Annotated in this window: 61 protein-coding genes, 1 riboswitch and 1 other annotated feature (2 of these 63 running past the window's edge); of the genes, 7 read left to right on the forward strand and 54 right to left on the reverse strand. The window is 59.9% G+C overall.

The window, feature by feature from the left end:
* The 17 genes from IDH41_RS21395 to IDH41_RS21475 all read right to left on the reverse strand — a co-directional run.
* On the reverse strand, positions 1-665 hold the 5' portion of the coding sequence (locus tag IDH41_RS21395) for an HAD family hydrolase (protein ID WP_190864663.1). Its footprint begins 13 nt before the window's first position; the window shows 665 of its 678 coding nt (coding positions 1-665); the start codon lies at positions 663-665; its stop codon lies beyond the left edge, outside the window.
* A gap of 134 nt (positions 666-799) precedes the next feature.
* Positions 800-1,072, reverse strand: a complete 273-nt coding sequence (locus tag IDH41_RS21400; protein ID WP_190864665.1) for a hypothetical protein — start codon at positions 1,070-1,072, stop codon at positions 800-802.
* Positions 1,073-1,153: 81 nt separating this feature from the next.
* Positions 1,154-1,756, reverse strand: coding sequence for a YdcF family protein (locus IDH41_RS21405; RefSeq protein WP_190864804.1), 603 nt, complete (start codon positions 1,754-1,756; stop codon positions 1,154-1,156).
* Between the two features lie 15 nt (positions 1,757-1,771).
* A complete protein-coding gene (locus IDH41_RS21410) occupies positions 1,772-2,176 on the reverse strand; it encodes a GNAT family N-acetyltransferase (protein WP_223829931.1) in 405 nt (134 codons plus the stop codon).
* 364 nt (positions 2,177-2,540) lie between these two features.
* Complete coding sequence (locus IDH41_RS21415) at positions 2,541-2,966, reverse strand: GNAT family N-acetyltransferase (RefSeq protein WP_223829932.1); 426 nt, start codon at positions 2,964-2,966, stop codon at positions 2,541-2,543.
* Between the two features lie 61 nt (positions 2,967-3,027).
* The gene (locus tag IDH41_RS21420; RefSeq protein WP_190864671.1) at positions 3,028-3,297 is read right to left on the reverse strand and encodes a GNAT family N-acetyltransferase; all 270 of its coding nucleotides are present in this window, start codon (positions 3,295-3,297) and stop codon (positions 3,028-3,030) included.
* Positions 3,287-4,228 (reverse strand): ADP-ribosylglycohydrolase family protein, encoded by a 942-nt coding sequence (locus tag IDH41_RS21425; RefSeq protein ID WP_190864673.1) that lies wholly within the window; start codon positions 4,226-4,228, stop codon positions 3,287-3,289. Before IDH41_RS21425 ends, IDH41_RS21420 begins: the two co-directional genes overlap by 11 nt.
* A 204-nt stretch (positions 4,229-4,432) precedes the next feature.
* Positions 4,433-5,506 (reverse strand): adenosine deaminase, encoded by a 1,074-nt coding sequence (add, locus tag IDH41_RS21430; protein WP_190864675.1) that lies wholly within the window; start codon positions 5,504-5,506, stop codon positions 4,433-4,435.
* A gap of 22 nt (positions 5,507-5,528) precedes the next feature.
* Positions 5,529-5,909 (reverse strand): hydroxyisourate hydrolase, encoded by a 381-nt coding sequence (gene uraH, locus IDH41_RS21435; RefSeq protein WP_190864677.1) that lies wholly within the window; start codon positions 5,907-5,909, stop codon positions 5,529-5,531.
* Positions 5,906-6,865 (reverse strand): factor-independent urate hydroxylase, encoded by a 960-nt coding sequence (pucL, locus tag IDH41_RS21440; RefSeq protein ID WP_190864679.1) that lies wholly within the window; start codon positions 6,863-6,865, stop codon positions 5,906-5,908. Before pucL ends, uraH begins: the two co-directional genes overlap by 4 nt.
* A 17-nt stretch (positions 6,866-6,882) precedes the next feature.
* Positions 6,883-7,383 carry a 2-oxo-4-hydroxy-4-carboxy-5-ureidoimidazoline decarboxylase gene (gene uraD, locus IDH41_RS21445; protein ID WP_190864681.1) on the reverse strand — a complete coding sequence of 167 codons (501 nt, stop codon included), beginning with the start codon at positions 7,381-7,383 and terminating at the stop codon, positions 6,883-6,885.
* A gap of 100 nt (positions 7,384-7,483) precedes the next feature.
* Positions 7,484-7,987, reverse strand: coding sequence for a (2Fe-2S)-binding protein (locus IDH41_RS21450; RefSeq protein WP_190864683.1), 504 nt, complete (start codon positions 7,985-7,987; stop codon positions 7,484-7,486).
* Positions 7,984-10,272, reverse strand: a complete 2,289-nt coding sequence (pucD, locus tag IDH41_RS21455; protein WP_190864685.1) for a xanthine dehydrogenase subunit D — start codon at positions 10,270-10,272, stop codon at positions 7,984-7,986. Before pucD ends, IDH41_RS21450 begins: the two co-directional genes overlap by 4 nt.
* Positions 10,273-10,293: 21 nt before the next feature.
* On the reverse strand, positions 10,294-11,202 hold the full coding sequence (locus IDH41_RS21460) for an FAD binding domain-containing protein (protein WP_190864687.1): 909 nt from the start codon (positions 11,200-11,202) through the stop codon (positions 10,294-10,296).
* 98 nt (positions 11,203-11,300) lie between these two features.
* Complete coding sequence (locus IDH41_RS21465) at positions 11,301-11,924, reverse strand: nucleotidyltransferase family protein (protein ID WP_190864689.1); 624 nt, start codon at positions 11,922-11,924, stop codon at positions 11,301-11,303.
* Complete coding sequence (locus IDH41_RS21470; RefSeq protein WP_223829933.1) at positions 11,842-12,945, reverse strand: XdhC family protein; 1,104 nt, start codon at positions 12,943-12,945, stop codon at positions 11,842-11,844. Before IDH41_RS21470 ends, IDH41_RS21465 begins: the two co-directional genes overlap by 83 nt.
* 78 nt (positions 12,946-13,023) lie before the next feature.
* On the reverse strand, positions 13,024-14,349 hold the full coding sequence (locus IDH41_RS21475) for a 5'-deoxyadenosine deaminase (protein WP_190864691.1): 1,326 nt from the start codon (positions 14,347-14,349) through the stop codon (positions 13,024-13,026).
* 431 nt (positions 14,350-14,780) lie between these two features.
* Here IDH41_RS21475 and IDH41_RS21480 point away from each other — a divergent pair, with 431 nt between their 5' ends.
* Positions 14,781-15,029, forward strand: coding sequence for a hypothetical protein (locus tag IDH41_RS21480; RefSeq protein ID WP_190864693.1), 249 nt, complete (start codon positions 14,781-14,783; stop codon positions 15,027-15,029).
* Positions 15,030-15,036: 7 nt separating this feature from the next.
* Here IDH41_RS21480 and IDH41_RS21485 read toward each other — a convergent pair whose 3' ends face one another.
* Entirely contained in the window at positions 15,037-15,975 is a 939-nt protein-coding gene (locus tag IDH41_RS21485; protein WP_223829934.1) for a serine hydrolase domain-containing protein, read from the reverse strand.
* A 64-nt stretch (positions 15,976-16,039) separates the two neighbouring features.
* Positions 16,040-16,309 (reverse strand): hypothetical protein, encoded by a 270-nt coding sequence (locus IDH41_RS21490; protein WP_190864697.1) that lies wholly within the window; start codon positions 16,307-16,309, stop codon positions 16,040-16,042.
* A gap of 207 nt (positions 16,310-16,516) precedes the next feature.
* On the opposite strand from IDH41_RS21490, the gene IDH41_RS21495 reads away from it, so the two are divergent.
* On the forward strand, positions 16,517-17,134 hold the full coding sequence (locus IDH41_RS21495) for a DedA family protein (protein WP_190864699.1): 618 nt from the start codon (positions 16,517-16,519) through the stop codon (positions 17,132-17,134).
* A 193-nt stretch (positions 17,135-17,327) separates the two neighbouring features.
* Here IDH41_RS21495 and IDH41_RS21500 read toward each other — a convergent pair whose 3' ends face one another.
* Positions 17,328-17,603, reverse strand: a complete 276-nt coding sequence (locus IDH41_RS21500) for a hypothetical protein (RefSeq protein WP_317890791.1) — start codon at positions 17,601-17,603, stop codon at positions 17,328-17,330.
* Positions 17,604-17,633: 30 nt separating this feature from the next.
* The gene (locus IDH41_RS21505) at positions 17,634-18,050 is read right to left on the reverse strand and encodes a DUF6376 family protein (protein ID WP_190864701.1); all 417 of its coding nucleotides are present in this window, start codon (positions 18,048-18,050) and stop codon (positions 17,634-17,636) included.
* A 165-nt stretch (positions 18,051-18,215) separates the two neighbouring features.
* Between IDH41_RS21505 and IDH41_RS21510 the strand changes: the two genes are divergently transcribed.
* Positions 18,216-19,631: a hypothetical protein gene (locus IDH41_RS21510; protein ID WP_190864703.1), complete on the forward strand. Its 1,416-nt coding sequence runs from the start codon at positions 18,216-18,218 to the stop codon at positions 19,629-19,631.
* Here IDH41_RS21510 and IDH41_RS21515 read toward each other — a convergent pair.
* Both IDH41_RS21515 and IDH41_RS21520 read right to left on the reverse strand, forming a co-directional pair.
* Positions 19,624-20,199, reverse strand: a complete 576-nt coding sequence (locus IDH41_RS21515; protein WP_190864705.1) for a hypothetical protein — start codon at positions 20,197-20,199, stop codon at positions 19,624-19,626. The two genes, IDH41_RS21510 and IDH41_RS21515, sit on opposite strands and share 8 nt — an antisense overlap.
* Before the next feature lie 139 nt (positions 20,200-20,338).
* The gene (locus IDH41_RS21520; protein ID WP_190864707.1) at positions 20,339-22,570 is read right to left on the reverse strand and encodes an MMPL family transporter; all 2,232 of its coding nucleotides are present in this window, start codon (positions 22,568-22,570) and stop codon (positions 20,339-20,341) included.
* A gap of 134 nt (positions 22,571-22,704) precedes the next feature.
* Between IDH41_RS21520 and IDH41_RS21525 the strand changes: the two genes are divergently transcribed.
* Together IDH41_RS21525 and IDH41_RS21530 are read left to right on the forward strand one after the other, a co-directional pair.
* A complete protein-coding gene (locus tag IDH41_RS21525) occupies positions 22,705-23,322 on the forward strand; it encodes a TetR/AcrR family transcriptional regulator (RefSeq protein ID WP_190864709.1) in 618 nt (205 codons plus the stop codon).
* A 17-nt stretch (positions 23,323-23,339) separates the two neighbouring features.
* Positions 23,340-23,633: a DUF3817 domain-containing protein gene (locus tag IDH41_RS21530; protein WP_190864711.1), complete on the forward strand. Its 294-nt coding sequence runs from the start codon at positions 23,340-23,342 to the stop codon at positions 23,631-23,633.
* Between the two features lie 81 nt (positions 23,634-23,714).
* Here the strand turns inward: IDH41_RS21530 and bacA are convergent, their stop codons facing one another.
* The 11 genes from bacA to IDH41_RS21585 all read right to left on the reverse strand — a co-directional run bounded on the left by bacA (position 23,715) and on the right by IDH41_RS21585 (position 35,471).
* The gene (bacA, locus tag IDH41_RS21535; RefSeq protein WP_190864713.1) at positions 23,715-24,503 is read right to left on the reverse strand and encodes an undecaprenyl-diphosphate phosphatase; all 789 of its coding nucleotides are present in this window, start codon (positions 24,501-24,503) and stop codon (positions 23,715-23,717) included.
* Positions 24,504-24,555: 52 nt separating this feature from the next.
* Positions 24,556-25,869, reverse strand: a complete 1,314-nt coding sequence (locus IDH41_RS21540) for a hemolysin family protein (RefSeq protein WP_190864715.1) — start codon at positions 25,867-25,869, stop codon at positions 24,556-24,558.
* A gap of 31 nt (positions 25,870-25,900) precedes the next feature.
* Complete coding sequence (locus IDH41_RS21545) at positions 25,901-26,260, reverse strand: Lin0512 family protein (RefSeq protein ID WP_190864717.1); 360 nt, start codon at positions 26,258-26,260, stop codon at positions 25,901-25,903.
* A 47-nt stretch (positions 26,261-26,307) separates the two neighbouring features.
* Positions 26,308-27,447, reverse strand: a complete 1,140-nt coding sequence (locus tag IDH41_RS21550) for a DUF3900 domain-containing protein (protein ID WP_190864719.1) — start codon at positions 27,445-27,447, stop codon at positions 26,308-26,310.
* Between the two features lie 2 nt (positions 27,448-27,449).
* A complete protein-coding gene (locus IDH41_RS21555) occupies positions 27,450-28,277 on the reverse strand; it encodes an EcsC family protein (protein WP_190864720.1) in 828 nt (275 codons plus the stop codon).
* Positions 28,278-28,348: 71 nt separating this feature from the next.
* A complete protein-coding gene (locus IDH41_RS21560; protein WP_190864722.1) occupies positions 28,349-30,424 on the reverse strand; it encodes a HelD family protein in 2,076 nt (691 codons plus the stop codon).
* A gap of 75 nt (positions 30,425-30,499) precedes the next feature.
* Positions 30,500-30,790, reverse strand: coding sequence for a DUF1294 domain-containing protein (locus tag IDH41_RS21565; protein ID WP_223829935.1), 291 nt, complete (start codon positions 30,788-30,790; stop codon positions 30,500-30,502).
* 58 nt (positions 30,791-30,848) lie between these two features.
* Positions 30,849-33,365, reverse strand: a complete 2,517-nt coding sequence (hrpB, locus tag IDH41_RS21570) for an ATP-dependent helicase HrpB (RefSeq protein ID WP_190864724.1) — start codon at positions 33,363-33,365, stop codon at positions 30,849-30,851.
* A gap of 30 nt (positions 33,366-33,395) precedes the next feature.
* Positions 33,396-34,247, reverse strand: coding sequence for a hypothetical protein (locus IDH41_RS21575; RefSeq protein ID WP_190864726.1), 852 nt, complete (start codon positions 34,245-34,247; stop codon positions 33,396-33,398).
* Positions 34,244-35,194: a magnesium/cobalt transporter CorA gene (gene corA, locus IDH41_RS21580; protein WP_190864728.1), complete on the reverse strand. Its 951-nt coding sequence runs from the start codon at positions 35,192-35,194 to the stop codon at positions 34,244-34,246. Before corA ends, IDH41_RS21575 begins: the two co-directional genes overlap by 4 nt.
* A 73-nt stretch (positions 35,195-35,267) precedes the next feature.
* Positions 35,268-35,471 (reverse strand): hypothetical protein, encoded by a 204-nt coding sequence (locus IDH41_RS21585; protein WP_190864730.1) that lies wholly within the window; start codon positions 35,469-35,471, stop codon positions 35,268-35,270.
* Between the two features lie 266 nt (positions 35,472-35,737).
* Here IDH41_RS21585 and IDH41_RS21590 point away from each other — a divergent pair, with 266 nt between their 5' ends.
* Positions 35,738-36,211 carry a DinB family protein gene (locus tag IDH41_RS21590; protein WP_190864732.1) on the forward strand — a complete coding sequence of 158 codons (474 nt, stop codon included), beginning with the start codon at positions 35,738-35,740 and terminating at the stop codon, positions 36,209-36,211.
* Between the two features lie 183 nt (positions 36,212-36,394).
* Here the strand turns inward: IDH41_RS21590 and IDH41_RS21595 are convergent, their stop codons facing one another.
* The 10 genes from IDH41_RS21595 to IDH41_RS21640 are packed head-to-tail and all read right to left on the reverse strand — an operon-like array spanning position 36,395 to position 46,090.
* The gene (locus IDH41_RS21595; protein ID WP_190864734.1) at positions 36,395-37,108 is read right to left on the reverse strand and encodes an adenosylcobinamide amidohydrolase; all 714 of its coding nucleotides are present in this window, start codon (positions 37,106-37,108) and stop codon (positions 36,395-36,397) included.
* Complete coding sequence (locus IDH41_RS21600) at positions 37,105-38,688, reverse strand: cobyric acid synthase (protein WP_190864736.1); 1,584 nt, start codon at positions 38,686-38,688, stop codon at positions 37,105-37,107. The genes IDH41_RS21595 and IDH41_RS21600 overlap by 4 nt, the downstream gene beginning before the upstream one ends.
* Positions 38,685-39,788, reverse strand: coding sequence for a threonine-phosphate decarboxylase CobD (gene cobD / locus IDH41_RS21605; protein ID WP_190864738.1), 1,104 nt, complete (start codon positions 39,786-39,788; stop codon positions 38,685-38,687). The genes IDH41_RS21600 and cobD overlap by 4 nt, the downstream gene beginning before the upstream one ends.
* A gap of 22 nt (positions 39,789-39,810) precedes the next feature.
* Positions 39,811-40,623 (reverse strand): adenosylcobinamide-GDP ribazoletransferase, encoded by an 813-nt coding sequence (cobS, locus tag IDH41_RS21610; RefSeq protein ID WP_190864740.1) that lies wholly within the window; start codon positions 40,621-40,623, stop codon positions 39,811-39,813.
* A complete protein-coding gene (gene cbiB / locus IDH41_RS21615; protein ID WP_190864742.1) occupies positions 40,605-41,582 on the reverse strand; it encodes an adenosylcobinamide-phosphate synthase CbiB in 978 nt (325 codons plus the stop codon). The genes cobS and cbiB overlap by 19 nt, the downstream gene beginning before the upstream one ends.
* Entirely contained in the window at positions 41,579-42,172 is a 594-nt protein-coding gene (gene cobU / locus IDH41_RS21620; RefSeq protein ID WP_190864744.1) for a bifunctional adenosylcobinamide kinase/adenosylcobinamide-phosphate guanylyltransferase, read from the reverse strand. The genes cbiB and cobU overlap by 4 nt, the downstream gene beginning before the upstream one ends.
* A gap of 9 nt (positions 42,173-42,181) precedes the next feature.
* A complete protein-coding gene (gene cobT, locus IDH41_RS21625) occupies positions 42,182-43,246 on the reverse strand; it encodes a nicotinate-nucleotide--dimethylbenzimidazole phosphoribosyltransferase (protein WP_190864810.1) in 1,065 nt (354 codons plus the stop codon).
* 18 nt (positions 43,247-43,264) lie between these two features.
* Complete coding sequence (locus IDH41_RS21630; protein WP_190864746.1) at positions 43,265-44,059, reverse strand: ABC transporter ATP-binding protein; 795 nt, start codon at positions 44,057-44,059, stop codon at positions 43,265-43,267.
* A complete protein-coding gene (locus IDH41_RS21635) occupies positions 44,056-45,093 on the reverse strand; it encodes a FecCD family ABC transporter permease (protein ID WP_190864748.1) in 1,038 nt (345 codons plus the stop codon). Before IDH41_RS21635 ends, IDH41_RS21630 begins: the two co-directional genes overlap by 4 nt.
* A 4-nt stretch (positions 45,094-45,097) precedes the next feature.
* The gene (locus IDH41_RS21640; RefSeq protein ID WP_190864750.1) at positions 45,098-46,090 is read right to left on the reverse strand and encodes an ABC transporter substrate-binding protein; all 993 of its coding nucleotides are present in this window, start codon (positions 46,088-46,090) and stop codon (positions 45,098-45,100) included.
* A gap of 141 nt (positions 46,091-46,231) precedes the next feature.
* A riboswitch (cobalamin riboswitch) is annotated at positions 46,232-46,443 on the reverse strand.
* A 186-nt stretch (positions 46,444-46,629) separates the two neighbouring features.
* On the opposite strand from IDH41_RS21640, the gene IDH41_RS21645 reads away from it, so the two are divergent.
* On the forward strand, positions 46,630-47,073 hold the full coding sequence (locus IDH41_RS21645) for a FixH family protein (protein WP_190864752.1): 444 nt from the start codon (positions 46,630-46,632) through the stop codon (positions 47,071-47,073).
* Between the two features lie 5 nt (positions 47,074-47,078).
* On the opposite strand, the gene IDH41_RS21650 is transcribed toward IDH41_RS21645, so the two are convergent.
* From IDH41_RS21650 to IDH41_RS21695, 10 genes are all read right to left on the reverse strand, one after another.
* Entirely contained in the window at positions 47,079-47,765 is a 687-nt protein-coding gene (locus IDH41_RS21650) for a sulfite exporter TauE/SafE family protein (protein WP_190864754.1), read from the reverse strand.
* Positions 47,762-50,029 (reverse strand): heavy metal translocating P-type ATPase, encoded by a 2,268-nt coding sequence (locus IDH41_RS21655; protein ID WP_190864756.1) that lies wholly within the window; start codon positions 50,027-50,029, stop codon positions 47,762-47,764. Before IDH41_RS21655 ends, IDH41_RS21650 begins: the two co-directional genes overlap by 4 nt.
* A gap of 96 nt (positions 50,030-50,125) precedes the next feature.
* Positions 50,126-52,006 carry an arginine--tRNA ligase gene (locus IDH41_RS21660; protein WP_190864758.1) on the reverse strand — a complete coding sequence of 627 codons (1,881 nt, stop codon included), beginning with the start codon at positions 52,004-52,006 and terminating at the stop codon, positions 50,126-50,128.
* A gap of 46 nt (positions 52,007-52,052) precedes the next feature.
* Positions 52,053-52,285, reverse strand: a binding site (T-box leader).
* Between the two features lie 95 nt (positions 52,286-52,380).
* On the reverse strand, positions 52,381-53,256 hold the full coding sequence (locus IDH41_RS21665; protein WP_223829937.1) for a hypothetical protein: 876 nt from the start codon (positions 53,254-53,256) through the stop codon (positions 52,381-52,383).
* A 158-nt stretch (positions 53,257-53,414) separates the two neighbouring features.
* Complete coding sequence (locus IDH41_RS21670; protein WP_317890792.1) at positions 53,415-54,038, reverse strand: hypothetical protein; 624 nt, start codon at positions 54,036-54,038, stop codon at positions 53,415-53,417.
* 339 nt (positions 54,039-54,377) lie between these two features.
* Positions 54,378-54,689: a rhodanese-like domain-containing protein gene (locus IDH41_RS21675; RefSeq protein ID WP_190864764.1), complete on the reverse strand. Its 312-nt coding sequence runs from the start codon at positions 54,687-54,689 to the stop codon at positions 54,378-54,380.
* 24 nt (positions 54,690-54,713) lie between these two features.
* Positions 54,714-55,025, reverse strand: coding sequence for a YbjQ family protein (locus IDH41_RS21680; RefSeq protein ID WP_190864766.1), 312 nt, complete (start codon positions 55,023-55,025; stop codon positions 54,714-54,716).
* An 81-nt stretch (positions 55,026-55,106) separates the two neighbouring features.
* On the reverse strand, positions 55,107-55,442 hold the full coding sequence (locus IDH41_RS21685) for a DUF3889 domain-containing protein (RefSeq protein ID WP_190864768.1): 336 nt from the start codon (positions 55,440-55,442) through the stop codon (positions 55,107-55,109).
* A 58-nt stretch (positions 55,443-55,500) separates the two neighbouring features.
* Positions 55,501-56,325 (reverse strand): VanW family protein, encoded by an 825-nt coding sequence (locus IDH41_RS21690; RefSeq protein WP_190864770.1) that lies wholly within the window; start codon positions 56,323-56,325, stop codon positions 55,501-55,503.
* A 13-nt stretch (positions 56,326-56,338) separates the two neighbouring features.
* Positions 56,339-56,412 carry the 3' end of an NUDIX hydrolase gene (locus tag IDH41_RS21695; RefSeq protein WP_190864772.1) on the reverse strand. Its footprint extends 544 nt past the window's final position, so 74 of the gene's 618 nt are visible here — the last part of the coding sequence; the start codon falls outside the window, past its right edge — the gene reads right to left on this strand; its stop codon occupies positions 56,339-56,341.

A 56,412-nucleotide genomic window follows, 5' to 3' on the forward strand; every position in this document is an offset into this window, starting at 1 on the left:
CTTATTCGGTCCAGCAGCTCGGACGGGGCATGCAGCTTCTCGAAGCCGCTCGGAATATGCGCGTTGAACCAGCAGGCGTGCAGCGCCCGAATGCCCGCTTCGCGTGCGCCCTCCAATTCGCGGGAGCCTCCGTCGCCTACGAAGACCGCTTCCTCGGGCTCGATCGCCAGCCTGCGGCACCCAAGCCGATAAATCTCTCGATCCGGCTTGGCCAAGCCGACCTCATAGGAGAGCACGATATCGTCGAAATAAGGCGCCAGCTCGCTTTGATGCAGGAAGCGCACCTCTTCTTCGGTGCAATTGCTGATGAGGCCGATCCGGATACGCTGCTCGCGCAAGCTGCCCAGCAGCTCCGTAATCGCCGGATGAATGTCCCGGAAGGGCAGCGTCTTCTCTTGAATGCGAGCTTCATAGAGCCGTTCGACCGTATCCTTCGGATTAGGCAAGCCGCGGCTTGCCAGCATCTCCGCCAGCACCGCGCGGTAGTCCGCAAGCTCGCCGGTCATCCGCCGGGCCGCCCTGCTCCCCCATTCCCTCTTGAACTCTTCGTTCGATAATCCGATTAGCGCCATGTAATCCGTCTTTCTCTCCGTCATCCGCCGGCCGTCCCGAAATTCCGTGACGAGCGTTTCGAACAAATCGAACAATACCGCTTTCGGTTTCAATCGAGGCTCCCCCTTACGATCGATTGTCGCATTTAAAAATAGGCGTTTTTCGCATCCTTACCCAAATCGTACCATACTCGGGAGACAAAAAAACCGCCGATTTTAACGATCGACGGCTTTTTTGAAGCGATAGTTTATTGAAGCGGCTGATTTTGATAAGCTCTTGCATTCGCTTGCGCTTGCTGAAGGTTCTGCTGCGCCTGCTGAACATCCTGCTGTTCCTTGCGGACCTGCTGCTGCGCCTGCAGCACATGCTGCATATTCGCTTGGAGAGCCTGCTCGGCTTCCAACAGCTCTTCGTTTTCTTCCTGCAGGCGCTCATGCGCCCGCTGTACTTCCTGCTGCGCATGGAACAGCTGCTCGTTTTCTTTTGCGTCGGCGGCGATTTGCTGTAAATTCCGATTCATCATTGGCCACTCCTCCTTAAACCTATTTTCCAGTCCCTATAGACCAATAGTTAGATTGCGCATTTCCGCATTTTCTATGCCTTACCGGAACGCCCGGCTGCACTTGTAGCCGACGTAAAAAAACAGCTCCCGGAGCAGGAAAGGAATCCGGCTGTTCCACGACTGATAGGCCGATGTTCGGGTTGGCGACGAATAGGCTTCCAGCCCTGCATGTTCGGCCATCAGCATCGCCCGCTTCATATGCAGCGGGTCGCTTACGACCAGGAAAGAGCTTAACCGATGCTGCGATGCGAGTCTGCTCGCGTACTGAAGATTTTGTTCCGTTATTTTGGATTCCGTCTCGATTACAATATGCTCGGCGCCAACGCCACGCTTGATCGCGTACGCCCTGGCAACTTCCGACTCGGCATAGCGGTCGCCTTCGCCTTTGCCGCCCGTGAAGATGAGCTTATCCGCATACCCCTGTTCATGAAGCCGGATCGCATGATTAATCCTCTCCCTCAGCACCGGAGACGGCTCGTCCCCCCACGCCGCTGCGCCAAGTACGATGACCGCGTCGGCTTTCCGGAGCTGATCGATTTTGCCGAACGACCAGATTTCATAAGCCGAATAACAAACGTACGCCGCGAGCAGCGTGGTTATCCCGAGTAACATTCGGACCAAATTTTTTTTCAAAGCGATCATCCTGTTCATTGCACATTATAAGCTATCCCAACCAATCGCAAGTTCGACCAAGCGATCCCCGCCGATCGTAATCGTCTTCCGGCCGATCGACCGACCGCCTAACGATTTATAGAACGATACCGCCGGATTGTTTTCCAGAACCCACAGCATCATCGAAGTGCAGCCGTTTTCTTTTAGCGATTCGACAACCGAACGGAAAAGCATCCTTCCGATCCCTAATCGTTGATAGTTCTTCAACAAATAAATGGCATACAATTCCCCATCGTGCTTATATTCATGATATCGGCTGCGGCCGCCGTTGGAAAAACCGACAATATTTCCTTCTTCCGTTTCCGCTACGAATACTTTTTCAAAATCGTTCAAGTTATTAAATGTCCATAACCAGTTTTTAACCCTGCTCTCGATGGTCAAATTCGACAAATACGTCTCCGAAATGATGCCTTTATAGGTAGATTGCCAACTTGCTACGTGGATCCCCGCGATTTTCTCGACGTCATCTACGCGAGCTTCTCTTATACGCATGAAGTTCCCCTTTCAATAAGGACCGAAAAATATAGTCTCAATTCTGACCATCTCCACGAGTACGGCTTGCACGCCTCTCACTCATGCGCGCAGCGAAACATAAGTTACGCAGTCGCACGAAAGTCGAACTTCCTTTCCTTCGCGCGTGATCGGGAAGGCAAGCGGCTAAACGCCGTATTCCAGCAGCGTCCAATCAGCGTTCATCGAAACCGTTTCCCTCCGAACAAAAAACGGAGCTCTCCGGCTCCGTTTTTTACGTGTTTTACGAAAGCATGAGTTCCATCGGCTCCGAGCAGCGCGCATAGCCGGATTTTCCGTAAAAACCTACGCTCTCCTCGCTAGGCCATACGATAACGAATTCGAATTTCCGCTCCTTCGCCCATGCCTCGATATGTCCCAGCAGCGCACTGCCGACCCCTTGACCTCGATAAGCAGGCAATGTATAGACGTTCGTCATGTAGAGAAAAGGATTCGTCGTTCGCCCCGGCCGCGGAACTTTATGTACGGCTTCGAGAAAGATGTGCGACACAACGCGGCCTTCCAGCTCCGCCACCCAAATAAACCACTGCTCCGAACCGATGGCCCGCCGCAGAAATTGCATAGCCTCGTTCCGGTATTCCTCCGTCTCCTTCTCGGTCAGGATGAGTTCCTTGTTATGCTCCAGTGTAAAATCAAACCTCATTTGCATGAGGTGTTCGATATCCCTATGCTCTGCAAGCCGGCTTCGCATGTTCGCACCTCGCTCGATGTTACAATGTTTTTCCAAAGCAAATGCTAAAGTCGCAGCCTTCATATTCGCCGAAATTATCGATTAGGCGATAGCCGTTTTTCTTATAAAAGCCGACGGCCTCGCGCTGCGCTTCGCCGGTTTCCAGCTTCACGGTCCGGTAGTTCAAGTCCGCCGCCTTCGCTTCGAGCGCGTCCAAGATCCGCTTGGCGATGCCCGATTTCCATTTCCGATAAAGCTCGTTCCACTGGGCTGTACAAAATCTGCGTTGCTCCGGTTCGTCAACCGGCAACGGCTTCAAACCGCCTGCACAGATCCTCGATATCGCCCAGCCTCGCCAGATCGTTTATCCATTCGGCGGGAATGCTCTCCAAGCCGTAATAGATGCCGGCCAGCCCGCCGGTAACGGCGCCCGTCGTATCCGTATCGTCGCCCAGATTGACGGCGCGGAGCACGGCGTCCTTATAGCTTTCCGTCGTAAGCAAGCTCCAGATGCTCGCTTCGAGCGTATGAATCACGTACCCCGACGACTCGATGTCCTCCATCGGCAGCGCCGCCAGATCGTCCTTCAGCAGCCGGTCGAACCGGGCCATCACCTGACGCTCCTCGTAGCCGTAAGCCGATAGAATCGTCTCCCTCATGCGCGACACGCTCTCCGAAGGAGTCGCGCCTTCGAGCAGATGCAGCGTAAGCTCGACGTACATGACGCACGCGATGATCGAAACCCGATGCCGGTGCGTCAGCGAGGATACCTGCGCGATAATCGCCGCCCGATCCTCGAAACTTTCGTCCTTTAACAAATAAGCCAGCGGCAAAATCCGCATTAACGACCCGTTCCCGTTGCTATACTCATCGGCGCCGCCCGCGAAATCCGGTCGGATGCAATGCTGTTTAAACCGGCCGATCGCCTCGGCGGTAGCGATTCCGACATCGAACACGACCCCGTGGGGCGTCCAGTAGCCTTCTTTGTACCATTTCGTGAAGCGGTCGGCCAGATCCACCAAGTCGATCTGCGGATACAAGGCCGCGCTTTCCATTAAGCAGAACAACAGGGAGCTGTCATCGGACCATGTGCCCGCCGGCTGCGAGTGGGAGCCGTAACCGATCATATCCTCGACCGGATCCTTGGTCAGCGAACTCCGCGACAAAAACTCGACCGGCACGCCCAAAGCGTCCCCGACGCAGAATCCGAATACCCCGTCACGCACCTTGCTCTGTTTCACTCTTGCAGCCTCCTAACTTAAACGTACGAAGCGTACGAAGAGATGATTGCCGTCCTTTTAAGTATAGCAACCTGCGCCGCGTTTGGAAACAATAGACAAGGTCCTCCCAGTCTACCCCGCCTGATCATAAAAAAGAGACTCCGCGTCTTCAGCAGACGCCGAGTCTCCATATACCGCCCGTATATTTAGCCATACCGCACCGACTCACGCCTCCTCAGGCCCGATCCCGAGCGTCGCCAGCTCGTCCTCGAAACCGCGGATCAGCGAGCGCTTCTTCTCTTCCTCGAGAAACGCCGCCCTCGCCCCGTTCATGACGAGCCCGGCCGCCTCGAGCGCCGTCAGTCCGAAATGCTCGGCCAGAAGATCGAACTCCTTCTGAATCGTCGTACCGGACACCGTCATGTTATCGGTGTTCACCGTCACGATGATCCCCTGCTCCATGTAACGCCGGATCGGGTAAGCCTCCCATCCTTTGACGGCCTTCGTCTGGATATTGCTGAGCGGACACATTTCGAGCGGAATTTTCATCTCTTTGACGAGCTTGACGACGGAAGGATCCTCGAGCATGCGTACGCCGTGGCCGATTCGCTGCGCGCCGAGTCCCATAACAGCCTCCCGCACGTTGTCCGCGCCGGCCGCTTCGCCGGCATGAATCGTAATCGGCAGGCCAAGCCGCCGGGCATCCGCGAACAAGCGGCGGAACCGCTCCGGCGGGAACGACGCTTCGTCGCCGGCCAGATCGACGGCCACGACCCCTTTTCCAAGGAACAATGCCGCTTCCTCGACGACCGCCTTATTCAGCTCATCAGAATGGCTGCGCATACAGATTGCGATGGCCCGTGCAACCGTCCCGAACGTCCGCTCGCCATGCCTTAATCCTTCCGTCACGCGGCCGATCGCCTCCCGGATCGATAAGCCCTTCAGCCGATGAAGCTGCGGCGCGAACCGGACCTCGACGTATTTGACCCGCTGCTCCGCCGCCTGCCCGACAAGCTCGTACGCGACGCGCTCGAGCGCTGGGCCGGTCTGCAAATAAGGCAGGACGAAGCCGAATTTGCTCAAATATTGTGTCAAATCTTCGCAATGCTCGTCGACCTGCATGCTAGCGCGAAGCGCTTCGTCCGAAGCGGTCGGGAGAGGCTGTTGCTGCGCCGCGGCGAGCTCCCTGATCGTTTCGGGCTTGACGCTGCCGTCGAGGTGCACATGCAAATCGACCTTGGGCAGCTTCTCTATCAGAAGACGATCTTCCTCCGCCGCTTGTACGATAGGCTCAATCATAGCGGTCCTCCCCCTTTCTCGTCTAGCTTCCGCGATACGTGCTGTAGCCGCCTGGAGCGACCAGAAGCGGCACGTGGTAATGCGACCGGCAGTCCCGAAGGCGGAACCTGATCGGGATCCGGTCGAACAGCAGCTCGGGCAGCAGCCGGGACCCATTGCCGCTCCGAAAATAATCTCCGGCCGCGAACGCAAGTTCATAGACGCCCGGCTTCATCGCATCCCCTTCGAGAAGCGGCCGGTCGACGCGGCCGTCCCGGTTCGTGACGAAAGTGCCGAGCAGCAAGGGATCCCGAGCGGCGTCGATACCGCCCAGCTCTCCAAAAAACCATAGCTCGATCGCAACGCCCGCGGCCGGACCGCCTACCGACAGATCGAGCACATGCGTCGTGATCCGGCCGCTCATGTCCGGCCGTTCCCTTCGGAAAGGTCCTCCCGCGTTAAAGTGAAGCCCTGAAAGCCGTAAGGCGGCCGCGGTTCCGTATACACGCCGGCGGATGCCGGATCGGCCGGTTCGACGACCGTCTCCCATGTCCGGTTATTCGATTCGAACCTCACTTCCGACAGCTGCGGGAAGCTGACAAGAATGCGCTGCCCGATGGCATAGATCAACGATTGAATGGATGGCGAATGGACAGAATGGAATACGGTGTGCGCAAGATCGTGCACCTGCTCGGAAGGAACGTATTTGCCGCGCCCGCCGTCGATCGCGTCCGCCGCGTTCTCATACGTCCAGAATATGTCCAGAAAAATAAATAATGGACGGTCATGGCTCTCGGGCAACGTCGTGTACTCGTCGCGCACGAAGCCGTAGAACGAGCTGCCCCTTACTTTGATGAGCTGGACACGGGATAACGCGCTCTCCTGCTTCAGCAGCTTCGCCCCGCCATCCTCCCGCCGCCAGCGCAAGCTGGCGCCCGCGTGCTCGTTGTGGGAGCGGCGGAATACAAGATCGCTGGCGCTCCAGCCACCCCCGTCCGCAACGGTCACGGCGCTGAACGGAAGCCGGTCGGCTTCGATCGCAAGCTCGTCGATGTGCGGGTACCGCTCGAGGAATCGCTCGGCTAGAAAGGCGAGCAGCCCCTCCGTCGTGCATCCGCCGTAATTCGAGGTTTCCCTGAGAATAAAATTTTTCATCGAATCGGTTGCGACGACTTGCGAATTATCCCCTTCCGTGAACGAGGTCAGCAGCGATTCGCCGCTTACGGAAAACTTGATGTTGTGGGCAAAAATAATGTTCTCGTCACCCGCGTAAGGCGATTCCGGTATCGGCTTGACCGCGAGCGGGGCCGCGTAAGTCCGGTAGCTGAGCACGTCCCCCTTGCCGTAGTACAACGTTCTTCCGCCGCGCAGTTTCAGCATCGCGTCTCCCCCTATTCCTACTCCGTGATCAAATCCTTCAAGCGGAATCCGGTAATCTTCGCGATCTCGGACAGCGCCGTCTCCGCTTCCTCGGAAGCTGTGTGGCGCAGTCTCTCCTCCATCGACGCGAGTATGTCCTCCTTCGTCTTCCCTCTCACCGCCAAAATAAACGGAAAACCGAATCTCTCCACGTAAGTCCGGTTCAATTCGTCGAATCGGCCGTATTCCTCCGGCGTCAGCCGATGAAGCCCTGCGCCCTGCTGCTCCTTCGCCGAATATTCGGCGACCGCAAGCCGGGTGCCGAGATCCGGGTGGGAACGGAACAGGTCGACGATCGTCTCCGTACGCGACTCCCTTACGATATTCATCATCACCGCATGAAGCTCTTCCGCCGAAGCGAACGGCCGCAATGGCCAGGCTGCCTCCGCAATCCAAGGCGAATGCTCGAAAATCGTGCCGAGCAGCACCACGAATCGTTCTTTGTCGAGGCCGTTCATTTGTTCGATCGATATCGCCATTTCCTTTACTCCTCGTGTGCTGCGGCCGGCTCCGCATTCGGTTTCGGACCGGCCGCTCGAATTGGTTTGCTGCGCCGCGCGAGCAAGGGTTCGGCGACCATCATGTAGCAGCGGATCTCCGCGCTTCGATGGCGCGCTTAACGGCCCGCCATATTCCGCCGTATCCGGTGCACCGGCATAGGTTGCCGGATAGCGCCTCGGCGATTTCATCGTCGGTCGGGTCCGGATGCTCGCCCAGCAGCGCCGCGACCGACACGATCATGCCCGGCGTGCAGTAGCCGCATTGGAAGCCGCCTTCTTCCAGAAACGCCTGCTGGATCGGATCGATTCCGCCGGCGGCGACGCCCTCGATGGTCGTGATGCGTTTGCCGCCGCACTGGTACGCCATCGCCAGACATGCGTTCACCGACTTGCCGTCGATCAACACCATGCATGCGCCGCATCGCCCGATATCGCAGGAACGCTTCGTCCCCGTCAGTCCTAGTCTATCCCGCAAAATCATAAGCAGCCGCTCGGAAGGCGGGGCGGCTATCGAATAGTCCGTACCGTTGATCGTGCACCTCAGCTCGTCGTACTCATTCTTTACGGTTTCCCCTTCGCTCATCCCCCGTTCACCGCCTCGCTTAGAAAAACCGGCGTTTCCTGCAAGCTGGCCGGATCGACCGGCAGCCTCGTTACCCACTTCCCGCTGGCCTGCCGAATCGCCGCGGCGATGGCCGGCCCCAAGGTGACGGAGCCGACTTCGCCAATTCCGCGCGGACCGTGCTCGTCGCCTTCCGGCAAATGCTCGATCGGCAGAACGTCGACCGCCCCTCTCTGATCGGCGATCGTCGGCACCAGATACGTATCCAAATTCCGCGTCATGTAGCGCCCCTCTTCCATCACCGCGTCCTCCAGCAGCGCGAAGCCGAGCGCCATGCTGCTCCCGCCTTCGATCTGGCCGAGGTAGCCTTGCGGATTCATGACCGGTCCAGCCGCAACGGCGTGGAACTGCCGGAGTACTTTGACCCGCCCGGTCAATACGTTGAGCTCCACCTTCGCGGCAACGGCGGAATAGGTGTACATGAAATGCGCGCCGACCCGATCGGTAGGCGATGTCGGGAACGAGAACGACGTCTCGCAGCGGATCGGACTTTGTTCCGCATCTGCCAGCTCCCGGTACGTGAGCAGCAGCGCTTCGCCGGCCCGCTCCCGAATGCCGCCTTCGCCGAGCCGAAGCTCTCCGGTCTCGGCGTCAAGGACGGATGCGGCCCGCTCCAGCAGACGCGAAGCGAACGGTTCCTTAAGCCGCCGAAGCGACTTCCACATCATCGACGTCGCCCGGGACGCGGTCGTCGAGCCGCTGTCGGGCACGGCATCCGTATCGCCAATTATAATGCGAATATCGTCGGCCGCGAATCCGAATTGTTCGATCAGCATTAGCTCAAGCGTCGCGATCAGTCCCTGGCCGAATTCCTCGTAGCCGAACGCCGCTTCGATCTTTCCGTCCGGCGCTAGCGTCAGCCGCCCTCCCGCCGGGTCGGGAATGCCGACGCCGAGCCCCGCTCCGTGCATCGTGAAGGCGGCGCCGATGCCGGTTTTTATCCAGGGCTCGAGCATAGCCTGGCCTGATTCCGCCGGCGCCCCTCTCTCCAGCCACAGGGAGCATTCGGCGATCGCCTCCCACACCTTGACCGCGCCTTCCGTCGCGGCGATCGGCTGATCGAACGGCCCCGGATCCTCCGGCCTTCGAAGGTTCAGCTTGCGGAATGCCCACGGGTCCATCCCGAGCCGCTCGGCCAGCCGGTCCATCTGCCCTTCAAGCGCGAAGATCGCCTGATTGCCGCCGAAGCCGCGGAACTCGCCCGACATGCCGTTGTTCGTAAAGGCCGATACGCCCTCCACGTCCACATGATCGTAACGATAAGGGCCGATAACATGCTCCGTCGCGAAATTCAGCACCTCGGCGCCAAGCGTCGAATAAGGACCCGTGTCCGCCACGATGCTCGCCCGATGGGCGATCAACCGGCCGGCCGCGTCCGTTCCCGTCTTCATCGCGATGCGCATCGGATGCCGCTTCAGTCCCGCGCGCACCGATTCCCATCTGGTCTGGTGGATTTTGACGGGCCGACCCGTATGCATCGCCAGCAGGGCGCCGTACGGCTGCACGTTCAATTCGTCCTTGCCGCCGAACGACCCGCCGATCGGGCTGGATACGACCCGGATCGATTGCTGCGGAACCGCCAATATGCGCGACAGCTGCATGCGGTCCATAAATCCGTGCTGCGTCGGGGAATAGACGGTCAGCCTGCCGTCCGCCTCGGGAACGAACAATCCGCCCTCCGTCTCCATGTACGTGTGCATTTGGCGCGGCGTCTCGTAAGTCTCTTCGACGATATGCGCGCATTGCTTGAAACCTTCCTCGACGTCGCCTCTGCGAAATGATGTCCGATGGAGCGCGTTGCCCTGCGGGTGCAGCTGCGGCGCGTCGCCCCGCAGCGCCTCGATCGGGCCGGCGACGACCGGCAGCAATTCGTAATCGACTTCGATCAACGCTAGCGCCCGGGCCGCTAGTTCAGGCGTTTCCGCTGCGACGCACGCCACCGCGTCGCCGACATACCTGACGCGGTCCTCGCACAGCACCGGCTGGTCTGGCCGCGCGATGCCGAAGGCGTTAAGCCCCGGTACGTCCAAATACGTAAGCACGCCGTGCACGCCCTCCAGCCGCTTCGCCTGATCCGTCCGAATCGAGCGGATGCGGGCGTGCGGGTACTCGCTTCTCAGGACGAGCCCATGCAGCATGCCTTCTCTGGCCATGTCCGTCAAATATTCGAGGGAGCCGGTCACTTTGGCCGGCCCGTCGGGCCGGATCCGCCATCGTTCGCCGACGCTTGCGCGATTTAACAGCATGTTCCTTCCCCTCCCCTGTATTTATGTCGAAGTCCTTGACGCTCTCCACAACTCGGCGACGATGACGTTCGCGGCCGTCCGTTTCCGGTACGCGCTGTCCGCGAACACGTCTTCTCTCGGCTCGTAAAGCTCCATAATCCGCGCATGAACGTGCTTAAGCAGCTTCGCGTCCAGCGTCTGACCGGTCATCTCGCGCTCCGCTTCCTCCAGTCTTCGCGGCACCGTCTGGCCTCCTCCGACCGCGAGCCGGATGGATTCGACAGTCCCCGACGCATCGAGGAATCCGTGCACCGCCGCCGTCACGAGCGACGGCGTGAAGGCTTCGCGCCGGCCGACCTTATGATAGGCGCTGACGCGCTTCGCACTTGAATCCGCTCGGTCCTGTTCGTCCGGAAACGGCAGCTTGACGCTAAGCAGCAGCCGGTCGTTCAAGGATCCCGGCTGAAACGCAGTCAGCAGCCAATCCGTGAGTTCCTCCTGCCGCTCTCCGTCGCCGGTATGCCAAATAAGCGACGCGTCGTAGGCGAGCAGCGCGGTGACCGCGTCTCCCACGACCGACGCGACGTTGCCGCCGATCGTCGCCAAATGGCGGACCGACGGCGCGGCGATCGAGCGGACGGCATCCGTCGCCATCGGAAAGGTTCGCTGAAGGAGAGCATGCATGCGGCAAGCTTGCAGCGTCGTTTGCGAACCGAGGAGAAGCCCGTCTTCGCCGATAAGAATGTCGCTTAAGCCGCCGACGCCGCTCAGATCGATCAAGTTCGCCGGCATTCGGACGATCCCCGCTTCCCACTGGGTCCGCAGCAGCGTCCCGCCTGCGACGTATACGCCATCGGGCCCGAAGTTCCGTTTGTACGCCCACGCTTCCGCGGCCGTGCGCGGATGCCATACCTTGGGAGTCGATCCGGTCTCCCGCAAGTTCAAGCCCATCGCAATTCCCTCCCCGATTGTCCGTAGAAGCAGCTCCCGGCTGTACGGCAAGCCGCAAATTCGGGCGAACATGGTCGGTCTAGCGGCTGCCTATCCGTCTACGGCAGACCGGTTTCGTCCAATAACAGACGGCAGGCCAAGTCGTATTGCCGCAGCGTATCGACATCCAGCAGCGTCTTCCCGCTCGGCGCGGGCAGGCCGCGCCCGCGATAGCGGGAGGAGCGGAACAAGCCGCGCGCGCCCGCGTCGCCTTCCAATTGCCGCAGCGCTTCGAACATCGAACGGTTCAAGAGCGCGGGAGGCAGGAGCAGCGGTTCGCCGCGACCGTCGTCAGATCCGGCCGTTGCCACGTAATCCAACCGCGGATGCTCGCGCCATCGGCATATAAGCTCGTCAATCATGTCCGCCGTAATGAACGGTTGATCGGCGAGCGCGATAACGACGGCTTCGGTCTCCGGACGTTTTTCAAGCACGTCTTCCAGCCCTCGCCGGATGGAGAACGCCATGCCGCGTTCCGCCTCCGCGCAGACGACAATGCGCGGTGCCGCCCCGGCGCCATGCGCGACGGCTGCCGCTTCCATCCCAATCGATTCGAGCCAATTGAGCGGATCGTCCGGACGGACGACGACCGCAACGCCGTCAAGACGGCTGGACAACAGCGCTCGCAGCCCCAGGCTTCCGAGCGGAATGCCCGCCGACAGCTCCATTGCCTGCTTGCGCATCCCCATCCTTGCGCTCCGCCCCGCCGCCAAATAGAGTCCCGCTACGGACATCGTTCACCGCCTCCCTGTCCGATAAGGCTCTCCGCTCGGCGCGAACGGCAACGAGCTCCGCGGCGACGCTGACCGCGATCTCAATCGGTCCGTCGGCTCCGATAGCCAGACCGATCGGCGCTTTGACGTTCGATGGGATCAGGAACGTCTCGAACAGCATCCGGATCCGTTTTTTGGAGCCCATTACGCCGATATACGCCAATTGAAGCGGCAGCGCAAGGCGGATCATTTCTTTGTCCTGGCGAAGATTATGGCTGCATACGATCAAGTAATCCTCGGCGCACAGGCCGGTTTGCTTCACGATTTTCCCGGGATCGCCGACGACGATATCCGCCCCGGGGAACCGCTCCCGCGAACAAAGCGCCGGCCGCCAGTCGGCAAGAACGGGACGGAAACCGATTCGTCCCGCGAGCGACAAAATCGCCTCGGCATCCTGGCCGGCGCCGAATACGACCAAGCGCGGCTTCGGATCGAACGCGACGGACATCCGGTGCAACCGCCTGTCACCCGGCGAGTCGCCGCCTGCAGCGCCGCCGTCCGTCTCCGCGCCGTCAAGCGAATACTCGATTCGTTCGTCGTCCCAGCTTCTCGTGAGCCGGATGCTTTCTCCCTGTGCGTTGCGTTCGCGAATCTCGAGCAGCAAGCTGCGCAGCTTGCCGTCGACCGGCTCGAGCAGCAGCCGCATTTTGCCGCCGCAGCCGACCGCCTCTCCCCAAATCGCGTCTTCGTCCGGATTCATATTATAATCGACGAATGCATGCTTGCCCGACGTCCAAACGTCCGGCGCGCGCTCGATCAAATCCTGCTCCAGGCAGCCCGGGCTGATCGCGCCGACTTGCCCGCCGCCGAGCCTCAGCAGGATGGCCGCGCCCGACTTGCGGTAGGAGTGGCCTTCCGCGCAAACAATCGTTGCCAGCACGCTGGGCCTCGCTTCCGCGCTAACCGCCTCCAGCACCTCATGCATATCCATCCCGAAGCCCTCCCTCCTGCAACATACCTTGCCCGCGGACAGTCGGAAGCTTCCGGTACCTTGGCGGGGCGGTCTTCCCTACAACCGCCCGATCAACCTGCGCAAGGAGCGGTCCGCCTCTTTCAGCACGATCCGTTTGTCCACCGTCTTCACCGTTTTGCCTTCCATGACGATCCGCCCGTCGATCAGCACCGTATCGACGTCGCCTCTCGTCGCCGCGTACACGACCCTCGAATGCCAATCCGCTTCGAAGGAAGGGTAGACGTGGAAATCTTCCAGGTCAAGGAGCTGCAAGTCCGCCAGCTTGCCGATCTCGATGCTGCCGATGTCCGCTTCCATGCCGAGCACGCGCGCGCCGCCCATCGTCGCCATTCGCAGCACCGTCCTCGCGTTCATGACGGTCGGTCCGTGCCGCACCTTTTGCATATAGGCGGTCAGCCTCATCTCCTGGAACATATCCAGGTTGTTGTTGCACGGAGCCCCGTCGGCGCCCAGACCTACGGCAACTCCGCTCTCCAGCAGGAGGGGAACCTCCGCCACGCCCGATGCAAGCTTCAAGTTGGACCCCGGGCAATGCGTCACCTTCACGCCGCGTTCCCGAATGATCCGTTTCTCCTCCTCATCCAGCCATATGCTGTGAGCCAGTATAAGATTCGGCCTCGCGAGGCCGATATGGTCGAGATAAACGACGTTTCGCATGCCGCGTTCCGCTTCGACCAGCTCGATTTCCCCCAAATTCTCGGAAGCGTGCGTATGCACCATGACGCCGTATTCGGCGGACAAATCGCGCACGCCGATGAGCAGCTCCTCCGTGCAGGAGACGACGAAGCGGGGACAGAATGCGTAACGGATGCGGCCGCCTGCCGCGCCGTGCCATTTTTCGAGCAGATCGACGCTTTCCTGCAGCGACTGCCGCGTATTCTCCTGAAGCGCGATCGGAACTTCCTCGCCGTGGTCCATCATCACTTTGCCGGATATGGCCCGAATGCCGCTTTCCTCGATCGCTCGAAAAGCCGATTCCGTATGATGCACCGTCTCCATATCGAGAATCGTCGTCGTGCCGCTGCGGATCAATTCGCCGATGCCGAGCATGGCGGAATAATAGACCGAATCTTCGCTGTGCGCCGCCTCGAGCGGCCAAATTTTCTCCTTCAGCCACTCGATGAGCGACAAGTCGTCGGCCCTTCCGCGGAACAACGTTTGGCACAAATGAATATGCGTCTGCACGAAACCGGGCAGCAGCACTTTGCCGCCCGCATCGATTACCCTATCGGCCGCGACTTCATCCAGTCGCTCCCCAAGCCGCGCGATCCGGTTATTTTCAATAAGCACGTCGCCCGTAAAAATATCATCGCGCTCGTTCATCGTCATGACGACGGCGCCCCGAATAAGTATGCTCGCCATTGCTCCGCTCCTCCCCGCGACCGGCCGACTGCGTCACCCGCTACCTATGATATGCACCGATTTTCAAAATTGGATTTCCAATACGGCTATAACTTATTGAATATTCTGACATTAATGAAAAGAAAACCGCCATGCAAAAAATCGCGGATCGATTCGAGCTCTAATCTTCTTTGATGTTAGTTTAACTAACATAATAATGCAGAAGCTGACGTTAGGCAATACGTTTTATAGAAAATTTCAGACGCTGACACGGTTTGTATTGGGATAAACATGACATGCACATTACAAGGGACGATGGGATGATAGAAATACCTGCTCGCAGCCATCGGCATGCTTGTCTTGAAATGTGGAAAACCCGTTGCCGCATACAATGGGAAGGAGAAGCTTATTAACTTAAGGAGAATGCCATGCGCTGCCTACGGAGGTTGATGTTGATCTTCACGCTAACGATTCTGTTCCCGGCCATCCTCTTCTCCGTCCTCGTGCTCGGATTAACGGATTCGGTTCAGGCAGGCACCGTCATGCTCGTCTCGTCATCGGTGCTGATCGTCGCCGTCATCGGTTACGAACTTTATTACCGCCCACCCCGCCGATCGGGGAAGCGCGGCTCGATCCCCCCGACGCTTAGCGACTTGTACCGCGAGCTCTACGCCAATGACAGGGACAACGACCGCGGCTAAAGCATCGTTATCGATGCGCCCTCAAAGCCGGGACGATATGTTCGAAAATGAGGCGCCTGGACAAAATCGCGTCATTGCGCTTCGTCACCTGCTTGCGGATGACGATAACGAGCCCGTCCCCGGGCAAGACGAGCAAATATTGGCCGCCGTGGCCGAATGCGAAATAACAGTCGGCATGGCCGTTATGTTCTTGCGGCGAATGCCACCAGTGATAGCCGTAGCCGCCGTAGATCGGCGGCTCGTACTGCAGCAGGCCGCGATGATGAAGCTTCGTCGACTGGCGGGTCCATTCCGCGGACAACAGCCGGCGGCCATCGAAGATGCCTTCCTGCGCGTACAGCTGACCGAACTTCGCCAAGTCCCGGCCGTACAGGTGAAGCCCCGTTCCGCCTTCGTTGACGCCGCCGCGCTCCATCCACCTGGCGGCGCGGAAGCCAAGCGGCCCGAACAGCCGTTCCTCGGCGTAACGAAGCGCCGACATCCCCGTCGCTTCCGTCAGGATGGCCGACAGCAGATGCGACCCGCCCGAATTGTAGGCGAACGCCGTGCCCGGCTCCGAGATGATCGGCTGATCGAAGACGAATTTGACCGGGTCGCCCGACGCTCGGAACGCCTTGTACGGCTTGTCGAAGTCGGGCCAATCGAAGCCCGCCGTCATCGTCAGCAGATGGCCGATGTTCAATTTGGCCAAAGCCGCTCCGCTCCCTTCCGGGGGGGTCAAAAAATCGGTTACCGGCTGCTCGAGGCTCGTCAGGTCGCCGCGGTCGAGCGCGATTCCGATCAGGGCGGACAAGACGCTTTTGGTGCAAGAAAAGAGCGGCCCGATCGAGTCTTTCCCGCGATCGTGCCACTCCGAGACAACCAACCCGTCCCTCAGGACGAGCACCGATTTCATGTTCCATTCCTTCAGATGCGCGCTTCGGCTTTCCAAGTCCAACCGTTCCATGTTGCCAAACCGACCTCTCCCGCAAGTTAGTGGGCGCATGCCTCATTTTATGTAACGACGCGGCTCATTTTGCCCGTAGCTGCAAGCTTGGGACGTTATTCGCCAATCCGGTCTTCCCCCGCTCCGAAATGACCCGCATGCAAATTCGCATGACATACCGCGGCTTTGCCGCTTCCTCCGCCGCCCAGAACGCCGGATCGGCGAATATCCAAGACAGCGTCCGCTCCGCGGCCGCGCAGGCTTCCCGCTCTTCCTTCAGCAGCGTTACGCAAATCGTATAGCAAAGCGATTCGAATCGCCTTAGCTCTTCAACCTTTTCCTTAAATCCAACCATAGGGACAGCCGCCTCCAGACAATCGTCGCAAACTATCCCTTATTGTAGCCGACCGGATTTGAAAATTCGTTACGAAATGGTTAAAGCGCGCAACCTTTTCGGCGGCCCCTGCGTAAGTCCAGTATCCAACCTTTTTCGATTGTGTTATTCTTGCTATTGAGCTTTCGGACTAAAATCATACTTTTCGATACGATAGGATGTTGCGGCATGTACGACGTATTATTGAATATTATCGATCAAGTCGGTTACTTCGCGTTATTTCTCGTTCTTTGTCTGGGCCTCATCGGCCTTCCGATTCCGAACGAAGCGGTCGTCATGACCGGCGGCGCTTTGTCCGCTTCGGGCGTTCTGAAGCCCGTTCCCGCATTCGTCATGACCTGCCTCGGCATTTGCTCGGCGATGACCTTCGGATACAGCATCGGCAGGTTCGCGGGCAGCAAATTGTCGAATTGGTTCCGCAGCCAAAAAAATATCGCCAAATTCGTGTCCAAGTCCGAGCAGCTGAGCGAGCGATATGGCGGATACGCCATCAGCATGAGCTTGTGCCTGCCGTTTCTAAGGCACGCGACGCCATACGTCATGGGACTGAACCGGATGCCGTTCCGGCGCTTTATCCTTTTCGCTTACCCGTCCGCGTTCGTCTGGACGCTCATTTATTTTATCGTCGGATCGTTCGTCGGCGATCGGGTTCAGATGCTCGCGAACGACATCTACGAATACGGCCTTTGGATCGTGCTCGCGCTCGCGGCCGCGCTGCTTGGCTTTATTGCCTACAGGTATCTGAAGAAGCGGAACCGGAAGGAACAGATCGAACGCCCGATGTAGGACGGCAGATTCGGGATTCTGATACTAGGTTGCGTTAGCCGCCCGGAAGTCATTCCATCCACAGGCAAGGAGCTGTCTCAAGAGGTCAAGCGGCGACCCGAGAGGCAGCTCCTTTTTTGGCTTAAACGGCAACAAATGGCGGCGCCGGGATCGTCCCTTGGCGCCGCCATTCTTCGTCAGGAAAGCTGCTGCGTCACGACTGCTTCTCCAGCTTCGCCTCGGCCGTCTCGACCAGAAAGTCGAACAGCTCGTCGTCTTCCTCGATCAGGTCCTCCAGCTCGAGCAGCTGCTCCTCCTTGCCCGATTCGTGAAGGAAAAACAAGCCGTAGCCCCATTCGTTTCCTTTCTTGCTTTGAAGCGTAATCTCGTATTCGTTGGAATGGCCTTCCACCCCAAATTGCACCTTGCCAACGTAACCGTCTTCCTTCGAGTACGTCATCGAGGCGTCCAGTATGCTGATGTTAATCACAAAAAGCACGCTTCCTTCCTGTTCTGTTCGTTATGGCGCGAGCTGATTGATCTGCGCAAGCAGCTCGTTAATTTTGGCGATCGTATCCGGTATGCCCGTCGATTCGAAGGCCGCTCTTCCTTGCTCGATGTTGGTCAAAGCCTGGTCGATCCCCTGCTGAAGGGTCTCATTGTAGCCCGCGATCGATTGATGCAGCTCCTTCGCATAGTCGGGCACCTGCAGCCCGTTATATTGCGCGATCTGCTCCTGCAGCGCGGTCAGCCGCTCCTTAAGGTCGGTTCGAGCATTCAGGTCGTTTATCGCTTGCTCCGCCAGGCCGTTCATGTCTTGACCGAAGTCCGTCAGCGTCTGCAAGTAATTCGTCGTTTCGGTAGCAAAATTTACCGTTTGTCCCACTTGGTCCATAATACCACAGCCCGCGGTCAGAAGCATTATGAAAAGCATCATCAGGGTAACGCTCTTTCTGATCATCCCATCACTCCTCGAAAAATAATTCATCCCCTCGTCCGTTCCCGATCGCCACAGACGAACGCCTATCCGCCTCTCGGCATACATTACAATACGATACCGGCCCCGTGCCGGTTTCGCGGACGTCACAAGGAGATGATCGGAATGGAAGTTCAATTGTCGGCGCTTCACTGGATTTATCTCGTCTTCGTCGTCGCCATTATCGGTTTCATGCTGATGCGTCGCGATACGACGCTCGTCTGCATCGCGGGGATATTGGGTCTTGGCATTCTCGCCACCACCTCGGCCAGCGGATCGGTAAGCGGAATTTTCAACAGCTTTATTTATGCCATTAAGGAATTGATCGGCACGATATTAATCATATCCATCATCGTCGCCATGAGCCGGGTGCTGATCCGGACGGGAATCAACGAATATATGATCGCGCCGCTCACCCGTTTTTTCCGGACGCCCGCGCAGGCGTTCTGGGGGATCGGACTGATCATGCTCGTCACGTCCTGGTTTTTCTGGCCGTCGCCGGGCGTCGCGCTCATCGGCGCCGTGCTGCTGCCGGTTGCGCTGCGCGTCGGGCTGCCCGCACTCGGGGCGGCGGTCGCCATGAACCTGTTCGGCCACGGCATCGCGTTATCCGGCGACTACATCATCCAGGGAGCGCCGAAGCTGACGGCTGACGCGGCGGGCCTCCCGGTCAACGAGGTCATGCAAGCCAGCATTCCGCTCGTCATCGTTATGGGAGCGGTTACGACCGTTGCGGCCTACTGGATGATGCGCCGCGATCAGAAGCTTGGCACTTGGAAGGACGGTCTGATCGCGTCGACGGGCTCCCCCTTGACGCCGAACGATGATCCCGAAGCGGCATCGGACCGGCTGGCTTTGTCGCATGCGACAAAAAAATGGCTCGCCGTCCTAATCCCTTTCCTCTTTGCATTAGATGTCGTCGCCATGTTCGTTCTGAACCTGCAAGGCGGAGACGCGACCGCGCTCATCGGCGGCACGGCCATCCTCATCATGCTTCTCATTACGATGCTCACGCACAGGGGCAAGGGCTTCGAGAAAACGACCGGCTATCTCGTCCAAGGCTTCCTGTTCGGCTTCAAAGTGTTCGGGCCGGTCATTCCGATCGCCGCGTTCTTCTACCTCGGCGATTCCGGATTTCTGGCGATGTTCGGCGAGAAGCTCCCCGAAGCCTCGCACGGCATCGTCAACGATCTGGGGGTCGCCCTGGCGAACGTCGTCCCCGTTAACGGCGCAATCGGCTCGATCACGCTGACGATCGTCGGAGCGGTGACGGGCCTCGACGGCTCGGGCTTCTCCGGCATCTCGCTGGCGGGCTCGATCGCCCAATTGTTCGGCCATGCGATCGGCTCGGGCCTTGCGACGCTAACCGCGCTTGGTCAAGTAGCGGCCATCTGGGTCGGCGGCGGCACCATCATTCCTTGGGCGCTCATCCCGGCTGCGGCGATCTGCGGCGTCGATCCGTTCGAGCTTGCTCGCCGCAACCTGAAGCCGGTGCTCATCGGCCTCTTCGTGACGACGATCGTCGCGATGTTCCTTATCTAGCTTTCTTGTTCTTATAGTAAACCAAATAGGCGCAAACTAAAACAAATACGGCGGCGATAATCGGCCATAGGACGGCGCGGGACGGAAACGCCGAGTGAACGAGGTCGGCCGCCCGCGCCATCGGCGGAATCGAGCCGCTGCCAAGCGGCGCGGCATAAGCGGCGGAGCCGTCGTGCTTCACGTTCCCGCTGCACAGGCCGGTCTCGAGCGATTTGCCCTTCGCATTGGCAAAGACCAGATACCGCTCCCCTTCCTCGAAGCGGAAGCCGCAAGTTGCCCCGTCTTCCGCCGTTATCACTTCGATCGTCCGGGCGACCTGTCCCTTCCATACCTCGTTCACTTTGAAGGTCGCCTTCACCGTACGAACCTGCGGTTGGAACAAGGAAGCGGAGGACGATTTAACGGCTGCGACCTCTCCCTCGAACACGGCATGGCTCCGATCCTTGCGTTCCGTAAGCGTTCCGGGCTCCGCGCACGAGCATGCGGCAGCTTGGGCAGGCAGGATCGCCATGCCGACCGTCAGCGTTAGCAAGGCGAGCAGCATCAGCGTCCCTCTTCTTAGCATCATGGAATTTCCCCCTTCCGCCTTCTTAGACAAACTCGACTTAAGGTAAAGACGGCCAAATCGCCGTAAAAGTTGCATCATGCCAAAAATGGAAAAGGACGGGTATCCTCGGGCAACGCATTGCCTGAGCTCCCGTCCTTCTTTAATTCGCTTTTGCGGTTTGTTCGGGCTTATCGGCCAGCCCGGCTTTGCCGGGCCAGAAAGCCCGATTTCCGAGCAGCGCCGTGACGGCCGGCACGAGGAGCGGCCGGACAATGAACGTATCCATCAGCACGCCGATGGCGGTAATGACACCGAATTGGACGAGCACTTGAATCGGCAGCGTCGCGAGTACGGCGAACGTGGCGGCGAGAATGAGGCCCGCCGACGTAATAACGCCCCCGGTGTCGCTTACGCCTTCCTTGATCGCCTGGCGCAGCGGCATCGTTCTCCGTTTGTTCCAGATGCTCGATATCATGAAAATGTTGTAATCTTCGCCCAGCGCGATTAAGAAGACGAACGCATACAGCGGGATCGCGCCTTGAATCGCTTCCGCGCCCATCCACTCGTGCAGTATGATCCATCCGAGTCCAAGAGCCGCCCCGTACGACAGCAGCACGGTAGCGATGAGATAGGCCGTTGCCGTGACGGATCGCAAATAGGCTAGCAGCAGGATCATGATCAACAAGACGACGAGCGGCATGATGACGCCATTGTCGCGATTCGTCAATTCCCTCGCGTCGTACTGCGCCGCCGTCTGCCCGGCTATCCATACGTTCTTCGCCGGCTCGCCGGATCCTTCGATCGCGAGCGCCGATTCCGCCGCTTCGAAGAGACGCGGGATCGCTTCCATCGCCTCGCCCGAATACGGATTGTCGTTCAACACGACGGCGAACGCGGCGTATTGAGGATCGACGGGGCTTAATTGCGGCTCCCGGACATGATCGACGATCGGCAATGCCGCAAGCCGATCCGTCATTCCAGGCAAGCCCGCTTCGTCCATCCGGACGATGACCGTAACGGGCGCCAGATCGCCCTGAGCGAAAGCTTCGGAGATGACCGAGAAGCCTTCTCTCGACGGCATATCCTCCGGGAAGGAGGACAGCAGGTCATACGTGTACTTGATTTGCGGCGTGAATCCCGCAAGCAAGCCGAGAACAAGCACGCATGAAATAACGACGGTCCATGGTCTCGCAACGACGATTTGCCCGATTTTCGAGCCAAACGTTGCTTTGCCTTTCGCTCTGCTCCGATGAGGCTTCCCCGTCTTCGCGGCGCGCGCTTGCTCCATCGCTTCGGTTCGAGGGACGAACGGGAAGAAGGAGGCGCGGCCGAAGATGGCCAGCAAGGCGGGAATAAGCGTCAAGCTGGCGATGCCCATGATCAGGATCGACAGGCTGAACGGAACGGCAAAACGGTGATAAGCGCCATACTTGGCCGCTAGCAAGGCGAACAGCGACAGCACGACCGTGAACCCGCTCATGGCGATGGCGCCGGAAGAATCCTTGAACGCCTGCTTAAGCGCCTTCGTTTTATCGTGTTCCCGCAGCAGCTCCTGACGGAAATGCGAGATGAAGAACAAGCAATAATCGGTTCCGGCTCCGAACAACAGCACGGTCATGATCGATATCGCCTGCGCGTCGACCGTAATCCACCCTTCCCTCGCCATCCAGCCAAGCAGCGGGCTCGTCACGCCGTAGGCGAAGCCGACGCCGACGAGCGGCACGACCGCGAGGATCGGCGACCGGTAAATAAGGAGCAGCAGAATGAGGACGAGCAGCACCGTCGCGATCAGGAGCGATACGTCGGCTCCCATGAACAAGTCCGTGGCGTCCACCGATATGCCGACGGGTCCGGTAATGCGAACGCTCAGCTCGGATTCGTCGTCAACCGGCACCGCGAACGGGTCGCTTCCGGCCTGCTCGCGAATGATCGACTGGATCGATGCCAAATTTTGCTTCAGCAGCCCGGTCTCCGTCAGCTCTGCGAACGTAACCGGCTGCACGAGCGTCGATCCGTCTTCGGAGGCGTACCGAAGCAGCGAGGTTGCCGGCATTTCATGCAGCGGGAGCGATCCTTGCTGCGCTTCCAGCGGCTTGGCCGCGAGCGCCGACGACAACGACCGGATCCCCTCGAAATCGCCTTCCGTCAAGCCTCCTTCCCGGTGCCAGACGATGAGGGCGGGGATGCCGGAGTCGGTGGGAAAATATTGCTTCATGATCCGTTCGGCTTGAACGGACGGACTGTCCGCCTCCAAATTCAACGCATTGTTCTTCTCGTGATCGCCGACTTGCGGCAGCGCGATGCTAAGCCATACGGCCGCGACGATCCATGCAACCAGCGTGACGAAGCGGGTTGTTCTGCCGGCAACGAGCCCGGCAAGCTTCTCGAGCATGACTGGCCATCCTCCGTTTCCTTGTCCTTCGATTTCGATTACAATAGACAGATGCTTATAAATTAATTATATATACCGAAAGGTTAATTTTACAATCTCATTATTGCGACGTATGGAATGGAAGGATGACCGACATGGACGACAATCAAAAACGGAAGCCCGGACGCCCCAAAGGAGGGGCCGGTTCGACGCAGACGCATATATTGCGCGCGGCCGCTTACCTGTTTATGGAGCAGGGCTACGAGAAGGTATCGCTCGAAGGCGTGGCGCAATCTTGCGGTGTAACGAAAGCCAGCGTATACTACTACTTCGATAACAAAAGCGTGCTATTCACGGAATCGCTCCTGTTCGTGCTACGATCGGCGTACGATCACACGGAAAAAATCATAAACGGCGAGGGGACGCTGCAAGAGCGGCTGACGGTCGTGGCGAGCAGGCACATGAGCAATGCACACCTCGAATTCGAAACAATGATGCGGGAAGCGGCCGAAGGGTTGTCGGCGGAGCAAATCGCCCGCATCCGCGACAGCGAGCGGGCCATTCACGAGCTGCTTGCCGGCGTATTCCGCAAGGCGATGGAAGCCGGCGAGATTACGCGCGGCGACGAGCTGCTCTGCGCACACCTGTTCACGGCGATGCTGAGCGTAAAAAACCGCAAAGAGATCGTAAATGTTCACAAATCGGCGGAACAAGCGGCCGAAGAAATCGTAAAATTATTGATGACGGGGCTTGTCCCCCGAACGACATCCTAACATTCGGAGGTTAGTTTATGCTCAAAACCGCGCTGGGCCGGCTTCGCATCGTCGGCTTGCTGGAAGGGATCTCCTTCCTCGTGCTGCTTCTGATCGCGATGCCGCTCAAATACTGGGCCGATATGCCCGACGCCGTCATGATCGCCGGCAGCCTGCACGGGGCGTTATTTATTCTTTACATGCTGGCCGGCCTTCACGTTTGGATCGTTCACCGCTGGTCGATCGGTAAGGTCGCGCTCGCTTTTATCGCCGCCTTCCTCCCGTTCGGCCCGTTCGTGCTCGACCGGAAGCTGCTGCGGGAAGAGAAATAGCCGCCGCAACGACAAAACAAGCGGACCCGCCTCCAAGAAGCGGGTCCGCTTGTTTCGGTGAAAGCTTTGTCCTGGCGTCCGTTACAAAATAATGAAATAAAAAAGGGCCGCAAGCGCGAAACGGTAATACGCAAACCAGGAAAGCTTGATTTTCTTCATCAGGTTGATGAAGGTGACGACCGCGACCATCGCGACGACGAACGCGGCGATCAGGCCGATGAGGAACAGCGGCAGATCCGCCATCGTTAGAAACTCGCGGCTCTTGATCAGATCGACGCCGCTTGCTCCGGCCATGATCGGCACCGATACGATGAACGTAAATTCCGCCGCCGCCTTCTGGCTCGCCCCGAACAGCATGCCGCCGGAAATCGTCGAGCCCGAACGGGAGAAGCCCGGCCACAGCGCCAGCACCTGGAAGCAGCCGACCGCGAACGCCTGCTTATAGGTGATGTCGTCGAGCTCCTCCGCGGACGGCTTCTTCCTCACCCGGTCCGCGACGATCATCAGGATGCCGCCCGCGACAAGCCCGATCAGCACGGTCTGCGGACCGAACAAGTACTGCTTGATCAAGCCGTGCAGCAGCACGGCGCAGACGCCGGCGGGGATTAAGGCAAGCAGAATATGTAACGCGTTGAGCCCCGAGCCCTTCCCGAACTTGAAGTTGAGCAGGCTCGCGAACCGCTGGCGGTACAGCACGAGCACGGCGAGCACCGCCCCGAACTGAATGACGACCTCGAACGTCTTCGCCCGCTCGCCCGTAAAGTTCAGAAGGTCCGCCGTCAAGATCAAATGACCGGTTGACGATACGGGCAAAAACTCCGTCAAGCCTTCCACGATGCCCATGATTATGGCATTAATTAAATCGCCCAACGCTCCACTCTCCTTCTCCGTCCGATTGCAATGTCGGCTTCTCTATACATGCTTATGCATGTCCGTATTCGCCAATCTCATTTTCCGATAAATCGGTATGGATTTCAATCTTCCGGATCCGGTTATTGTCGCGTTCGCGAATAATAAACGTCAAATTGTCGAACGTCCAGGGCTCGCCGACCGGAAGCTCCGGCTTCTGATTGAACAGCCAGCCGCCGATCGAGTCGACGTCGTCGCATTCCAATTGCGTGCCGGCCGCCGCGTTCACCTCGCTGATCAGCGCCTTGCCGTCCACGAGATATCGCTGCGGTTCGATCGCTTCGATCTCCTTCACCTCGTCCTCGTCGAACTCGTCGCGGATCTCGCCGACGATTTCCTCGATAATGTCCTCAATCGTGATGAGGCCCGCCGTGCCGCCGTATTCGTCAAGCAGCAGCGCGATATGAACGCGTTCCTGCTGCATCCGCTTCAGCAGCTTCTTGATCGGCGTCACCTCCGGCACCGACATGACCGGCTGCAGCAGCGAGCGAAGGTCGAGCTCGCGGTCGGAGTCGTAATGGAGGAAAAACTGCTTCGTATTCAGAATGCCGATAATATTGTCCTTGCTCCCTTTCGCCACCGGAAACCGCGTATACTGCTCCCTCTTGATCGTCTCGACGTTCTCTTCACGCGACCGCTCGATGTCGAGGCAGATCATGTCCGTCCTCGGAACCATAATCTCGCGCGCAAGCCGTTCGTCGAATTCGAAGATCCGGCTGACGTAGCCGTATTCGCTCATGTTGATTTTGCCGCTCTCGTAGCTCTCCGACAAAATAATGCGGATCTCTTCCTCCGAATGCGCCTCGTGCTCGTGGGCAGGCTTGAAGCCGAACAGGCGAACGAGACCGTTCGCCGACCCGTTCAGCAGCCAGATGAAAGGGTACATCACTTTATAGAACACGATGATGATCGGAGCCGTAAGCTGACTGATTCGCTCCGACATAATGATGGCGAGAGATTTCGGGAACAGCTCGCCGAGTACGACGTGCATGTACGTCACGATGACGAAGGAGATGACGAACGACAGCAGCGTGCTGAGATCGCCCTCGATGCCCAGCCTGTCGAAGAGCGGATGCAGAAGCTGCTCGATCGTCGGTTCCCCGAGCCAGCCGAGCCCGAGCGCCGTAATCGTAATGCCCAGCTGGCAGGCGGATAAGTAGCCGTCCAAATTGGTTGTGACCCGCTCGACCGCCTTCGCGTTTTTGACCTTCTCGGCGACCATTTGGTTGACGCGGCTTGACCGCATTCGAATAATGGCGAACTCCGTCGCGACGAAGAACGCGGTGAATCCGAGCAGCAGGGCGAACACCAGAAGCTTTAATACCATCGAAGTCTCCTTCTGGCAGTTGGTGATGCGTTTAGTAGCCTACCTCGACCGACGCGATCACGACGTAGATCAGATCGTTCTTGTCCTCCTTTTCGGGCAGGACGACGCCGCTCGTCGTCAGCATGCCGCCGTCGGTCAGCTCGACCGTCACTTGGCCGTAAGGCAGGGCGGCCTTCACCTGATCGACGTCGAGCAGTTCCTTGTCGCAAGGCAGCGCCAGCTTCACCCGCACCTTCATGTTGTCCAGGCTGCCGCCCGGCAGGACGGAACGAAGTCCCGGCATCGAATTGTGGTGAATGGCGTTCTGAACCGCCCGGATCGAGGCTTTCGTTATGTTCTGGCCGTGCAGGTCGCATCCCATGCCGATTTCTATGAAAAATAGGTTGTCCACTTAAGCAGTCTCTCCTTTATTAACCAAATTCATACGATTTGCACCGGTTACCAGGGTACTTCGTCGTCATGGCCGGCTGGCTGTGCCGCGGCTTCCTCTCCGTCCGCGCTTTCGGACGGCTTCCCGCTGCCGATAAGTGGCATGATTTGCTCCAAATCTTGCGGCTGCAGCAGCTCGACCGGCGACATGCCTTTGTCGAACTGGAAGGCGTCGCCTTCGATGACGACGACGTATCGGCCGTTGTGCTTGGCAAAATGAATCGAAGCCCCGAAATCGGCCAGCAGCCCTCTGACCGTCACGCCGTCCAGCTTGAACGCGAACGGAAGATCCGGCTTCTGCTCGACGAGCGCGGCCGCCGCGACCTCCACCTGCTCCTGCGGCCACCATTCCTGCAAATCGCGCTTCTCGCTGGCCGCCCATACTTCGACCGCGTTCTCCTCCTCGCGCCGCTCGGTGCTCTCGTCCTCCTGCCACTTGTCGGCGATGTATTGATGCACCATCTCGACGACCTGCTCGCCCATAACCTCCGGAAGAGGCTTCTCGTACGAGACGTACTTCAAGAAATCCTCGAAATAACGGGCATGCGAGGCTTGATGGATCTTCAGCTCCCACTGCTCCAGCATGCCCTCCTCGGGCATATGCGGATATTGGATCGACTTGATGCTGCGGGCGCTGATCGCCATCTCCACCTGCGAGATCAGGTTGCGCTCGTCGGAGATGCGGGCGATCTTCGGCTCGAAATCGCATTTCAGCAAAAATAAAAACGGCTCGTCGAAATACGTATTCAGCTTCGATAAGGCGACGACGAACGCGCCTCCCCGAACGGCGCTCGTATCCATGTAAATGCGGACGAGCTCGTCGGCGATGCCGATGAACCTCTCCTTCGAATCCGCGTCGCGCAGCCGCTGGAACAAATTGTAGTTCTGGTTGCTGCCGAGCTCGTAGCCCGGCTCCACCATGAACCGGCCGATCTTCGTCGGGGCGCCGGCCGAATTCGGGTTGCGCTCGACCTTTCGCTTCACGATCCGCTTGAACTCGTCGTCCAGAAACTTCTGAATTTCGCTGTCCTCGTACGTATCCGCGTCAAGCGTCTGGTAATGCTTGAACCGCTTGCCGGACGACGTCGCGCTTTCTTCCCCATCGGTATGAATCACGAAAAAAGACAAATATTGCAGGTGAAAATCCACGTTTAATGACCGCCCTCCGCCAGCTTGATCAACACTCTTCTTTTCCTGTAAAGCATCGTTGCCGCTTCCGCCACGTCGCTTAGCATCCCGCGGTTAATGAACGCGCCGAACAGCATGCCGGCGATCGGGATCATCTGGAACAGCTTCTTCCAGCCGAAGTTGTCGCGGTAGACGGCGACGACCTCGCGCCAGCCTTGCAGCTGCGACAGCATTTGCCGGCTCCGTCCGTCCGAATCGTAGGCGCTCAGCTCCTCGAGAATCGCTTTTTTGCCGACGATATCGGAAGAGGCGAACTGCATCACCTTGACGGCAAATATCCGCTCTTCCTTCAACTTCGGATCGAAGCCGTAGCAAATGGCGATTTCCTGAATGATCTTGAGCGACAGCCCGAGAATCGCCGGAATGTCGACCGCCAAGGTGAACATGCCGCCGAAGCCCGTCGTCGCGCCTTGAATCGTCGCCATCTTCGAGCGGCTGGAAGCGAGCCCTGCAGCCGCCTGATTCATGACCGCAATCGGCAGAGCCCCGGCTTCCTCGAGCGTAAGCGGCTCTTCAAGCGGACGCTTCTCGCCGGCCGGGACCGAATGGCGCCGCAGCTGATCCAGAACCGAGCGCTCGGACACCAAATATTTGCCGCCGTTTTGAATATAGCCGCCGACTTCATCGACCGCTTGGCCGATTTTTTCCTGAAGGAATTTAGGGGTCAGCTTATCCAGCAGCAGGAACGGGAGCCGACCGAGCTTCTCCCAGAACCACAAATCCTTCTGCCCGCGCTCCCATTCCTCGATTTCCTTTAATGACGTTTGCAAATTTTGTTTCGTATCCTGCACCGGCGTTCACTCTCCTGTTTAGATTAGGTTGTTATACGACCGATGCAGCCTTTCGGATTCGCCATTGGCGCTTATTTCCCGATCAGCGGCGTGAGGCTTCCGATGTGCAGCAGCTTCAGCTTATGCAGCGCACGGGTACAGCCGACGTACAACAATTTGGCATCAAGGCCCGAATACGCTTCCTCGCCCGCGTCCGCGATCAGCACCGCGTCGAACTCCAGCCCTTTGGACAAATAGACCGGCACGACGGACAAGCCGCCGCCGTAGGCAGGCTGCTTGCTCTGGACGAGCGAGGCGTCAAAACCGCTGTCGAGCAGATGCGTATGGATGCGTTCGCATTCCTGCGCCGTGCGCCCGATGACCGAAATCGTCTCGTAATGGCCCTGCTCCCGCCACAAGCGAACGGTCGAGGCGATATCCGCCAGCCATCCGGCTCTCGCCGATTCCGCCGATTCGACGGGGTCGCCGCTTCGGAATACCGGGACGGCCGGCTTCACCCCGCCGGTCATCTCGCCCAATATTTTGTTCGCGAATTCGATGATTTCCATCGTCGATCGATAGCTGCGGTTCAGCTCGAAGAAGCCGACCTGCTCTTCGACGAAGATCGAAGTAAGCTCCGACCAGCTTTGAATGCCGGCATAGGCGTGGATGCCCTGCTGCAGATCCCCAAGCACCGTCATGGACGCGGTGCGCTGGCATAACCGCAGCACCTCAAGCTGGAACGGCGAATAATCCTGCGCCTCGTCGATGACGATATGGTCGAACGCCTGTTTCGGCAGGCCGTACAGCTGAAGCTGGATATAGGCAAGCGGCGCCAAATCCTCTGCCGCCGCCGCGTTTTTGCCAAGCCGCTCGCCGGTCCGCTCGGCAATCGCTTTCGGTATGCCCTTGGAAGCCTGCTTGCCCTGGAACAGCGACGCGTACAGCTCGACCGACGAGTAGGATGGGATTTTTTTCGTGAATGCATTGAATTTCGCTAGCGCCTTCGACCTTATTTTTTTGTCCGCTATCTTCCTCATCTTCAGCTCCGATTCGAACCAGCGCCGGATTCGGCTGACGAGCCGGTCGCGCTTGTTCATGAGCGTCTCTTCGCCGTAATCGGTATCGTACCACTCGCGCATAAGCGCCGGCGGCAGCTCGAGTCCGTCGACCGGGACGAAGGGCACGACCGGGACGATCTTTTTCTCGAAATCGGCAAGCTTCTCGTCCACGATCGCTTTGAAGGCCAAGCTTCCTTTGAAGCGGCCGGAGGAATGCTCGATTTCTTCCGCCGTCCGATGCTGCTCGAACCAATACGCCATCGTCTCCGAAGGATCTTGCAGCGTGACGCTCTTCTCCAGCAATTCGAACGCCCAGTCGCCGAACGTCGTTTGCTGGATGTCGCCTACGCCGAGTTCCGGAAGAACGCCGGAAATGTAATCGAGAAACATCCGGTTGGGCGCGAAAATGATCATCCGCTCCGCCCGCATCCGATCCGCGTACTGGTAGAGCAAATAGGCCAGCCGGTGCAGCGCCACGGTCGTCTTGCCGCTTCCCGCCACGCCTTGGATGAACAGCGCTTTGCCGCGTTCCGCGCGGATGATGCGGTCCTGCTCGCCCTGAATGGTCGAGACGATGTCGCGCAGCTTGTTATCCTTGTTCTCGCCCAGTCTGTATAATAGAAATTCGTCAGTGACCGAGCCTTCCTCCTGGCCGCGCACGAAGCTGTCGACCAACCGGACGATCTCACCCTGACGAATCATGAAATTCCTTTTCAAATGAACGTGGCCCGATATTTCGCCGTCCGGCGATTCATAGGCGGCCGGCGCGTCCCCGCCGGTGAAGGAATAGAATAGGCTCGCGACGGGCGCGCGCCAATCGATGACGAGCAATTCGTTGCTCCCTTGCTTGGCAACGCCGGCTTTGCCGATATACAGAGGCTTCGGCTCGCCGGCCGGCAGCTCCTGAAAGTCGATTCTTCCGAAATACGGCTCCTTCTTCGAGATTTCGAGCCGCTGCCGCCGCTCTTCCTGCTGCAGATCGAGCATTTGCTCCGTAAAGTCGTCTCCTTTGTAGCGCGGACCGATCGCCTGCAGCTGGGCCGAGATGTCGCGCAGCGACTCCGTAAGCCGCCGCTGTTCTTCTTGATAGGCACTTTGAACAGTCAATTCAGTTACCTCCTAAGCGTAATGTTGTAAAAAAGGCGAAGTCCCACTATACCATAAACCGGCCAGGCGGATCAATCAAATATTGGAATAAGGCCCCGTCAGCCAGACGATCCCCCAGACGAGAAGTACGTTCAGGCCGAAGAGCATCGGAACGCCGACAACGAACGAGCGATGCTTCGTTTTGTGCCGCCACGCGCTCATCCCGAGCCAGGTGCCCGCTGCGCCGCCGGCGGCGCTGAGCGCGAACAAGCGCTTCTCCGGCACCCGCCTGCGCTGGCGCTTTGCCCGCTTCTTATCGTAGCCCATCAGAAAAAAGGTCCACAGGTTTATAATAATCAAATACGCGATCAACAAATATATAGCCATGATGAAGTCCTTCACCGTCCTTTGCGGAGATTGTCCCGATCGGACGCGGCCGGGACCGTCAATTCGGCCTCGGCTTCGCCCTGCTCGTCGGGACGGCCGTATACGGATCGTCCGGCCAGTAATGCTTCGGATACCTTCCCTTCAAATCCTTCTTCACTTCGAAATACGCGTTCTCCCAAAAACTTCGCAAATCCCTCGTCACCTGCACCGGACGCTGGGAAGGCGACAGCAGATGGAGCGTGACGGGTAGCGTGCCTCTCGCGAGGCGAGGCGTCTCCTTCATCCCGAACAGCTCCTGCAGCCGAACGGCGAGAACGGGCGATTCCGGATCGCCGTAATCGACGGGGATGCGCGAGCCGCTCGGAACGACGATATGCGTCGGCACCTGCTCGTCCAGCTCCTGCCGCTGCTTCCAGCTCAACATCCCTTCCAGCAGCTGCTGCATCTGCAGCTTCTGCAGGTCGGATCGGCTCTTCATCCCGTAAATATGCGGCTTCAGCCACAGGTTCAGCGAGCCGAGAAGCGCCTCGTCGGAGACGTCCGGCCAGTCGCCGCCGCCGCGCGCCATGAGCCGCATTCGCGCTCTCAGCTGCGAAGCCTGTTTGTTCATTGGCAGATAACCGAGCCCGGCCCCGCGAACCGCGCAGAGCAGCGTCTCCGCCACCTTCTCCGCGTCCTGCCGTTCCTGCGGCGCCTCTTTTAATATGACCGCGCCGAGCCGCGTGCGTTTGCGCGAACGCACCGATTCGGAAGCGGGGTCCCATGCGACGATATCCTCGTTCTCGATGTAATCGGCCAAATACCGCTCGATATCGCTTATGGAAAGCTCCGCCGCAAGCCGGATCCGGCTCTCCGTGCCCGCATCGTCGAGCTCGCAGGCCGCAAGGTAAGCGAAGCGCGACAACGGCTGCAGCTCGGGCAGCTCGGCTCCTCTCCCATTTGCCAGCAAGTAGCGGCCGTCGCTCCGCCGCTGGGCGATCCGGTCGGGATAGGCGAGCGCGATCAAGGCGCCGACGGGCACCTGTCCGTTGGCGGCCGATCCGTCGGCCGCCTGCAGCTGCTTCGCAAGCCTCTCCCATTGTTCGGCCTGAGCCGCAATCCTGAGCGAAGCTCCTCTGGCGGGATGGTCTCCCCCATACGCTCTCCCTCCGTCCCCGGCCAGCCGATGCAGCTGCTCGATCCGAAGCTGAATGTCGACGTTCCGCTCCGCCTGCAGTAGGTCGCGTTCGCTTAGCAGCGCCGCGAGTACGCAAGACTCCCGTGCGGCGCCGAGCGCGGAAGCTTGAATAATCATGCCGCCGAGGCGAGGATGCAGGCCGAACTTGGCCATCCGCATACCCGCTTCCGTCGGTTTGCCCCGCTCGTCGATCGCCTTCAGCTGCTTCAATAAGGAACAAGCTTGCTCATACGACGAGGCGGGCGGTTCGGTCAGCCATTCCAGCTCTTGCGGGTCCCTTATCCCCCAGACCGCAAGCTCCAGCGCCAGCGGCGCAAGGTCCGCTTCGAGCATCTCGGGCGCGCTTTGCTCAGGCAAGTACGGATGCTCCCGCTCCGGCCACAGCCGGTAGCAGACGCCCGGCGCAAGCCGGCCCGCCCGGCCTCTCCGCTGATCGGCCGACGCCCTGGAGACCGGAACGGTCTCCAGACGGGACATGCCCGTTCGGGGAGAGAAGCGCGGAACGCGCATAAGGCCGCAATCCACGACGACGGTAACGCCTTCGACCGTCAGGCTGGATTCGGCGATCGACGTCGCAAGCACGACCTTCCGCTCCCCCTTCGCGCAGGGCGCCACCGCGGCGTCCTGCCGCTCGAGCGGCAGGCTGCCGTGCAGCTCCTCCGCCCGCACGTTCGGCGGAAGGCCGGCTCCCGAGAGCCACTTGGCGACTCGGCGAATTTCGGAGACGCCGGGCAGGAACGCCAGCACGTCGCCGTCATGCGCGCGGAGCGCTTCCAGTACCGCCCGACCGACATGCGGTTCGATCGGACCCGATAGTCGCGCGGGCGAATACGCGGTCGCGACCGGGAAGGCGCGGCCTTCGCTCCTGATGACCGGCGCGCCGCCGAGCAGCTCCGCGATCGGCTCCGTATCCAGCGTCGCCGACATGACGACGATGCGCAGATCGTCCCGAAGCAGCGATTGCGACTGCAGGCTGAGCGCCAATCCGAGATCGCCGTGAAGATGGCGCTCATGAAATTCGTCGAATAACAGCGCGCCGACCTGCTCAAGCGCCTGATCCTCCTGGAGCATGCGGGTAAGAACGCCTTCGGTGACGACCTCGATTCGCGTACGAGGCCCTATGCGGGAGTCGAGCCGGACGCGGTAGCCGACCGTTTCGCCCGCCTGCTCGCCGAGCGACTTTGCCATGAACTGCGCGGCCGAACGCGCAGCCAGCCTTCTCGGCTCGAGCATGACGATCTTCTTGCCGCCGAGCCATGCTTCGCCGAGCAGCGCGAGCGGCACGCGCGTCGTCTTGCCCGCGCCCGGCTCCGCGACGAGCACCGCGTTACCCGCGTTGCGCAGCGTCTCAAGCAGCTGCGGCATGACGGCGTCGACCGGCAACTGATCTTGCTTCATGTCGATTTCCCCTTTTGTTCCGCCATATCTCTACTTCACGATTCGCAGCATCTGCACGACGGGCCGGTTATCCCCGGGCAAGGACGCTTCCTTGCTGAGCAGCTGCGAAGAGCCGTCGCCGTCAAGGAAGATCCCGTCCGCCAGCTTGCCGTCCCCGACGCTCGAGATAATCGCCTCCCGGAACAGCGCGAGCGACCCTTTCGTTTCGCTGACGATCAAATACAATTGGCCATCCTCTTCGTATACGGCCGCCGAACGGAGCCTGTCCTCGCCCGGGAACGGCGCGTTCTCCTTCATCGCCTGCTCCGCCCAGCCCGCGTCGTCCCCGAGCGACATGCTGATGCCGCCCTGCGCCCAGAACCGGGTATGGTCCTTCACCTTAAGCTCGGACGCCCTGCTTGCGATCTGTACGCTCAGCCTGTCTGCGGCGCCGTCCCAGACCAGCGTGCCTCTTGCGTATTTGACGTTCTCGTCGCCCGCGCCGAACTTGCCGATCTGCGCGTTCACGGGCAACCCGTTAACGATTCCGATGCTGAGCAGCTGATTCCCGTAAAAAAAACCGCCGTTAATGCCGACCTTCTTCGCGAGCGTCACATTGTCATGGATCGCTTCGAGCGTCACGTAGACCGGCTTTGTCCGAAGCACGTGAAGCTTCATCCCGTTCGGAGCCGTCTTGGCGAAATACGTATAATGGAGCGTCTCATCGAGGCTCGCGTCATTCGCCGGCGCCTTATTGCCAAGCAGAAGCACCATCCCGTAGAACAACAGCGCCAGCACGGCCAGAATGCCGGCCAATATGCCGGCAGCCGCGAGCTTGTTCCTTCCGCTCAGCGCGGCCTCTTTCCCGGCCGGAATGGCATTTTTTTGTTCGTTTCCCGTCACTTAAACCAACCTTTCGTCCGAAACCAAGCGTACATCGAAATACCTGTCGCCAGCATGACCAGAATGACGGCAAAATACCCCCAGCTCCAATCGAGCTCGGGCATATACGTAAAATTCATGCCGTAAATGCCGGCCAAAAACGTCAGCGGCATAAAAATGGTCGTGATGACCGTGAGCGTCTTCATGATCGTGTTCATCCGGTGGGAATTGTAGGAGATGTAGCTGTCACGCAAATCCGTCGTAATCTCCCTGCAGGAATCGAGCATCTCCGAGAGCTTGAGCAGATGATCGTACACGTCGTGATAAAACGCCAAATACGGCTTCAGCCCTTCGATCCGGTCCGAGTTGATCAGCCGGTACAGCAGATCGCGCATCGGCACGATCGTCTTGCGCAGCCTAAGGAGCCGCGAACGGATGCTGAAAATGTCGTTCATCATCTTCTGCGACGGGTCGCTGTCGCCGCCGATCTCCATGTCGAGCAAATGCTCCTCAAGCTCCTGCACGGCGGGGAAATAACGGTCGACCAGCTTGTCGATCACGAGATAGGCCGCATACAGATGCCCTCTTTCCGGAAGCGGCGCGGCGGACAGCAGCTTCTTGCGCGCCTGTTCGATCTCGGCCGAGGGCTCGTAATGGAACGTAACGATGAACCGCCGCCCGATGAACAGGTTGATTTCGTTCACGGACAGATGCTTGTCTTCGATATCGTGGAGAACGAGGAAGTGAACGTCGTCGTAATGGTCCATCTTGGGCCGCTGCAGGAGATGGTAGCAATCCTCGATCGCCAGCGGATGAAACCGGAAGTACGTATCGAGCAATTTGCACTCGTCTTCCTTCGGATCGCAAAAATCGACCCAAAACCAATCGAGGTCGGCCGCTTCCAATTGATCGACCGTCAAATCCGATAGCCATTTTTTGTCATTCGTATAGCCGATAATGCTAATCAACGCGTTAACCTCCGATCAAGCGTCCGAACTTGCGACTAATCTATTTTACATGAAAAGAGACGAGTTGTAATGGTTAAGGCTGCGTTTCGGCGGGCATGTCCGAATATTTCGCCTGCAGCAGCTCCGCGAACCGCCTTATTTCCTCCAAGTTCAAATCCAGCGAGCGAACATAACGTTTGTCCGACAATTTCCGCTTTACTTCGCCGTCTTCGTTCAAAATTTCGCGATACCGGTCATCCTTGACCAGAAGCTCGAACCATTCATAATCGCGCGCCAAGGCGGCAAGCCGCTTCTTGTGCTTTCTCTTTCCGCGCCGGGCCGGCCAGCTTGAGCCGTCGGTAACGAACAGCTCGGCCAGAATCTCTAAGACCGTCTCGATTAGTAGATATCATCTAAGCACAACCTTTCCTTCCTTTCTAGGGATGTTTTCATACGGATGTCGGCAGGGAATCGCACTTGTCGAACGAATAATTTTAAGTATAATACGATACGATTTTCCGGGTATATCCATTGTCAGGGTATTTGCCGGGGGCAGGAGGCAACATGTCTTATCATTTTAACAGAATATGGCTGTCGACAAAATTCGGGGAAATTCAGAGGCGAACGCTGAATGTATTGGAGCAGCTTGATGACGAACAGGTGAATTGGAGGCCGAACGAGGCAAGTCACAGCATCGCGGCGCTCATCAAGCATATGGAAGGAAACATGAATGAAAGAGTGATTAACGGCATTTTGGGCGGGAAGACGGTTAGAGATCGCGAGCAAGAGCTTCGGCCTTCGCATACGACGAAATATGAGCTTCACAGCATTGTAAATGACAAGCTTCAGCTTGTTATCGATACGGTTAACCGAATATCGGACGCCGAGCTCGAAGCGACGCAGACCGTAAGAAACAAGGAGCGGACGAATCTGGACATGCTTCATCAATGCGCCGCTCATTATTCGGAGCATATGGGCCAAATCTTCTATGTTGCGAAGCAGTTATTGGGAGACCGCTACGTCTCCACCTCCATTTAGCCGCTTCCTCGAAGCATGACGGCGCATTCGTGCACGGTCAGGCTGCCCGGCCGCATAAGGTTGGAATGCTGACCCGCATCGCCCTAACCCTATATGCCGGACATGCAGTCGGGACCGATTTTGTTGCGAAAATGCCCTACGTTGCGCGCGGCGCGCAAGCAGTCTATTCATGCGCTATTCTTACTAATCTTCATGCTGTGTCCGACCGGCCTCGAGCACCGCGCCGTACACCGCTTCGCCGATCGCGCAGCCGATCGTCGTCGCCGCTCCCGCATAGGCGTGCGCCGCATCCCAGCGCGGATGCTGGCTCACCCCGACGACGACGGCGTCGGTCGTCGTGCCCGTCGCGGTCTCGCCGGTCGCCCGCTCAACGATCCCAAGCCGCTGCAGCGCCGCCGACTTCGCCTCGGTTGCCGTAATGACCGCGTTCACCATCGCCGACTCGGTCATCCGGCCGTCGATTAATAGAACGGTGTTGATCGTTCCCGGCGCGTAAGCCGGAAACGTCCGGCGCGGCATGCCGGCTCTCGCCGCGTTCCTCGTGCCGACGGTAACGCAGCATAGCAGCGCGAAACGGTCTCCCTCGACCTCCTTGACCGAAGCATGCGTCAGCTTGGCCGCCGTCAGGAGGCCGACCGTATGCCGCGGATCGCAGCCCCACTCGCCGCACATCGCGATCAAATCCCGCACGGGATCGTCGCAGCGATACGTCAGCGGCACCTTCCAATTCACGATCCGGTCGGCATGGGAGAAACCGCCGGGGTGAACGGCGCTGCTAAGCGCATGCAGCCTCTCCGGACACGCCGCTTCGATCCGGTCTTCCAGCAAGCACAACGTTGCACCCTTCCAGACGGCAGACCGGTAGCAATCGCCACCTCCTCGAAAAGGCTGCGTCATCGCTCTTCCTCCTTCGAAAGTCCTATCAGCCCGTATAGGAACGGGATATCCAAATGCGTCCTCACGTGCTCCGCCAGCCGGTCGAACGCCCGCTCGCGGCTTTCGGAGAACCGAAGCGCGGCAGGCAGCGGCTCGAGGCCTTTCGCTTCCCGAATCTCGTTAAGCCAGGCTCTGCGAAAATCGTCGTTGTGCAGGATGCCGTGCACGAACGTCCCCCATGTTCGGCCGTCCCGGGAGCGCGCTCCTTCCGGTTCGTAATCCTTCCCGCCCGCATCCGGATGCTGCGCTCGAATCCGGAACGGACGAGGGAGCTGCGTCTCCGCTTCCGGCCATACGACCTCGCCCATATGAATTTCATAGCCTGCAATCGGCGTTTCCGCTCCGCCACTTGCTAGGCCGGCCATCCCTTCGATCCGGATCGTTTTTTTCGTTTCCGCGAATCTGACCTCGAACGGGAAAAAACCGAGCCCGTCCGTCTCTTCCACCGCCGCTTCCACGCGGAGCGGATCGCGCAGCTTCGCCCCGAGCATTTCGTATCCGCCGCATATGCCGACCGTCCATCCGCCTTCCCCCGCGTGGCTTCGCAGCAAATCGTCCAGGCCGGATTGCCTCAGCCAGATTAAATCCTCGATCGTATTTTTGCTTCCCGGCAAAATGACGGCATCGGGGCTGCCCCACTGACCCGCGTGCCCGACGTAGCGAAGCTTCACGTCCGATTCATGCCGCAGCGGATCCATATCGGTGAAATTCGATAAGCGCGGCAGCCGGATGACCGCGATGTCGAGCTCGCCGGCATGTCCGGCAGCATCCGCATGCGGGACCGCTGCCCGGTTCTTCGAAAGCGACAACGAATCTTCGTCCTCCAGCTCCAAATCCGGCAAATACGGAATAACGCCGAGCACCGGCTTGCCCGTCCGCGCTTCGAGCCAGTCGAGCCCCGGCTTCAGCAGCGACACGTCGCCGCGGAATTTATTGATGACGAACCCGCGCACGCGGTCCCGCTCCTCCCGCTCAAGCAGCTCGAGCGTGCCGACGATCGAAGCGAAGACGCCGCCGCGGTCGATGTCGGCAACGAGAACGACCGGCGCGTCGGCCCAGGCGGCCATGCGCATATTGACGATGTCGCGGTCCTTCAGGTTGATTTCCGCCGGGCTTCCCGCGCCTTCCAGCACGACGATGTCATAAGCCTCCCTCAGCCGGTCGAGCGACTCCCGCACGATGCGGCCGGCCGCAGGCAGATAGTCGTCGCGGTATTCGCGCGCGTCGTAATCCCGAAGCGGCTTGCCGTGCACGACGACCTGCGATCTCATCTCGCCGGAGGGCTTGAGCAGGATCGGGTTCATGTCCGTCGTCGCGAGAATGCCGCAGGCGTCGGCCTGCATCCCCTGCGCCCGCCCGATTTCCTTGCCGTCCCACGTGACGTAGGAGTTAAGCGACATGTTTTGCGATTTGAAAGGAGCGGTTTTGTGGCCGTCCTGCGTGAAAATGCGGCACAAAGCCGCGGTAATCAAGCTTTTGCCCGCGTCGGAAGACGTCCCCTGCACCATGATCGTACGCCCGTTCGGTTTCCTGTCGCTCATGCTTCCCCCTCTCCGCCGCTTGGCCGGATACAGCTCTCCAGCGCGCTCAGCAGCCGCTCGTTCTGCTCCCTTAGCTTTACGGCTACCCGGATATAAGTGTGATCGAGCCCCGGAAAACGCGAGGCGTCGCGGATAAGCACGCCTTGCTTGCCCATTTGCAGCTGCAGCATGCTGGCGCTGAGGCCGGCAGACTCCGGAATGCGGCAGAGCAAATAATTGGCCGAGCTCGGGACGACGCCGAAGCCATGCGCTTCAAGCGCGGCCGTAAGCGATGCCCGCTCCCGCCCCAGCCATGCCAGCGTTCGCCCGGCAAATTCCTCCTCGGCAAGCACCGCCTCGCCGATCTCCTGCGCGAGCGAGTTCACGCTCCACTGCACTTGCAGCGCGCGCAAGCGGCTGAGCGGCTTCGGCATGCCGACGATATAGCCGAGCCGGATGCCGGGTATCGAATAAAATTTCGTCATCGACCGGATGACGAACAGCCTTTCATGGCGGGCCGCTTCCCGAACGAGGCTGAACTCCGCCTCGCAAGGCACGAAATCCATGAACGCCTCGTCGACGACGACATCGGCGCCCCGGTCGACGAGTCGCAGGAGCAGCTCCGGCTTCGCGAGCCGTCCGGTCGGATTGTTCGGCGATCCCAGCATGAACAAAACGCCGGGGGCCGCCAGCTCGCATAAGCGGTCCGCTGCCGGCTCCAAGTCGAAAATATGCGCCGCCGATAGCCGGATTTCCATCGTTTCGCCGCCGATTTTGCGCACGGCGTCGCCGTACTCGTCGAAGCAAGGCACCGTCAGCACCGTCAGCTTCGGCTGCAGCGCCCGCACGACGAGGTCGATCAACTCCGCCGCGCCGTTGCCGACGACGACCGCTTGCTCGCCGATGCCGTGCAGCTCCGCGAGCTTCCGCCTAAGGCCGCGCACGGCCGGGTCCGGGTAACGGCCGATCGACTCCGCGTACCGGACAAGCACCTCCTTCACGGAGGCGGGAGGACCGAGCGGGTTCATATTCGAGCTGAAATCGGCAAACCCGTCCGCGGGCATGCCGAACGCTTCCTCCGCCGTTCGCAGGTCGCCCCCGTGCCCGTATCTTTCCAGCATGCTACCACCTACTCCTTCTATGCTATAGCGCCCGAACAAACAGCATCGCGGTAAATAGCAGCACCGCTTCGACCGTTTCGTTCATCGCGCCGTACGTATCGCCCGTCAAGCCCCCTAGCTTGCGGTTAAGCCAAGCCGCCGGCAATCCCCCGGCGAGCAGCGTCAGCGCAAGCGCGCCGCATGCCGCGGCCGTCGCATGCGGCCAGTCCAATCCCGCGATCGCAAGCGCGATCCACGTCACGCCGAGCGATATCGCGAACGCGGCAGCCGCCTGTGCGAATTTCACCCCTTCGAACATGGCGCCGATCCCTTCTCCCTTGCGCGCGTTCGGCCATGCGGCGATGGCGGCCGCCATCCAGGCTCTGCCCCATGCCGGGCCTGCGATCAGCATCGCCGCCACGAGGGCGCCGCGCTCTTCCCGAAGCAGCTCGGCGAGCAAGGAAGCTTTGAACAGCAGAAGCAGGACCGCCGCCAGAACGCCCATCGCCCCTACGCGGCTGTCCTTCATGATTTCCAGCATCCGCTCGCGGGAGCGGTGGCTCAGTACGCCGTCGGCCGTATCCATCCAGCCGTCGAGATGAAGGCCGCCGCTCAGCGCCGTCCAAAGCGCGAGCAGGATCACGGCCGAGGGCCAGGCAGGCACGACAAGCCCCAGCAGCCATGCCGCGGCGGCAACGCATGCGCCGATGAACGCGCCTGCGAGCGGGAAGTAGATGACGCTTCGCGTCAGCACCCGGTTAACGAACGGGACTTCGACCGGAATCGGAAGCCGAGTCAAAAACTGAAAGGCGGCGATGCATGCGTGCGCATGCCGCTTTATCGCATGGCGAACCATATGGCGATCACCTCCGCGAACAAAATGATGCTGACGCCGTACAGCAGCCGGGCGGTTCGCACGATATCGACCGGCTCAAGCCGGCGCAGCGGCCAACCCATTCTCGCCCGCTCGCTCGCGATACCGAAATAAACGTTTGTCCCGCCTAGCTCGATGCCAAGCGCGCCGGCTACCGCCGATTCCGGAATGCCGCTGTTCGGGCTGGGGTGCCGGCTCGCGAAAGCCAGAATCGCCCGCGCGGCGCGTCCCGCGCGCATGCCCGGATGAGCGGCTGCCGCGGTCGCAAGCATCGCGCCGGCAAGCCTCGCCGGAATAAAGTTAAGCACATCGTCCGTCCGGGCGGAGCACCAGCCGAAATACAGGTACTTGTCGTTGCGGTAACCGACCATGGAATCGAGCGTATTGGCCGCCCGGTACAGCATCGCCAGCGGCGCGCCGCCGAGCAGCGCGAACAGGACGGGCGAGACTAGAGCGTCGACCGTATTCTCGGCGACCGTCTCGATCGCGGCCCGCGCGGCTTCGCGCTCATCCAGTTTGTCCGTATCCCGGCCGACGATATAGCCGACGTACTTGCGCGCTTCGCCGAGCCTTCCGTCCGCGAGCGGGTTGTAGACGAGCATAGCCGCATCCTTCAACCCTTTGACGGCGATCGTCGTCGAGATGAACCAGGCGCTAGCCGCATAGCCAAGCCAGACGTGAACGTAATCCGCGGCCCAGACGACCGCCCACATGACGCCCCAGCTTATCGTCAGCGTAATGACGGTCAACAGAACGCCTAACGTCCGGACCGCCGCCGGACCGCTCCTCTTCTCGGGAGCGAGCAGCCGCTCCAGCAGGCGAATAAGCCGGCCGATCCAAATAACGGGGTGCGTCGGCCATTTCGGATCGCCGACGGCCCAATCGATCGCGATCGCGGCGGCGGTCAGCGGCAGCAGCTCCTTCATCGAATAGAACATCATGATGGCTCGTCCCAGCGATACGCCAATGCTTTCAGCTCGACCGGTATGCCCGCCGTTACGAGAAAGACGCGGTCGCAAATCGCGGCGGCACGCTGATTCAATCGTCCCGCTTCATCGCGGAATCGCCTCCCGAGCGGATACGCCGGCACGATCCCGTCGCCCACCTCGTTCGTCACGATGATCAGCTTGCCGGGAAAATGCGTAACGGCGTCCAGCAGTTTGGTCGTCTCCTCCGCCAGCCGATCGTGCCCGAGCGGATCCTGCTCGATGCGCAGCAGCCAATTCGTCAACCATAACGTCAAGCAATCGATCAGCACGACCGGCAAGTCAATGCCGTCCTTCGCGTCCTGCGCCGCTTGCTCGCCAAGACGATGTAGCAGTCCCGCCGCGTCGTACGGCTCTTCCGCGGTTACCCACGGAAACCCCGAACCGTCGCGGTCCAGCCGATGCTTGCCGATGCGATCGATCATTTCCTCATCGTAGGGTTGACAAGTCGCGACGTAAATGCCGCGAGTGCCCGCTCGCATCGCATATTGCTCGGCGAACGCGCTTTTGCCGCTGCGCGCGCCGCCGGTTACGAGAATGGCCATCGCCTTCACCTACCTTTTGGAAATGCCGGCGCTCTCGAAGGTCGCCATCTCTTGCATCAGAAGCAGCGCCGCGTCTATGAAATGAAAGCATAATACGGCGCCGGTGCCTTCCCCGAGCCGCATCTCGAGATGAATCATCGGGGAGAGGCCGATCGCTTCAAGCAGCTTCGAATGCCCCTGCTCCCGCGATAAATGCGATGCGAGCATGTACGGCTTCGCCCGCTCCGCGATTCTCGACGCGACGAGCGCGGCCGCGGACGAGATGTAGCCGTCGATCACGACCGGGCAGCCGCATGCCGCCGCGCCGATGATCACGCCGACAAGCCCGGCAATTTCCGCCCCGCCCACCTTCGCCAGCGCATCGATCGGATCGGCGGCGTCCGGGGCGTTCGCTTCGATCGCCCGCTTCACGACGGCGACCTTCTTCAGCCAAGCTTCGTCGTCGATTCCCGTTCCCCGTCCGACGGACTCCTCCGCCGGCATGCCCGTCAGCACGGTCGCAAGCACGGCGCTTGCCGTCGTATTGCCGATCCCCATTTCGCCCGTAGCGAACAGCCGGATGCCGTTCTTCGCTTGCTCCTCCGCGACCTCGATCCCGGCAAGGACGGCGCGCAGCGCCTCCTCGCGCGACATCGCCGGCCCCTTCGCCATGTTGGCCGTTCCGTGCACGACTTTTCGGCTGATCAGCCTCTCATGCGCCAAATCCGCGTTCACGCCGACGTCGACGCATACGACATCGGCCCCCGCTTGGCGGGCAAGCACATTGACGGCGGCGCCGCCCTGCAGGAAGTTCATGACCATCTGAGGCGTCACCGCCTGCGGGAAGGCGCTGACGCCTTCCTCGCATACGCCGTGATCCCCGGCCATGACGATCACGGCTTTGCGCGACAGATCCGGCCACAGCTCGCCGGTAATGCCGGCCAGCTGCCTCGCGACGGCTTCCAGCTTGCCGAGGCTGCCCGGCGGCTTCGTGAGCCCGTCCGAATGGCGATCCGCGCGAAGCGCCGCCTCTTCGTCGAACGGCTTGATTCGGCTTGCCGTTTCCGTCAGCTTCTTAACTAATTCCGATTCCATTCCCATGCTCTGTCTCCCTTAGCGCCCGTCATCCCTATAGGATGAGGGCTGCAGCATAATTTGCGGCGCGCCCGTCAGCGGGTGAGCGACGATCGACGCCGTCGTCTCGTAGACCCGCCCGATTAACTCGGCGGTCAGCACGTCTCGCGCTGCGCCGGCCGCGGCAATCGCGCCGCGGTGCAGCACAATCAGCTCGTCGCAGTAGAGCGACGCCAGATTAAGGTCGTGCAGGACGGCGATAACCGTCAAATTCCGCTCCCTCTGCCAGGCGCGAACCGTATCGAGCAGCTGCACCTGGAAGCCGATATCGAGATAAGTCGTCGGCTCGTCGAGAAGAATGATCGACGGCTGCTGCGCCATAAGCTTCGCGAGCGCGACGCGCTGCCTCTCGCCGCCGCTCAATTGATCCATCTTGCGCTGCCGGAGCTCCGTCAAGCCCATCGCCTTGATCGCCTCGTCGATGACGGCTTCCGAATCGTCCGAGTCGCTTCCGAGCCAGCCTTGATACGGATACCTGCCCATGCCGACCACCTCGCGCACCGAGAAGCCGACAGGCGGAAGGCCGCTCTGCTGCAGCACCGCCATCCGCCTGGCGAGCTGCTTGCGGGGGTAGGCATAGATGCTTCGGCCTTCGAGCAGCACGTCCCCCGCCTTCGGCCGCTCGACGCCCGACAGCAGCTGAAGGAAGGTCGACTTGCCGACGCCGTTAGGCCCGATAATTCCGTATATTTTGCCCATGTCGAATCGGCAATTCAGCCCGTTCAGCACGGTTCGGCCTTGGACCTCCTGCACGATGCCGTTCGCTTCGATCATGCCGCACCTCCTTGCTTCAGCTTGCGCCGGTGAAGCAAATAAGCGAAGAACGGCGCTCCGATGAGCGCGGTGACGACGCCGAGCGGGATTTCCTTCGGCGACAGCGCGATTCGCGCCAGCGTATCCGCCCAGAGCACGAAGATGCCGCCCCCGATCGCGGAGAGCGGAATGATAAGCCGGTAGTCGGGCCCGACCATCAGCCGGATGACATGCGGAACGACGAGTCCGACGAATCCGATGACGCCAGATACCGAAACGGCCGCGGCCGTAAGCAGCGTCGAGGCGACCAGTACGACCAGCTTCGTCCGCTCGACGCGGATGCCGAGATGCGCCGCATGTCGCTCGCCCAGGACGAATAAATTAAGCGGCCTTCCGTACAGGAGCAGAATCGGGAGTCCGAACGCAAGGAAGGGCAGCAGGATATACAGATTGTCCCAGCTGCGCAGCGCGAGCGAGCCCATCAGCCAGAACAGAATCTGGTTGACGACCCCCTGCGACATGGACACCATGAACGACACGAACGCGCCCAAAAAAGCCTGAAGAATGACGCCGGACAAAATGAGCGTTTCGATCTGCATGGCGCCGTTGCTGCGGGACAGCCAGAAGACGATCAATAGCGTCGCCGCTCCCGTCGCGAACGCGACGAGCGGGATCGTCCACATCCCGATCGCCGTCTGCAAGCCGAACAAAATAATGAAAGCGGCGCCGACCGAACAGCCGGAAGCGACCCCTAACGTATAAGGATCCGCCAGTGGGTTGCGCAGCACGCCTTGAAAGCCCGTGCCGGCGAGCGCGAGGCAGGCGCCGACAAGCACCGCGAGCAGCACGCGGGATAGCCGAACCTGCGTGACGATCGCGATTTCCCCGTCCGTATACGATGCCGTGCCATCCGCGAACCATGGGAGCTGATGGATCATAATGCCCCATACGTCCGAGACCGAAATGCCCGCGGAGCCGATCGACAGGCTTACGACGATAGAAACAGCAAGAAGGAGTAAAGCTGCTCCTCCGTACGTTAACCCTTTATCATTCATTCGTTTATTTGACGAGATCCGGGTGGATCACTTTGGCAACTTCCAGCAGGCCGTCCGCCAGGCGAGGCCCCACGCGCACGAGCGGGTCGTTCTCCACGGCATGTAGCTGCTTGTTCTTCACGGCATCGATGACGTTCCAACCCGGACGGCTCTCAATGCCGGCCACAATCGGATTCGGCTCCTCCTCCATCTTAGGGTAGATGATCAATTGCGGATTCTGGGTTACGACTTCCTCGGCGCTCACTTCGTACCAATCCGGCTTGCCGGCGGCGATGTTCGTGCCGCCCGCGATCGCGATCAGCTCGTCGAGGAACGTGCCGGAGCCGACCGTCCAGCCGGGGGAAAACTCCATGTACACGGTTTTCTTCTCGGCGTCCTTCACGGCATCCGTCACTTGCTGCTTCACTTCGCGCATCCGATTCGCGACCGCGGCCGCTTCGGCTTGTTTATCCATAATTTTACCAAGATTCTCGAGTTTGGCAACTACCGCGTCGTACGTCTTCGGATCGGAGGCGAATACCGTAATGTCCAGCTCGCGAAGCTTCTCGATCGCTTCCGTATTCATCGAAGAAGAGGCGAGGACGAGGTCCGGATCGAGCGCCGCGACCGCTTCGATATTGGTCGTCATGTCGCCGACCTTCGGCTTCGACAGCGCTTCTTCCGGATAGTTGCTCCATTCGTCGACGCCGACGACCGCATCGCCCCCGCCGATCGCGTAGATGGCCTCCGTCTCGCTCGGCACAAGCGTAACGACTTTGGCCGGCGCCTGCTCGAACGTAACGTCGGTTCCCGTCTCGTCTTTCAGCGTAAGCGGATAGACGGAAGCGTCCGACGTTTCCGCAGGCGCGTTCGATGCGTTCTGCTCCGTATTCGCCGCCGGGGCGCTCGGCTCGTTGACCGCGTCGTTCGTTGCCCCGCATGCCGCCGTGAAGGCAAGCATCAGCATCAAAAGCATGCCGACTAAAGCTTTAGTTATTTTGTTGTTCGATCCGATCATTTGTCTCTACACTCCCAATTCGTAATGTCGCGCAAACCAAAAAAGCATCCCTGGCCATTGTGCCAGAAATGCCGTCAGACGCCTCAAAAAACAAGGCTAAGCGAAAAGCTTCTCCAACACCTCCCTAAGTCCACGTAGGTTCAAGCGTTCCATAAACGGGCAGGTCTCCTGACTTGGAACTCGCGTCCGACGTCTTCCCGGGGATTCTCTCCCCAGTGACCTTATATCGACGCGATTGCAGCCGCTTAGACGCTTCGTCTCGCGCTGCCGTTCATTACAGTGGCGGGTCCGTGCCGGAATTGCACCGGTCTTCCCTTTTAAGCCTCTACGCGACCGGACAGCTAATCTTGCCTTGCCCGCGCCATACGTATCGGCACCTGTTTATTTGCCTATGCAATTATTCGTTAGTAACTATACACCGTGCCCGCTCATTTGTCCACTGTATCCGGCTCTCGCGAGAGGAAAATAAACGTTCTGCTGTGCTTGCCTGCCGCATAGGTAACATCATGCGCAACCGTCTACCCAAGGAGGGATCATTCATGTCTGTGCAAAAAACGAAGCTTGCTCCCGTCCGCATGCTCTTGCTGTCGGTCGGTGCCGGAATAGCCGCCATCCTCCTGGCGCTTTCGTGGCCCGGATCCGCCGAGGAAGCGGCGCCGCCGGTTACGGAGCACGAATTCGGTCACGGGCGGCTCGTCTGGACGATCGACGCTTACCCGGCCAAAGCGCTTCGCGACAATGCGTTCACCGTGACCGTCACCGGGCCGGACGGCAAACCGCTGCATGGCGCCAAGCTGGCCGTCAATCTGGATATGCTCGGCATGATTTGCGGCGACGTCGATTTCGCGATGACCGAAGTGGCCCCCGGCACCTATGCGGGCAGCGGCGTGCCGCTCATGGCCGGCACCTGGAAAGCGACGGCGACGCTGGAGAGCGGCGGTCAAACCTATACGGTCTCCAGATTGCTGAAGGCCGTCCGCTAACGTTGCTACCAGAGCCAAGGATTAACGGACGGAATGATGCCGTTGGCCGCCAGCCCTCGCAGGATCGACAGCACGCCGACCGCGACGGCCGTCGCGGCGCCTGCCTTGCGCATGATATTACGCCAGCGCTTATTGGCGAATGCGGCAACCAGGGCGGCCGCAGCAAGCGCGGGAAAGGTCGACAGCCCGAACAGAGCCATCACAAGCGCTCCCTCCGCAGCGCTGCCGGTCGAAGCTGCCGTCATCTGCATCGCGTAGGTCAAGCCGCAGGGCAGGAAGCCGAACGCCAAGCCCGTCGCGAGGACGTGCAGCGCCTCCGTGCGCCCTGCCCGTCCGGTGCCTCGCGACAGCCGCCCGTGCAGCATCGCCGACAGTCGATGCATGAAAGGCAGTTGAAATCGGCGCCACAGCCACAGGAGCAAGAAGCAGCCGCCAACGATCGAAGCCAAACCTTGAACGCCCGCCAGCCTGCCGGCGACGTCGACGAACGAGCCGACCGCTCCCATCGCGCCGCCGAGGAGCGAATAAGATAGAATCCGTCCCGCGTTATAGAGCAGCGTTGATTTCATGACCGGCGCCGCGGCTTGCAGCGAAACCGCCGAAACGATCCCTCCGCACATGCCGATGCAGTGAGGGGCGCTGAACAGGCCCGTCAGCATGACTAGGCCAAGCTGCTGCCAGGTGACCGTCATCCGCCGCCTGCCTGCCGACGCAGCCGGCCCGTCAGCCGGAGAGCGTTGCCGACGACCGAGACGGAGCTCAGCGCCATCGCGGTGCCCGCCATCCACGGCTCCAGCATGCCAAGCGCCGCGAACGGAATGATGACGACGTTGTAGAGGAAGGCGAACGTCAAGTTCTGTCGCACGTTGCGGATTGTAAGCCGGCTGATGCGAATCGCTTCGGGAATCGCTTGCAGCCGCGAGAACAGCAGCGTCATGTGGCCCGCGCCGAGCGCCGCATCCGTTCCGTCGCCCATCGCCAGCCCAACGTCGGCCGTCGCGAGCGCCGGCGCGTCGTTCCAGCCGTCGCCCGCCATCGCGACGCGTTTCCCTCTGCGCTGCAGCTCCTTAACGAGCGCGACTTTTTGCTCGGGAAGCAGCGAAGCGTGCACCTCCGCTATGCCCGCCGCCTTCGCCGCCGCTCTCGCCGGCGCAGCATGATCGCCCGTCGCCAGCAGCGACGTTACGCCGAGTCGCCTCAGCGCCTTTACCGTCTTGCCCGCGTTCGGTTTGACCGTATCGCTGAATGCGATCACGCCGGCGCAGTCGCCGTTTTGCGCGGCGTACAGCACGGTTTCCCCGGCGGCTTCGCGCCCGGCAGCGAATGCCCGCTCCTTCGGGCCGAGCCGCCAGCCTTTCACGTCCGCGAATCGCGCGTTGCCGACCGCGAACCGCTGCCCCTCGATAAGCGCTTCGACGCCGCCGCCCGGCGTGAACGACAGCTCTTCCGCCTCCGGAACGGCAAGGCCGAGCCCCGCGGCTTCGCGCTTGATCGCCGCCGCTAGCGGATGCGACGACTGCGCTTCCGCCGCCGCGGCCAGTCGCAGCACGGACATTCGGCTGCCCTTAACCGCGAGCATGGCGCTAATGCGCGGCTTCCCTTCGGTCAGCGTCCCCGTTTTGTCGAATATGACGGACTGGATTGACGCCATCCGCTCCAGCGCGCCGGCTTCCTTCGAAATAATGCCCTGTCTCGCCAGTCTGCCGGAAGCGATGACGATCGAGATCGGGGCCGCCAGGCCGAGCGCGCACGGGCAGGCCGCAAGGAGGACGGCGATCGCGCTGACGGACGCTTTGGTCCAGTTGCCCGGGTCGAGCACCGCGACCCACAGCACGAGAGTTGCCAGCGCGAACAAGAGCATGACGGGCACGAACCATCCGGCCGCCGCGTCGACGTTGCGCTGAATCGCCGATTTCGAGCGCTGCGCCTGCCTGACCAGCTCCCCGATCCGATTCAGCATCGTGTCGTGTCCCGCAGCCTTCGTCCGGATGCGCAGCCGGCCGCTCTCGCTCCGGGTTCCCGCCCATACCGGGTCGCCTTCCTTCTTCGCGACCGGCAGGCTCTCCCCCGTCAGCAGCGATTCGTCGGCCGCCGACGCACCGTAGGCGACGATGCCGTCGACGGGAACGACCTCGCCCGCTTCGACGATTACCATCTCGCCCGCCTTTACGAATTCCGTCTGCACGCGGACGATTTCTCCGCCGCGTTCGACCGCCGCCGTCGCGTTCTTCAGCGTAGCGTAGCCGCCCGCTCCGTCCTGCGCCCGCAGCGAAGCGGCCGTTTCGATATATTTGCCGACGAGCACGGCCGTAATGACGACCGCCGATGTCTCGAAGTAAAGCGGAGGCGCGTGGGCATTCGCCGAGGCGAGCGGCGCGAACAGCCCGTTTTGAAACACCGCATGGTGGCTGTACAAATAGGCGGCCGTCGTCCCGAGCGCGACGAGTACGTCCATGTTCGCGCTCCGCTGCCGGATTGCGTGATAGGCGCCGAAATAAAACGGCATCCCGATCACGAACTGAATGACGGTCGCCAGCGCCAGCTGCAGCCAGGGCATCATGACCCAAGCCGGCAGCAAAGCTAGCAGCGGCCGAAGGAGCGGAATATGCTGCGCCATCCCGGCGAGCAGCGGCAGCGTCAGCAGCGCCGATGCCGCGAGACGCAGCACAAGCGTGTTATGCTCCTTATGCAAGCCGTCGCGGGCGTTCTCGTTCAGCAGCGCGACAAAGCCAAGCTGCTTGACGCGCTCCGCGATCCGCTTCGGGTCTAACAGCCTCGGCGAATACTGCACCCACGCCGTGCGCAGCGGGAAGCTGACGGCCGTCATCTGCACACCCTCCATCCGGCCGACAGCCTTCTCGATGCGGGCCGCGCACGCCGAGCAGCTCATGCCCTGCACCGCAAAATCTATCGTTACGCTGTCTTCGGTTTCCTTCGTTGCCGCATCGCGTTCCAATCCATGCAGCCTCCTTCCGTTCATCGCCGCCTAATGCCTGTACCTCTGCGTTAAACTATATGACAGGCCGTCCGATTGCATGAATGGAATATGCGGCTACATCCTCCTCGGTGCCGGGAGGCCGAGAAGCCCGAGCGCTTCCCGCATCGCGTCCCTGTACCGTCCGGTAAGCCAGAGACGGAAATCGCGCCGCGATCGGTCTGCTTTCAGAACCGGGCATGAGGCGTAAAAATGATTGAACTTCGAAGACAAACCGTGGACGTACGCGCACAGCTGATTCGGGGCAAGCTCCTTCGCCGCGTTCCGCTTGGCGTCCGGCCAATAGGCAAGCTCTCTGAGCAGGCTGCGCTCCTGCTGCTCCAGCTCGTCGAAGGCCGCGGCTTCCGGCGGGGGAGCGGCTTCCGCCCCCGCCTTGTCGATTACGCTGCAGGCGCGGGCGTAAGCATAGAGCAAGTAAACGCCGGTATTGCCCGAAATTTCCGTCGCTTGCTCCAGGTCGAAGACGATCTCCGTCTGCAAATAGAACCGCAGCAAATAATACCGGATCGAAGCCGCCGCAATGGCCCGGCTGGACAGCCCGGCTTTGCGGGACCGCTTGCGGTCGATCGTCTGTTCCATCCGGTCCAGCAGCTCCGCTATTTTAATGCCGATGCCTTGCCTCCCCGACATCGCGTAGGCATGTTTGCCGTCCGATGTATCGATGCCCAGCCCTTTTGCCGTATCAGGACTTAGCGACACGACGCCATAGCCGACGTGGCTGAGGCGGTCCGCTTGTTCGGCGTAGCCCAAAGCCCTCAGCGCCTGCTTGACGACCTCCTGCGGATAATGCTGTCTCTGATCGATGACATTGATGACTCGGTCCGCATGGCCGAACTTTTTCTTCGCGCCTCCCGGATGCGTCGTCCAGAGTCGGTCCGCGAACTTGCGGTAGCGGAAATCTTGGCCGAGCAGGCCGAATTTCCACAGGTGGTAAGCGATATCCTTCGCCGTATAGGTTAATATCCCGTTCGACCGTACGAGTACCTTGTCGGCCTGATAATCGCCATCCTCATCCGCTTCACCTCCGTCCAGGGCGGCCTGCCGCAGCACCCAGCAGCCCTGCAGCTTGCCGGACGCGACCCGTTCGAACACCGGCGTATTGCGCAGCAGATCGAAGGCGCTTGACCAGAAGCCCTCCCTGACGATGCCGCTCTCCCATACGAGCACGTCGTAGGCGATGCCGAATTGTTTCATTTCCTCGACATGCTCGCGTACGATCCGCTCGGCCGTCAATAATCCAAGCCAAGCGATTGAGGAATGACCCTCCTCGAGCCCCTTCAGCACCTTCGTCCGCTCCTGCAGAAGCCCGGGATTCTCCTTGTAGGCCCGGTTGACGCGAGCATACGTCTCCCAGCAAAAATCGCCGAACCGGACATGCGGCCGCTCCGTCTCCGTATGCAAAATCCCGACCACCGTATCGGCCAGCTGATTGCCGAGATCGTCGATATAGTTGTGGACCTCGACTTGATAACCTTCGCCGGCAAGCATTCTCGCCAGCGTGTCGCCGATGCATGAGTTGCGTAAATGGCCGATATGCGCCGACTTGTTCGGATTGATCGACGTATGCTCGATCACGACCTTCTCGGCCCGTCCTTTGACCTCTGCGGCACGGCCGGCTTCCGCCTGCCGCACCGCCCACTTCGGCCAATCCAGAAAAAAGTTAAGGTAGCCGGGCGGGACCGCCTCGATTCGGCTAACAACGGCGCCGAGGTCCGGGATGTTAAGCAGCTTCTCCCGCAGTTCGTTCGCAAGCTGCAGCGGAGCGCGCCTAAGCGTCCTCGCGAGCGGCATCGCGACGCCGCAGCTGTAATCCCCGTGCTCGAGGCTTACGGGATGCTCCAGCGCGACTTTGAGCTGCGCCGGCCGCTCCCGGCCTCCTTCCTTCAATAATTGCTCCAACGCCTCTTCGATCGCTGCCGTAATCCGATTGCCGATCATGGCCGTCCCTCCTTCAGGTCAAATAAAAAAGCTCCCGTCTCTTAATCAAAGAGACGAGAGCCGTAGTTCCCGCGGTGCCACTCTAAGTGCCGGACTCTCGAACGGAGCCAGACCACTCGTTTTTCGTAACGGTCGTTGACCGGATTCGCCTACTTCGGATCAGTCGGTTCGGCAAACCATTTCATGGGCCCGCTTCGCGCAAGACGTCCGTACCGGCTTCCACTGACCCGGCTCGCTGCGACTATCCGCCTTGGCTACTGTCCCAATCGACAATGTTGTTGTTTGAAAATTCAGTAAATGAAGTTGAAAATAGTTATACCGCAAACACTCGGCGATTGTCAAGGGCGCGTTCGCCTTATCGTTGCCCGCCTCCATTATTTCGCAAGCGGCATCGAGCCCGCGGACGACGGAGCTTTGCGAAGCGTCGACGCCCCTGCAGCCAGGGAGATCAAGAAGCAGACGGCGGCGGCGATCGGAAGCGCAGACCATTCGAATACGGTTTTGCCCAAGTACGTTTGCCAGCCTATGGCGATCACTCCGGCCAAATAACCGATGCCGGCGACATGTATGGCGCTTCGGCGCGCCGTTCCGCCCGGCGAGGAACGCTCCGCCAGCCATGCGACGAGCGGCACGGCTTGAAGAGCATGGAAGCCGAGGCCGTGCAGCCAAATGATATTGCCGTCCATCCCGGTGAACCGGCTTTGCCCGACCGAAATCCAAATGCCCGCGGCGAACGACAGCATGACGGCAATCATCGAATAGCGGATGGCCACAACCATTCCGGGCCGAAGGCGGAATGCTCTCGAGCGGAAGAAGAGAACCGCGAAAACGAGATAATACAAGACGAGCATAAAGGCAACGAATGCGAATGCGTTGCCGACGGCATAGTCGAACGCGGAACCGTTCTCGACGAAGCGGGGATCGACGCCCCTGAAATTTTGCACGTTCTCGGCGAAGTAAGAATAGAGGGCGAGCACGATATAGGACCAGCGGAAGAAGGCTCTGCTCTTCTTGCCCATGGCGGACAGCGGCACGATCGCCGCCGTCGAGATCAGGAACATGCCCAGCGCGGCGTTGAAGGAAAACGCTTTGGATACGTCGCCTTCCGGAGCGACCGCTCCCCCGTTCACAAGCACGTATATGCCGCAGATCGCCGCGAGCAAAAAACCGAGCAAGCCTGCCGCAACGAGCCATCCTTCCCCTTCAAAGAGCTTTGCCCTTCTGTCCGGAATCATGCTGCTGCTTTTCATCATTGTTCATCACCTGTCCTGTAAAGTTTCGATACATTCACTTTACAGGAACGATATGGTTCCCCGTCACCGACGCGGGAATGAAACCCGAATGGCCGTAGGAAGGACGTCTGGCCAGACCAAAGTCCAATAGACAGTGGGACCGCCGGCCGACGACGCTACGCCCGCTTCCGGGCGAGCGCGACTATAGGCGATGCGGCCAGCGTCCGGCGGAAATTGATGTTCAGCGGCGGATAGGCATAAAGCGGTCCTTCGTAAATCGTCTCGATCGAGGGATGCACTCTGAAGTCGTTCGGCGTCACCCGGGCAGACGGACGGTTCCAGAGCGATACGCCGCCGCCGTTTATTGCTTCGGCCACGAATTGGGAACAGAAATAGGCTTGCTCGGGCCGATAATCAATGTTCAGAAGCACGCTCAATACGCCCAGCAGATTGTAACGATAATTCTCCTTGTTCCGCTCGACATCGCGTATGAAGCCGATCACGCGCTCGCGCTGCCGCTTCGTCACCCGAAGCCGCAGCAGCGCGCAGGACGTGTTCGGGAATTTCCGGTAAACGCCGTCTTCTACGTATTCCCGGACGAATCCCGCCGCCAGCGGGTTGTTCGGGCGCTTCCGCCCGAAGCTGTATAATTGCTCAAGCCTCTCGTCCAAGGCGATCGATGCGTGATTGTACGGTGCGCCCGTAAAGGCTTTGATCATTCGCGTGAACAGCGTGCCGGTATCCGTCAGCAGGATGTAGATGCTCTCCTCCGGATTTTGCGTTAGGCTATTCTTTTCCACGGTAACCACCTCTTCGTTGCCTGAAATCGAATCGTGCGCGACTGGCGTTCCGCGCTGTTGGTTCTAATATAGCATCAGGTCCTAAAAGTAGATAGTACCAAATTCCCTTAGTACCGTCCGTCGAATATGAAGCGCTGCAGCTTCAAGCAACATCTCTATCTGAACGGAAAATTAGGAGGACGAAAGTGGGTGCCCATAAGGATAAGACGCGAAATGAAGACGAGCAAGCGATAGCGGGGATACTACGTCTACGAGAAAAAGGAGCCGACTCCAGGTCACCTCATGACCGATGGAGACAGCTCCTTACAATTCATCGAATATTGGCGGTTGAAACTGCGGCTATTCGCCGTACGCGACGTCGCCGGACCAAGCCAGCATGCCGCCGGTCACGTTGACGACGTTGTAGCCTTGGGCGTGCAAATAGTCGCATGCCCTTCCGCTTCTTCCGCCGCTGCGGCAGATGAGCACGATCTCCCGATCGCCCTGCCGAAGCTCGCCAAGCCGCTCTAGAAGCTCGGACAGCGGTATGCTGCGCGCTTCCTTGATATGGCCGGCCTCCCATTCGTCGGTCTCGCGTACGTCCACGAGATTGACCGTTTCGCCTTCCTTCAGCCTAGTTTCAAGCTCGGCCGTCGATAATTCCGGATACATGATACCAATCCCCTTCAAGCCTGATTAATAACGGACGGCCGTTCCGCTAACGGCAACCATCAGCATGCCCTCCCGCACGACCTCGTAATCGATGTCGATCGCGACGATCGCGTTCGCGCCGAGCCTTGACGCCTGGTTTTTCATCTCCTCGATCGCGACGTCCCGCGCTTCCTTCAGCTTGTCTTCGTATGCGCCGGACCGGCCGCCCACGATATCGGTAATCGACGCGAAGAAATCCCGGACGACGTTGGCGCCCATGATGGCTTCGCCCGTTACGACGCCTATATATTCCTGAATCGGTCTGCCTTCGATCGTCGGCGTTGTCGTAATCAGCATAGCATAAACCCCTTTCGCTTTCCTAAGCGCGTATTTTGATCATGATTGTAGTACGCCGATCCCGGCTGCCGAGTTTCAACTTCACGGAGCGAGCTCCATCATTCGAACCTGAACAAGACGATCGGTGTCCGCATTCACCTTTAGGCTAACACGAATGCCGAATTCGCGCGATCCTTTCTGCAGCCGGAGAACGAACCTCTCCTCCGCTTGCCCGCCTTCGAGCTTCGTCCGGCCTTCGTATTTATAATCGACGATCGAAGCGCCTTGGTATGCCTTTGCGGTCTCCTCCATCGCCAGCCTCCCCCACTTCGCGTACGAAGGCTCTGCGATCAGAGCGGCCTCTTCCGAAGATATCGCTTCCGAATGCGTCAAGCTCAGCAGGACGAATACGGCTTTCATGACGAAATGGCGAAGCATCCTATCCCTCCCTTGCTAACGATTAAGTTGGTAATAGGGTCGCCCAATTGAAGCGAGCCTATTCCCGGGTAGGCTCCAGCAAGGGGGAATACATCATCAGCGCGCGGTTTTCCGTCACGTATTCGTCCGAGAGGACTTCTCCTTCCAAGCCGTACACATAGCGGTGAATGAGGTTGCTTCTTAAATAGCCGCCCCACGGCAAAGACTCGATCCGGTGATCCTTCTCGTATACCTCGTAGACGCGGCGAGCTTCCGCTGTCGATCGCCATTCGCCGACAAGCTCGTTGTCCGTGACGCGAACCCGCAGCTGGTAAGCGTCCGCCGTCGGATTATGAATTTGCAGATCGAGATAATTGTAGGCGCATGTCGCGCCGCTGCCGAACGGCTGCGTCCTCCCCGCATCCGGGAACACGTCGTAGCTGTGCCGGTGGCGCTCCGTGACGCGAAGGGGCGTGTGCAGCGCCATCCAATAAATCAAATTGGACATTTGACATAAGCCGCCGCCGATTCCCGCCTTGTAGCTGCCGTAGAACAAAACCATGCCGTCCGCGTACCCTTTCCGCTTGGTCGGCTTGCCGATCGTCCGCCAATAGGAGAACGTCTCGCCCGGCTTCAGCAGAAGGCCGTCCAGCCGCTCGGCCGCGAGCTTCAAATTAACCGTTTTATTCGTATGCATCCATAGCTCGACGTCCCGAAGCTGGCGGTACAACGGCGTGGCATGCGCAAAAATCCGGCAAGGCAGGCTCTTATCCGATTTTTCCTTGGCGATTGCGCCGCGAGAAAATATCCATCTGGCGTAGCGTTTGGCCGTGAACCATCGTTTCCCGGCGGCGAGACGAATCCTTGAACGCTTGACCGGACGAAGACGCGAGTAATCATGCATGAGATACGTCTCCCTAATCCAGCCGCACGTCGGGCGATAAGCCCTTCCGAATGTCGAACAGCCACTTCAGTTGCGCTTCCGTATTCC

The organism is Paenibacillus arenilitoris, from assembly GCF_014705655.1.
Classification (GTDB): domain Bacteria; phylum Bacillota; class Bacilli; order Paenibacillales; family Paenibacillaceae; genus Pristimantibacillus; species Pristimantibacillus arenilitoris.

Coding starts and splice junctions, on each gene's coding strand:
- IDH41_RS21400 (WP_190864665.1), bottom strand. CDS start 1,072: ATGAATCGGAATTTACAGCAAATCGCCGCCGACGCAAAAGAAAACGAG.
- IDH41_RS21405 (WP_190864804.1), bottom strand. CDS start 1,756: ATGATCGCTTTGAAAAAAAATTTGGTCCGAATGTTACTCGGGATAACC.
- IDH41_RS21415 (WP_223829932.1), bottom strand. CDS start 2,966: ATGCAAATGAGGTTTGATTTTACACTGGAGCATAACAAGGAACTCATC.
- add (WP_190864675.1), bottom strand. CDS start 5,506: ATGATTGAGCCTATCGTACAAGCGGCGGAGGAAGATCGTCTTCTGATA.
- uraH (WP_190864677.1), bottom strand. CDS start 5,909: ATGAGCGGCCGGATCACGACGCATGTGCTCGATCTGTCGGTAGGCGGT.
- pucL (WP_190864679.1), bottom strand. CDS start 6,865: ATGCTGAAACTGCGCGGCGGAAGAACGTTGTACTACGGCAAGGGGGAC.
- uraD (WP_190864681.1), bottom strand. CDS start 7,383: ATGGCGATATCGATCGAACAAATGAACGGCCTCGACAAAGAACGATTC.
- IDH41_RS21450 (WP_190864683.1), bottom strand. CDS start 7,987: ATGAGCGAAGGGGAAACCGTAAAGAATGAGTACGACGAGCTGAGGTGC.
- pucD (WP_190864685.1), bottom strand. CDS start 10,272: ATGCTGTTAAATCGCGCAAGCGTCGGCGAACGATGGCGGATCCGGCCC.
- IDH41_RS21460 (WP_190864687.1), bottom strand. CDS start 11,202: ATGGGCTTGAACTTGCGGGAGACCGGATCGACTCCCAAGGTATGGCAT.
- IDH41_RS21465 (WP_190864689.1), bottom strand. CDS start 11,924: ATGCGCAAGCAGGCAATGGAGCTGTCGGCGGGCATTCCGCTCGGAAGC.
- IDH41_RS21470 (WP_223829933.1), bottom strand. CDS start 12,945: ATGGATATGCATGAGGTGCTGGAGGCGGTTAGCGCGGAAGCGAGGCCC.
- IDH41_RS21475 (WP_190864691.1), bottom strand. CDS start 14,349: ATGGCGAGCATACTTATTCGGGGCGCCGTCGTCATGACGATGAACGAG.
- IDH41_RS21485 (WP_223829934.1), bottom strand. CDS start 15,975: ATGGAACGGTTGGACTTGGAAAGCCGAAGCGCGCATCTGAAGGAATGG.
- IDH41_RS21490 (WP_190864697.1), bottom strand. CDS start 16,309: ATGGTTGGATTTAAGGAAAAGGTTGAAGAGCTAAGGCGATTCGAATCG.
- IDH41_RS21495 (WP_190864699.1), top strand. CDS start 16,517: ATGTACGACGTATTATTGAATATTATCGATCAAGTCGGTTACTTCGCG.
- IDH41_RS21505 (WP_190864701.1), bottom strand. CDS start 18,050: ATGATGCTTTTCATAATGCTTCTGACCGCGGGCTGTGGTATTATGGAC.
- IDH41_RS21510 (WP_190864703.1), top strand. CDS start 18,216: ATGGAAGTTCAATTGTCGGCGCTTCACTGGATTTATCTCGTCTTCGTC.
- IDH41_RS21515 (WP_190864705.1), bottom strand. CDS start 20,199: ATGATGCTAAGAAGAGGGACGCTGATGCTGCTCGCCTTGCTAACGCTG.
- IDH41_RS21520 (WP_190864707.1), bottom strand. CDS start 22,570: ATGCTCGAGAAGCTTGCCGGGCTCGTTGCCGGCAGAACAACCCGCTTC.
- IDH41_RS21525 (WP_190864709.1), top strand. CDS start 22,705: ATGGACGACAATCAAAAACGGAAGCCCGGACGCCCCAAAGGAGGGGCC.
- IDH41_RS21530 (WP_190864711.1), top strand. CDS start 23,340: ATGCTCAAAACCGCGCTGGGCCGGCTTCGCATCGTCGGCTTGCTGGAA.
- IDH41_RS21540 (WP_190864715.1), bottom strand. CDS start 25,869: ATGGTATTAAAGCTTCTGGTGTTCGCCCTGCTGCTCGGATTCACCGCG.
- IDH41_RS21565 (WP_223829935.1), bottom strand. CDS start 30,790: ATGGCTATATATTTGTTGATCGCGTATTTGATTATTATAAACCTGTGG.
- hrpB (WP_190864724.1), bottom strand. CDS start 33,365: ATGAAGCAAGATCAGTTGCCGGTCGACGCCGTCATGCCGCAGCTGCTT.
- IDH41_RS21590 (WP_190864732.1), top strand. CDS start 35,738: ATGTCTTATCATTTTAACAGAATATGGCTGTCGACAAAATTCGGGGAA.
- IDH41_RS21595 (WP_190864734.1), bottom strand. CDS start 37,108: ATGACGCAGCCTTTTCGAGGAGGTGGCGATTGCTACCGGTCTGCCGTC.
- IDH41_RS21600 (WP_190864736.1), bottom strand. CDS start 38,688: ATGAGCGACAGGAAACCGAACGGGCGTACGATCATGGTGCAGGGGACG.
- cobD (WP_190864738.1), bottom strand. CDS start 39,788: ATGCTGGAAAGATACGGGCACGGGGGCGACCTGCGAACGGCGGAGGAA.
- cobS (WP_190864740.1), bottom strand. CDS start 40,623: ATGGTTCGCCATGCGATAAAGCGGCATGCGCACGCATGCATCGCCGCC.
- cbiB (WP_190864742.1), bottom strand. CDS start 41,582: ATGATGTTCTATTCGATGAAGGAGCTGCTGCCGCTGACCGCCGCCGCG.
- cobU (WP_190864744.1), bottom strand. CDS start 42,172: ATGGCCATTCTCGTAACCGGCGGCGCGCGCAGCGGCAAAAGCGCGTTC.
- cobT (WP_190864810.1), bottom strand. CDS start 43,246: ATGGAATCGGAATTAGTTAAGAAGCTGACGGAAACGGCAAGCCGAATC.
- IDH41_RS21630 (WP_190864746.1), bottom strand. CDS start 44,059: ATGATCGAAGCGAACGGCATCGTGCAGGAGGTCCAAGGCCGAACCGTG.
- IDH41_RS21635 (WP_190864748.1), bottom strand. CDS start 45,093: ATGAATGATAAAGGGTTAACGTACGGAGGAGCAGCTTTACTCCTTCTT.
- IDH41_RS21640 (WP_190864750.1), bottom strand. CDS start 46,090: ATGATCGGATCGAACAACAAAATAACTAAAGCTTTAGTCGGCATGCTT.
- IDH41_RS21645 (WP_190864752.1), top strand. CDS start 46,630: ATGTCTGTGCAAAAAACGAAGCTTGCTCCCGTCCGCATGCTCTTGCTG.
- IDH41_RS21650 (WP_190864754.1), bottom strand. CDS start 47,765: ATGACGGTCACCTGGCAGCAGCTTGGCCTAGTCATGCTGACGGGCCTG.
- IDH41_RS21660 (WP_190864758.1), bottom strand. CDS start 52,006: ATGATCGGCAATCGGATTACGGCAGCGATCGAAGAGGCGTTGGAGCAA.
- IDH41_RS21665 (WP_223829937.1), bottom strand. CDS start 53,256: ATGAAAAGCAGCAGCATGATTCCGGACAGAAGGGCAAAGCTCTTTGAA.
- IDH41_RS21675 (WP_190864764.1), bottom strand. CDS start 54,689: ATGTATCCGGAATTATCGACGGCCGAGCTTGAAACTAGGCTGAAGGAA.
- IDH41_RS21680 (WP_190864766.1), bottom strand. CDS start 55,025: ATGCTGATTACGACAACGCCGACGATCGAAGGCAGACCGATTCAGGAA.
- IDH41_RS21685 (WP_190864768.1), bottom strand. CDS start 55,442: ATGCTTCGCCATTTCGTCATGAAAGCCGTATTCGTCCTGCTGAGCTTG.
- IDH41_RS21690 (WP_190864770.1), bottom strand. CDS start 56,325: ATGCATGATTACTCGCGTCTTCGTCCGGTCAAGCGTTCAAGGATTCGT.